Origin of the sequence: Streptococcus sp. 2018037 (assembly GCF_019754195.1) — a bacterium.
In the GTDB taxonomy this organism is placed as follows: Bacteria; Bacillota; Bacilli; order Lactobacillales; family Streptococcaceae; genus Streptococcus; species Streptococcus hashimotonensis.
In genome coordinates this window covers 1-57,671 of the sequence record NZ_JAIJZQ010000007.1, presented here as the reverse complement: position 1 = coordinate 57,671, position 57,671 = coordinate 1, and the positions used below count along the sequence as shown (strand labels likewise).

Genomic DNA, 57,671 nt, shown 5'->3' with positions numbered 1-57,671 from the left:
AGGATAAAGGAATAGGGTCTGAGAAATTCCCCCGCAATGCTCCCTTTCAAAATGCTGTAGGACAAATCTTCTCCGAGTGAGAAAGAATTTAAACTGGCTAGGAGATTAGCAAAGATGATGTATGTAGTAAAGGTTTGGAGGGTAAAGCCATTGACTTCTGATTGAGTGAAGAAAATGGTTTTCCAGACATAGAGAGCTACCAAAATTTTCACTGCCAGTGAAACGAAAGTCGCTAGAAAGAAAGCCTTGTACTGCATGGCATTCATCATGGTCAGGCGGGTTATGTAGAGATATTTACGCATGGATACCCTCCTCATAAATTTGGCGGACCATGGTTTCAATTTCCAATTCCTTCATGGTGACATCTTCAATTGAATAATGATTGAAAACGTGCTCAATCACCTGGGCACTAGTCCAGACCTTGCTTTGGTAGTGGATTTCAAAGTGAAAATCATCTTTACGAACAAATTCCCAGCCTTCTAGCTGCAAGTCTTTTTCAATTGGTTTTTCTGTGGAGAAGAGAATGGTCTTGACTGTGGAAAAGCGTTCTTTGAGGACGGTCAGTGAGCCATCGTAGACCTTTTTGCCCTTATCAATGATAAAAATCCGCTCACAGAGGCTCTCGATGTCCTTCATATCGTGGGAAGTAATCAAAAAAGTAGTCTGGTATTCTTGATTCATATAGCGGATGAAGGAGCGAATGGTCTCCTTGACGCTGGCATCCAAACCAATGGTTGGCTCGTCCAAAAAGACAACAGCAGGCTGATGGATAAAGATAGCCGCAAATTCACAGCGAACCCGTTGGCCGAGTGACAGATTGCGGATTGGTTGCTTCATAATATCAGCCAAGTCCAACAGGTCAATCAAGACAGCCAATCGCTCTTTGAATACCTTATCTGGAACATCATAAATTTTTGCGTGAAGGATAAAAGATTCCTGGACAGGCAAGTTCCAATCCAAGTGAGATTTTTGTCCAAAGAGAACTCCGATTTGCTTATTGACTTCCTTGCGATGTTCTTGCGGATTGAGGCCGTTGATACGAACCTGTCCTTGGTCTGGGAAGAGGACTCCGGTAAGCATTTTGATGGTGGTGGATTTACCAGAACCGTTGGAGCCGATATAGCCGATGATTTCTCCTTTTCCTACCTGTAAGGAAATATCTTGAACAGCAGGAATTTTCTTTTTCTTGGGTTTGAAAAAGGCTTTTATCGAACCCTTGAGACCGACTTCCTTATCTATGATGGAATAGGTTTTTGATAGATGTTCAGCTTGAATCATATCATAATCTCCTGTTTGAAAACGTTTGCGTAAGATAAGGATATTATAACATATTCCCCAGAAAGTGGCGGTAAAAAGTCACATTTAAGGTAACATTTTTATTAGAAAATCGGTCATATATTGAGGAGATTCTTGCTTACCATTTTTAATCCATACCTGCATGATACCGAAGAAGGCATGTGAAAAATAGATGCTACTGTATTCTTTTTCCAGTTGTGATAAATTCTCTTTTCCTAAGCGCTCCGCTAAATCATTGGCAACAAGAAGTCGGACTTTATTGATAAGAAAATTTTGGATTTCTTGAGTTCCGTTATGGGTCAGTAGGGCAGAAAGCAATTTTTCACGATAGAGCAACTCGAAAATTTCTAAAAATGATGATTGGCGATTGCCATCATAGCGATCAAATATAGCCTCTAATTTGTGAAAAAGTCCTTGTTGGTAGGAGTCAATTAATTCGTACTTATCCTTATAGTGGGTATAAAAACTGGAACGACTGATACCAGCAGTCTGGGCTAGGTGTGTTGTTGTAATGTCATTAAAACCTTGTGATTCCAGACAGGTTACCATAGCTTCTAAAATAGCCTGTCGAGTTCGTTCTTTCCGATTATCTGTTCCCATTTTGCTCCTTTTAAACATTTTTAGACACATTGTCTAAAAAATGATTCTTATTACTTGATTTTGAAAATGATACTTGTATAATGTATTTTATCAGTTTTTGGACAGGATGTCTAAAGGAGTTTCTTATGTCGGAAAAAGTAAAGAATTTTTTCAAAAAACCAATGACCATGATCACCATTCTCGGTGTTGCCTGTGTCCCAGCCTTATATAACATTAGTTTCCTAACCTCTATGTGGGATCCTTACGGCCGACTAGACCAGTTGCCTGTAGCAGTTGTCAATCAAGACCAGTCGGCGAGCTTTCAAGATAAAACCCTCACCATTGGTGATGATATGGTGGATAATATGAAAGAGAGCAAGAGTCTGGATTTCCACTTTGTATCAGAAACGGATGCGGAAAAAGGTTTGGAAGAAGGGGACTATTATATGGTCATCACCCTACCAGAAGATTTATCAGAAAAAGCATCTAGTCTCTTGACGGATCAGCCTGAACCACTAACGATTTCTTACCAAACCTCTAAAGGTCACAGCTTTGTCGCTTCTAAGATGGGCGAATCAGCTATGGAGAAATTAAAGGCATCTGTTTCAGAGACGATTACCGAAACATACACAACTGCCGTTTTTGACAGTATGGGAGAGATTCAAAACGGCATGGTTGAGGCAGCAGATGGAAGTCAAAAATTGACAGATGGAGCTAGTCAATTAGAAACCGGAAGTCAGACTCTATCATCAGGCCTATCTACCTTATCTTCATCAGGCCAATCACTGGTGACAGGAGCAAACCAATTGGCCACCGGTCTTGTGTCTTATACAGATGGAGTCAATCAGGCTGCGACAGGCAGTCAAACACTGTCCAGCGGCTTAACAACCTACACAAATGGGGTAGCAAGTCTTGCTTCAGGTGCGGAGCAATTAAATGCCAATTCCTCTCAGCTCATCGCTGGGGTGGGACAATTGCAAACAGGAGCAAGTCAGGTCGAACAACTGGTAACAGGAGCCAATCAATTGCAGGCAGGCTTGGAGCAACTCGCTAGTTCAACTAGTTTGTCTGCTGAACAGTCTAGTCAAATACAGGCCTTATTGACAGGACTTCCTCAGTTGCAAGCAGCCATCAGTCAATTAAATGATAGCCTCTCAAGTATAGGAGGACTTGCAGTAGATACCTCTACTCTATCTAGCCTCTTGACAGAGATGGGGGCTCAAGCTCAAGGATTGTTGACTGCAGCCCAAGCTGATAAAACAGCCAGCATTGAAGCCTTGCAAGCAACGACTACCTATCAAAACTTGACAGCTGCTCAGCAAGCTGAATTGGTTGGAGCCCTCCAAAACTCGCCTTCGACAACAATGACAGCAGCCCAAACGATTTTGGGTCAATTGTCTCAATTCAGTCAAGCCTTATCTAGCCTACAAAGTCTTTCTGGCATGGCAAAACAAATGAGCCAGCTGCAATCAGCTGTCGGTCAGATCAACACGGCTGCCAATCAAGCATTGCCAGGGGCTACAACAGCCATTGAAAACCTATCAAGTGGCTTGAGTCAGGTCAACACCGCCTTGAACCAGCAAGTTCTACCAGGAACTCAAGCCTTGACGAGTGGTGTGAGTCAACTTCAAACGCAATTATCAAATGGAGCGAGTCAACTCATGTCAGGAGTAACAGCCTATACCGCAGGTGTTGCCCAATTAGCAACAGGTGGAGCTCAGTTGGTTGCGAATAATAGTAGCATCCAATCAGGAGGTGGCCAGTTAACATCAGGATTGGCAACCTTGGCATCCAACTCCAGTCAACTTGTCAGCGGTTCAGGACAACTGGCTTCTGGTAGTCAGCAATTAATTGCTGGTGCGGATCAATTAGCTAGTGGCGGTCAAACCTTGACAAGCGGTATTTCCAGTCTTCGTACAGGTAGTGAAACCCTAACAAATTCACTCAGCTCAGCCAGTCAACAACTATCAGTCATCTCTGTAGAAGACAAAAATGCACAAGCAGTTTCTCAGCCAGTCACCTTGGAACACAGTGATCAAGATGATGTGAAAACCAACGGTGTCGGAATGGCTCCTTACATGGTATCTGTCGCACTGATGGTTGCAGCCTTATCAGCGAATGTTATTTTTGTCAAACACATTGATAATCGCTCTTACAAGAATCGTTGGGACTGGGCCAAAGGGAAACTAATCCTCAATGGAACAATCGCTAGTCTAGCGGCACTGCTTCTGTACGGTGTTCTTCGCTTGATTGGAATCGAACCGGCTCATCCAATGGCAACCTTGGGATTAATCCTCTTAGCCTCTTGGACCTTCATGGCTCTCGTTACAGCCTTGGTGGGTTGGAACAATCGTTTCGGATCCTTCGCAAGTTTAATTCTCTTGTTACTACAGCTTGGATCAAGCGCAGGTACCTACCCAATCGAACTTAGCCCACGCTTTTTCCAAGTCATTCAGCCCTATCTTCCAATGACCTATTCTGTTTCAGGACTTCGTCAAACCATTTCAATGGTTGGAAATAGTAGTCATCAAGTTTGGATGCTGAGCCTCTTCTTAGTAGGCTTTATGGGATTAGGTCTCTTGATTTATAATCAAAAAGATGAATAATAATAAAACCAACTGCTCCATGTGAACAGTTGGTTTTTGGTTGATGTAGTTATTTTGGTGTTGGTGTTCGTAAATTAATGGTTGCGTTAGTTGAAGTAATGGTCAGGCTATTATTGCTCTCTTTTTTCTCCAAAGTTAAGGTTTGTTTATCCTCCTCTTTTTTGATTGATAATGTTTGATACTTATCTTTAGTGAAAATACCAACGTTTTCAGCTTGTTCGTTGAAGTAACTCATATCACCAACAGCTTGCTTTAGTTCTTCAAGGGTTTCATAGTGGTAGCCTAAGTGTTCCGCAAGTGTTTTGATGTCCAGCTGTGTACTGATATTCAGATTGATGTCTTGTAAGCTCTTATCTGTTAGGTTTATATTTGTAACAGATAGGCTGTATTCGGAAGGAGTGAGGACGTTTTTTCCTATGATAGTCAATTGATCTGCATTTAGTTCTTGGTAGTTTTTAATTGTAACATTTTCCAAACTGGTTTCGATTAAATTGACTGAAGCTTCATTTGCAGATATAGAGGTATTTCTGAGTGCAGAATTCACAGCTTCAAAGTAACCAGCTGTGATTTTACCGCTGTCAATTTGTGCATTATCAAGGAAGATACCAGCGGATAGGTCAACCTCTTGTATATGGGCATTCTCAATGGAAAAGCCTCCATAATTATATAAATAGGAACTATATCCTGTAAGCTTTTTCAGAGTCTTCCCTTTAGGCACTTCAACGGTGACGGAGAAGACATTGATACGACGTTGGGCCAACCTTTCTCCAAGATACTGCATGATTCCTTCGATAGCAAAAGATTCTTGTTGTGAAGAAAGGGTCAAAGTTCCCTCTTTTTCTGCTAGTTTTAAGGGGGATTGCATATTGTTGTCAGAATTAGCATAGGTCACATGGTAGTTGCTATCGCTAGACTCCTTGATATAGACGCTGTGGGGGATAAAGTCAATTTTAATAGTATTCAAATCTGTGAAGGTCTTATGGACTTCCGTCGGAGCAGCAACCTCTTCCAAGCGGGTTACGCCTCCTGTGAAAAATCCAATGCCAGCCAGAATTAAGCCTGCAATCAGGCTGACAAAGCCGATAATAATGGCGATGGTTAGTTTCTTTTTCATGCTCGTTTACCTCGTTTCAAGATCCATTTGAAGCAAGCCTTGACCAGTCGCCAAGACCAGTAGGCAAAAAATCCAGTCAAGATGTAGATGAGAATAGCTCCGCCAATCAAAGACAAACCTGAGCCAAACCCCATGAGGAAGATATTGAAACCTTCTGACATAAGGCTAAAGGCTTCCCAAATCAGATAGCCACCGCTGGTGAGAAGTCCGACACCCAGAACAAAGGCACCGACAATGAGGGCCAAGATGAGCGCCACCAATCCCAATAGACTAGCTAGGAGAATGAGCAAAAGTGGAATGGCGATAGGCAGGGAAATGACAGCTAGGATAGCCAACCAAAGCGTTCGTTTTGTTTGGCTAAAATTACGGAAGTAGCGACCGAGGAAAAAGGCGCCGAGGATAAGAGTCGCAAACAGAGGAATGACTCCGATAAACTCTCCCATGATAAAGAGTAGGAAGAAAGAGAAGAGACCTGTCATACTTAAGGCTCCCAGACCAACCCAGAGTTTCCAGTTGAGTTGAATAGGTTCTTGTTGATTCTTCTCCTCCTGGATTTGCTTGTTGAGCATGTTGTTAATGAGTTCGCTAGCAGCTTCTTTTGGTGAACCAAGTTCTTCTATAATTTCTGTTTCACGCTCTGGTCCAGCCTCGTCAAAATACTCATTAAAGAAGCTGATGGCTTCAAAGTATTCTTTGTGGGGCAGTTTTTTGAGATATTTTTCTAACTGCTCCATGTATTCAGTTCTTGTCATGGCGGACGCTCCCTTCTATGATGCCGTTTATCGTGTTTGTATAGGTATCCCAGTCATCTTTGAGTCGGACCAATTCTTCGTGACCTAACTGAGTTAGGCTATAATACTTTCGCATACGACCCTGATATTCTTGGGAATAAGTAGTCAAAAAGTCATTTTGCTCCAATCGTTTTAGGATGGGATAGAGGGCGGACTCCTTGATGTTGGCAATTAATTTAATGGTCTGACAGATTTCATAGCCATAAGAATCATCGGATTCCAAAATAGCCATGATGAGAAATTCTGTCAGCACTGCGGGGACTGGAAAATGCATAGGACGCTCCTTTCCTTTGTTGTTAGTTAGGTTCGGTTTTGATATATAGTGTTCGGTTGCATATATCAAATTTTGTTATATATTAAATATACACCTACAGAAATAAATTGTCAAGTGATTATGTGCAAAATAAATAAAATAGCTTAGGACAAATTTTTAAGGTGTAAACGTTTTATAGCCTTGAAAAATAATTTCAGAGTAGTAAACTTAATAACAGTACTAACATTAAGGGAATTTCTGGACTAAAAGAGAATGACCTCAGATGGATTAGTAGTATTTAAGGTGGTGTAAAGATGAAACTATATGTTCAGTTTATGATTATTCTGGTATTTTCATTTTTAGGGGAAGCTATTTCGACTATTTTTTATCTTCCTATTCCGGGAAGTATTATTGGCTTAATCCTCCTATTTTTAGCCCTAGAGTTCAAATTGATTCGTCTTCGCCATATTCATACGGTTGGGAATTTTTTGCTGGCTAACATGACCATTCTTTTTTTGCCTGCAGCAGTGGGCATTATGGAGAGATTTGATGCAATTAAAGATTATTTACTTCCTATTATCGTCGTCATTTTAGGCGCCATTTTTTTAAATATCTTAGTAATTGGTTTTGTTGTTCGATTTGTGAAGCAAAAGTTTGAAGGCGACTACATTGATACGGAGGGAATTCATGACTGAACTTTTTTCAAATCCTATTTTTGGTATTATGTTATCAATTGCAGCATATTTAATTGGAATGCTGATTTATCGGAGATTTCCTCATCCAATCACAACCCCACTGTTGGTAGCTACAGGATTGATTATTGTCTTTTTAAAAATGACAGGTATTTCCTATAAGGAATATTATGCAGGAGGGTCCTATCTAAATATGCTTATTGTGCCTTCAACAGTAGCTCTGGGTATTCCTTTGTATCGTTCTTTCCATCTAATGAAACATCACATTCGAAGTATTTTTTTGGGAATTTTTGTTGCCTGTATTGTCAATACTGTCTTTACTGCGCTAATTGCAAAATGGTTTGGGATGGATTTTTTTCTAGCAATCTCTCTTTTTCCAAAATCAGTCACCACTGCTATGGCTGTTGGTATTACTGATAAAATGCAAGGAATAGCAACTGTTACTCTTGTAGTCGTTGTTGCAACAGGAATTCTGACAAGTGTTCTTGGTCCAGTCTTTTTAAAGCTACTAAAAATTGAAGACCCAGTAGCTGTTGGTCTTGCTTTGGGAGGAACAGGACATGCCATTGGAACGGGTACAGCGATAAAATATGGACATACGCAAGGAGCGATGGCTGGCTTGGCTATTGGGATTACAGGCATCATGTATGTGGTGATTAGTCCAATAGTTGCGCAGATTATCTTACAATAAAAAACTACGATTGGAATTCCAACCGTAGTTTTTTTAGTCTACATAAAGTTTGGATTGATTATTCAACCAACTATAAAGAAGTCCGATAAAGAGACCGCCACCCACGTAGTTTCCTAATCCAGAAAAGAGGAAATTGCTTAGTACACTTAATAGAGTCATTCCCTCAACTGGTCCACCATTTGAGAAGAAGGCTAATGAGAAAAGAGAGAAGTTTGCGATGACGTGCTCATATCCCAAGAAAGCAAAGATAAAGATGATGAAAATAACGGAAATGAGACGCCCAGCGTCATCTTTGATGCGTAAGAAGGTAAATACGCCGATATTCACGACAATATTAGCAAAAATTCCTTCAATAAATTGAGTCAAAGGTGTCTTTGAAAGCTTGGCCACCGTTGCTTCAAATAGGTAGCTGTGAGCATCAATGTGCTGATAAGGCAGAGTCAGTGAGACCAAGTAACAAACAAGGACAGCACCGACAAAGTTGAAAAGGATACAGGTTGCCAACATCTTGAGGGCTGTTTTAGTAGGAATCGTTTTTCGATGGCTGGCTACTGTCATATACATCATGTTGGATGTTCCAAGTTCGGCATTCATATATAAAATCATGAGTAGCCCCCAACCAAACATCAACCCATAGCTAAATTTCCCGAGTCCTTCTGCGACATGGTTGAGTTTGTCTGCTGTATAAAGAGAAATGACAATCCCCAATCCTAAATAAAGACTGGCTAGTATTGATCGTACAGCGTAGGCAGAAAAACTGTGTTCAAACAAATCTGCTTTTTTCTTGATACTTTTTTCAAGTGTATACATTAATGTCTCTTGGTTAGCTCCCATCCTAATCTCCTTACTGAATCTACTACTTTTTCGAGTAAACGTTTTCTTTTTATCGAATGGCTTTACTTTGTTTATTATACTTGATAAAATGGTTGTTGTCCAAAAAAAATTCAACTTTTGAAAGGAAATATAAGAAAAATATGGATGTTACATGGACAGTGAAATATATCACTGAATTTTTAGCGACTGCACTCCTTATTATCATTGGTAATGGTACAGTTGCAAACGTTGATTTAAAAGGCACAAAAGGAAACAACTCTGGTTGGATTCTCATTGCGATTGGCTATGGTTTGGCAGTTATGATGCCAGCATTGATGTTTGGTAACGTTTCTGGTAACCATATCAACCCAGCCTTCACACTTGGTTTGGCTGTTTCAGGTCTCTTCCCTTGGGCTCACGTTGCTCAATACATTGTTGCCCAATTGTTAGGTGCAATGTTTGGTCAGTTAGTGGTTGTAGCAGTTTATAAACCTTACTTCTTGAAAACTGAAAATTCTAACCATATTCTTGGTTCATTCTCAACTATCAGTGCGCTTGATAACGGAACGAAAGAAAGTCGTAAAGCTGCGACAACTAATGGTTTCTTGAATGAGTTCGTTGGTTCATTTGTATTGTTCTTCGGTGCCCTTGCTTTGACCAAACATTTCTTTGGTTCAGAGTTGGTTGGTAAATTGATTGAACAGGGCTATGATAAAACAGTCGCTGAGACAATGACTGCTCCATATACTTCAGGTTCAATTGCAGTTGCTCACTTAGGCATTGGTTTTCTAGTTATGGCACTTGTTGCGGCTCTTGGTGGTCCAACAGGTCCTGGTCTTAACCCAGCGCGTGACCTTGGTCCACGTATCGTCCATGCCCTTCTTCCAAAATCTGTTCTTGGTGAAAACAAGGCTGATTCAAAATGGTGGTATGCTTGGGTTGGTGTATGTGCTCCAATTATCGCATCAATTGCCGCTGTTGCACTTTTCAAATTCTTGTATCTATAATATAGAGAACCCGTTTCGTCGGGTTTTTCTTTTTCTCTTGGTATATCCTATATAAAGTTGTCTGCTCTGCTATTTTCCTAAAAGTTATGCTACAATAAGGATAGAAAAATCGGAAAAGAGGCTAGAATATGTCAGATGTTATTGCTTTTGGCTATGGAAGCAGTCGAGCGGAGATGCAGCTCAAGCGACTCAATCGTCATGGAATCATCGCAGGTGCGACAGGTACAGGGAAGACCGTTACCTTAAAGGTCTTGGCAGAGCAGTTGAGTGATGCGGGAATCCCGGTCTTTCTATCGGACATAAAGGGTGATTTAAATAGTTTGGTTGCGGCCAATACCAAGGAGATTGATCCTAGTCGTCTAGAGAAGACTCATTATCTTGACTATAGCCCAGTCGGTTATCCAGTTGAGTTGTGGGATGTCTTGGGGGAAAATGGGACTCCTGTCCGCATGACTATTTCAGAGCTGGGTCCTGTCCTACTGACACGTTTGTTGGGCTTGAATGATACTCAGGAGTCCATCCTGAATATTGTTTTCAGCGTGGCAGACGAGCGTGGTCTTCTCTTGATTGATTTGATGGACCTGCGGGCTATGCTCAATTTTGTGGCTGAAAATGCGGCAGAGCTGAGCCAGTATTATGGAAATATTCCAGCTCGTTCGGTTGGAGCCATCTTGCGTAGTCTGGTTGTTTTGGAGCAACAAGGTGGTAAGATTTTCTTCGGTGAGCCAAGCCTTGATATTGCTGATTTGATGCGTACAGCAGAAGATGGTCGTGGGGTAATCAATGTTCTCCAAGCTACTGAGCTATTCAATCAACCAACTCTTTATTCGACAGTCCTGCTTAGCCTCTTATCAGAACTCTATGAAGTCTTGCCTGAGGTGGGCGATTTGGACAAGCCTAAGATGGTCTTCTTCTTTGACGAGGCTCATGTTCTCTTCAAAGATGCACCGAAAGTTCTTCTTGAAAAGATTGAATTGATTGTCCGTTTGATTCGTTCAAAAGGGGTAGGTGTCTTCTTTGTAACGCAGAATCCGACGGATATTCCTGATAGCGTGGCAGCCCAGTTGGGCAACCGCATCCAACATGGTCTTCGCGCCTTTACACCAAAAGAGCTTAAGACAGTTGCAACTGTTGCTGAAACCTTCCGGCAAGAAGGTGGGGAGGATTTGGCTAAGGTCATTCAGGAATTGCAGGTAGGTGAAGCAGTTGTGTCTACTCTGCAAGCAGACGGGACACCAAGCTTTGCGGATCGAGTATTGATTTATCCTCCAAAGAGTATGCTGGGAACGGTGGAGCCAAGTGCCTTCTTGTCAGTTATCAATAATTCTCCTTTGATGGAAAAATATGCTGACGCGGTCAACCGTGAATCTGCCCATGAGCAGATTTTAGCCATGACAGAGGCTAAAGAAGCTGAACTCATCAAAAAAGCAGAGCAGGCCGAGGCGGAAAAACAGGCAGAAAAAGAAGCTAAGGTAGCCGCAAAAATGGACGAGAAAGCCCAGAAAGAAGCGGCTAAGGTGACTCAAAAAGCCAGTCAGCCAGCCAGTCGCAAAACAGATTCCATGATGGATCGCTTTACCAAGAACCTGATGAGTCAGGTCGGACGGGAAGTTGGGCGCGTGGTAACTCGTGGCATTATGGGCATGTTAAAAGGGAAATAAACGACTAGACTGGGAAGGAAACTTCTCAGTTTTTTTATCTAGACAAAGTTCTTGCCAGATGCCACAAAATTCGTTAAAATAAACACAAATCACTAGTTAGTAAGGAGTTGCCATGACTGATCAATTGCAGGCATTATTGAAAGACTATCAGCCCCAGCCATTGGGTGAAAAACGTTCTTATGCAGTTTTCTTGCCTCTAGTATGGTCAGACAATCAGTGGCAGGTCTTATATGAGATTCGGAGCGAGGCCATTTCTCAACCGGGAGAAGTTTCCTTTCCAGGTGGCGGAATTGATGAAGGCGAGACAGCAGAAGAAGCTGCCATTCGTGAGGTTATCGAAGAACTTGACATTCAACAGGAACAAATTGAGTTGCTGGGGGAAATCGATTATCTCGTTTTCGGTCGCTCGACGATCCGCTGTTTTGTCGGTCGACTTCACTTGGACTGGCAGACCCTTCAACCCAATGACGAAGTAGCTCGATTCTTTACAGTTCCACTAGAAACCTTGCTGAAAACGGCCCCTGTCTATTATCAACTGGATTCACAGATTGTCCCAGATTGTGACTTTCCCTTTGAACGTTTGAGAGGTGGGGTTGACTATCCTTTCAGTCATCATAAACGATCCGTTCCATTTTATGAAAACCTACCAGAAAATATCTGGGGAATGACCGCCCAATTTACCCATCGGTTTACGGAAATAGTGAAAAGTAATCTATCGTGAAATGATAGGTTATTTTTTTGAGGAAAAACTAGCCTTTGCGATATGTATCAGCGAAAAAAATGAAGACAAAGCTCAATGTGAGCAACGTACAGAAAAACACAAAAAAAACAGATGCATGGCAGATAAAAGATAGCTATGGCTGGTATACTTGGTACGGTCCATATTTTGAAGTACCATCATTTATCCAGAAATGCGACAATATTCATGTAAACTCATTCAGTAGATTGTTTTCATTTCCAGTAGGTGAGTGGGAAAATGTATAAATCTATATTTTAAGAAGGAGCCAATTATGAGCAAGCAGAAAGTTGTGTCCAGTTTATTATTAAGCACAGTCGTATTAGGGGGATTAGCCTTTTATTCAACGACAACGGTTAAAGCAGAATCGCTAGAACCAGATGTTACATCAGTTAGTTCAGGTGATGTTGTTGAGAAACCGGTAGTATCAACTGAAGAGGAAAGCGACTTTTTAGCTGAAGAAGAGCTTGAAGAGAGCGATGCTCCAGTAGAAACTCTAAATGAAGAAATCAAAGATGTTACAGAGCCTGGAGCACTTCTCCAACCTCGTGCGATGATGAGTAATTCTGGTAGTAATGACACGGAAGAAATTCCGGTAGATGATTCTGTTTCTGTTTCAGAAAAAATAGTTAAGACACCACTAATTCAATCATCAAATGTGGATTCTAAAGCAGCTGATGATCAGGCTAGAATTAGGGCTTCAGTGTCTGTAGAACCGTTGAAGGTTGAACAAAATAAGCTTGAATGGCAAGTAACTTTTGACACAAGGGCATGGTCTTTTAATGAATCTCCTGGAGGTCTCTATTTTGTTCTTCCAAAAGGATTGAAATTAACCAGTATAAAGGATAGCACTAACACTGAATTATTTGAGCGATTTCCTGAAAATGTTGAAAGTTCTAAAAATATTTCTGGGGCCGCCTATCGTTTCTTTAGTGCAGAAAGAAATAATTTCGAAGACAGAGGATTTGATGATCAGTGGGGGTGGTCAGTAAGGCAAGCATCAAGCAAGGAGGTTGAAGAATGGAAATCTAAAGGCCTTATGTCTAAAATATACTTCATAGACAATGTACGGTCCACGGATTCTCAAACCTATCGCTTAATCGCTGAAAGAGAGAACTCAGAACAAATGTCATTCCCTGTTGCTGCAGTAATGAAGACATTTGGGTATACAAATTGGAGTAGAGTACAGGTTACTTCACTAGGCGCACGTGAGATTACCCTTGAGAAAGAAAAACCTCTACCACCTAAAGAGACTCCAGCGCCATCAGCACCGGAGGAGCAACCAAAAGAAACTCCAGCGCCAGAAGTTCCGTCAACTCCTGAAAAGAAACCGGAATCTCCAAAGGAAGACTCAAAACCAGACGCTCCACAAGATCCATCGACTCCTGAAGAAAAACCACAAGTACCGGAAGAGCCAAAACAAGAGCCAGACGCTCCAAGTCCAGAAGTTCCAACACCAAAAGAAGAGCCGGCTCCAACTCCAAAAGAGGAAGACACTCCAGCACCGAAAGGTGACGCGGAAGCACCTAAAGATGAGAAAGAGGTTCCAGCTCCAGTTCCAACACCGGACGTAGAGCCAGCCCCAACACCAAAAGAGGAAGACGCTCCAACTCCAGTACCAGACACTCCGGTACCAGCACCGGCACCGAAAGAGGAAACACAGGAGCCGAAAACAGAAGAGAAGACTCCGGAAACGAAAAAAGAAACACCAGCCCCAGTTCCAACACCGGAAGTGGAAGCACCAAAAGCTGAGGAGGAAACCCCAGCCCCAGCTCCAATACCAGAAGTACCACAGGTACCAGACGCTCCAAAAGATGAGCCGCAAGTTCCATCAATCCCAGAGGAGCAACCAAAAGAGACTCCAGCGCCAGAAGAACCTAAGAAGGAAGATACTCCGCAAACACCACAAGCGCCATCAACTCCTAAAGAGGAAGCACCGAAGGAAGAAGTTCCAACACCACCGGCTCCATCAGTACCAGAAGAGCAACCAAAAGAAACTCCAACACCAGAAGTTCCAAAACAAGAAGATGTTCAACCGGAAGCACCAAAATCTGATGAAGTAGAATCTGACAAACAAATGCCAGAAACTAAGCAACCAGATATGAAGCAACCGAAGGCAGACGACATGCCTAAGGAACAAAAGCCGAAAGCCGACGAGCCAAAGGCAGAGCAACCACAAATGGACAAACCACAAATGGAAGCTCCTAAGAAAGATTCGGAAGCGCCAAAATCTGATAAAGTAGAAACTGACAAGCAATTGCCAGAAACTAAGCAACCAGATATGAAGCAACCGAAGGCAGACGACATGCCTAAGGAACAAAAACCGAAAGCTGACGAGCCAAAGGCAGAGCAACCACAAATGGAAGCTCCTAAGAAAGATTCGGAAGCACCAAAATCTGATAAAGTAGAATCTGACAAACCAATGCCAGAAACTAAACAACCAGATATGAAGCAACCGAAGGCAGATAAACCAGAAGCAGAGAAAGCTCAAATGCCACGAACAGAAGGTATGAAGCCTGAATCCAAGGCTTCAATGATGCCAAAAGCCGAGGCACCAAAAGCAACTTTGCCAAATACAGGCGAAGCAAGTAGCGCAATAGGCTGGCTAGGTGGTGCTTTAGCCACTCTTGCCACAGGCTTGTATCTATTCAAAAACAAAAAAGAAGAATAGTCATTATTGAATAAGATATAAGAACTTCCCTCTTCTAAGTTCATAAAAGACTCCAGATCATCGCTGTAGAAGCCTTGGTTTGGAGTCTTTTTGTTAAATATTCTTAGAAAATAACAAAATAGATAAATATTAGATACCCTCTAGAAAAAATTTAGTTTAGGATGTTATACTAACGCTAAAACAATAATATCAATTTTTGAAAATACTAGATTGGAAGAAAAATCTAATCGCCATATTTTAGAACCTGTACTCACAAGTAAAGGGCTTTTATGTAAGAGATAGTTTTTTGCTAGTCAAGTTAATTTTTTGAGGGAATACTGGCTGTATTTTGAAAAAACGAACGATGAGTAGCTTTAAAAAAGCCTTAGATGGGAGTGCTAAACTGTAAATGCATGTTCTTAGTCTATTGGTGAAAAATTGAAGTAAATAGAGTAAAGGAGCACATTATGAGCAAACAAAAAGTTGTGACAAATCTATTGCTTAGTACAGCTGTACTAGGTGGTTTTCTAATATGTCACGTACCATCTGTAAGCGCAGAAACAGGCAATCTTCAAGAAATACCTATTGAATCTGCTACGGTTAGCTCAGAAAATCAAACTGCGACCGCAGTCGATGGAATTTCACCTACGGATAACCAATTACCTACGTCAGAAGAGGGTGATAAACAGGCTCCAGAAGAAAAACTAGTTTCTAGCGATTCTACGAGAGAAGAAAGTGCTACGCAGGTAGCGACAGATCCGGATACACCATCTCAATCATTAAATGTGTCAGAGGCGGAAAATTCAACGGCAGATTCAAATATTCAACAAGCCGAAGAGAAACTGATTCAAGAATCGAATTATCATAGATTTGACACTCATCAAGGTGAACAGATTAGGAATGCAGTATCTATAGAAAAAATATCGGCAGATAATGACAAGATTAAGTGGAGAGTAACTTTTGATAGAAAAAATTGGACCTTTGGTGGAGAGGGGAGTGGCTATTACTTTATTCTTCCAAAAGGCTTACAATTAACCAATATTATTGATAGCCAGTCTAGAGAAGATATTTTCAATAAGTTTCCTAAGGATGTCAATGATGAGGCAAATTCTGGTGGGCAGCCGTATCGCTTTTTTAGTAGAGAAAAAAATGCTAATAATGATGAGCGTAGTTTTGAAAGTCAGTGGGGTTGGTCTGTTGGACGTGTAGGAGGAGAGCTAGAAAAATGGAAGGAAGAAAGTTCCAGCATCTATTTTCTACAAGTACAGCGAGATTCCGTTGCTAAAGAAAAAGCGACATATGAACTGACGGCACAGGTGAAAAATCAAGAAATGCAGACTTTCCCGGTTTTAGCTGTGGTGAAGAATTTTAAAGAGCGAATATTTTTCTCCAGAGATGAGATTACTTCTGCTGCTGGTTTGAGATTAAAGGTATCGGAAAGTGCTAAGCCGAATAATGAAGGGATTACTATTATCGGATCTGTCCTAGGACCTGATTCATCTCCAGAAAGCGACAGGACTCCTGAACCGCGGGGAGATAGGACTCCGGATATAGATGTACCAAAGGCAGATGTTCCAAAAGTTGAGCAGCCAAAACCGAAGGTCCCTGAAGTTCACCTTCCTGCTCCTAAGGCTCCGGAAACTGTGCCACCAAAAGTAATGCCTCCGACACCGAAGGTTCCAGACGTTAAGACGCCAAAAGTTGAGTACCCTGATACAGATGCTCCTGAGATTGAGTCACCAAAAGCTCCTGAAACTGAACGACCAGAAGTATTACCACCGACGCCCAAAGTTCCAGAGGTTGAGCCACCGAAAGTAACTCCACCGACCTCAAAAGTTCTAGAAGCTGAGCCACCGAAAGTTGAGCAGCCAAAACCGAAGGTTCCAGAAGTTCACCTTCCTGCTCCTAAGTCTCCGGAAACTGAGTCACCAAAAGCAACGCCCCCAGCCCCCAAAGTTCCAGATGTTAAGACGCCAAAAGAGGCGCCCCTGTCACCAAAAACTCCGGGCGTTGAGGTTCCGAAAGTCATGCTTCCGACACCAAAAGCCCCAGAAGCTGAGAGTCCGAAAGTCATGCTTCCGACGCCGAAATCTCCGGAAGTTGCGCACCCAGATGTTGAGAAATCCACCGGAATCCAACCAGAAAAGGGTCAACCTGAGGTTAATAAACCCAATATTATCCATCCGGAGGTGTTTCAATCCGAAGTTAAGAAAACGGAATCTGGATTTTCACCGGCTCCAAAGGTAGGAATACAAAAAGAGACTTTACCAAATACGGGTGAAACGAGTAACACCCTAGTATGGCTAGGTGGTGCTCTAGCTACCCTTGCATCAAGTTTGTATCTTTTCAAACAACACAGGCAAAGAGAAGAGGAATGATTTTACGCTAATACTAAAGTTTCTGGAACGTCAATAAGGCTTATCTACCATGGACTAAGAAAATTTAGAACAGTTGTAAATAGAAAACGTTCCAAAATATGAACTGCACCCCAAAAGTTAGAGGTGAAATCTAATTTTTGAGGTGCTTTTCTTGTAAGGTCAAGACACAAAGACAAGGTTGAAATTTATCGCTTGCAATGATATGAAGGAGTTGGTTTTATATTTTGTTTTATCAATACTAGTTTGAATGTTATCCGAGAATTTGTAGGACATTCTGAGGATAGTAAGGAGATAGAGAAAATTTATCTTCATGTAATGCAGAAAGGAAAACATAAGATTGAACAGGCTATGCTAGATTTAGCAGAAATAATTATTTGATATATTTTAATCAGTTAAAATTCAGTTATTTTGTCAAAAACAAAAGAAAAAAGCCTTTGAAACGTTGATTTCATAGGCTTTCTGTATGTTGTCTTATTTAACCTCAGTAAAAATCACGTGCTTACGCAATTTTGGTGAGTATTTTTTCAATTGAAGACGGTCTGGAGTGTTACGTTTGTTTTTTGAAGTAAGGTACAAACGCTCACCAGATTCTTTGTGTTCAAGTGTAATATTTACGCGCATGGTATCTCCCTTCTATTATTCAGCTGAAGCAGCCTTAGCGATTTTACGTCCTTTGTAGTATCCTTTCAAAGATACACGGTGAGAACGTGAGTAATCTCCAGTAGTTTCATCAAATTTCACAGTTGGAGCTGCTACTTTATAGTGAGTACGACGTTTGTTTTTCTTCGCTTTTGAAGTGCGACGTGCAGGTACTGCCATTTCTTTCTTCCTCCATTAAATTCAGGGCTTAGCCCCTTTTAAATCTAAAATAGTGCGTATGACTTTCGTCAACTTTAACAGTATAACAAAAGTTTTTTGTAAAGTAAAGTTACTTGACAGATTTTTTTAAAAATTTTACCAAATTTTATTCACCTAAATTCCCATCGAAAGAAATTTTGCTATAATGTTCAAAAAGATACAAAATTTACTTGACAGCATATATATATAATGGTTATAGGACGAGTTCCAATTATTTAATAAATATAAGGAGAACTGTATGAAAACAGTTGGGAAGTTTTTCGCGAAAAAGTTGGCTAGCCTTTTGGTCTTGCTACTGGTTGTTGGTCTAGGAGTCTTCTGGTTCAGAAATAGTATCTTTGCTTGGTTCCAGGGAACCCATAAGGTTCAATATGAGTTCGTCATTAAGAAGTTTGAAGCGGAAAGCAAGCTGGTTGTAGCAGGTGCCGAGGTGGATACGACTGCCAACCAGACCTTTGAAAACAATAAATTAAAAGATTGGCCAGACTGGACTGAGCCTATTACCAAGCTCTTTGTTGGACGTGAAATGTCTGTTGATATTCCTGTGCAGACTGAGTTCAAGTTGGTCTTGGAAGGGATTGGTCAGTCAGATGTTCAGATTCAAAACAATACCTTAACCTTCAAGAAACCTGTTCTTGTCGAAGTTGATTCTCAGCAACATGGAGCAATCAAAATCAGCAACAATAGCAATGGTCTTATAGATAAGGCAGTGGATGCTTTCACCTCTGGACAAAAGGCACAGGAATTTCTAAATGATAAATCCCAAGAAGCTATTTACAAGACAAGTGAGAAAGTATTGAATGACGCAAAACGCCAAGAAAAAGTGGCGGCCTTTGCAGAAACAGCCTTAGAAAACCTCCTCAATCTGAATTCAGAAGAAAAACTTGAGGTTGAGATTGAAGTGGCCGACTTGAATTTCCAAATTGTGGATAAGAAATAGTTCTTTTAAACAAGGTCATGTCAGTAGACATGGCTTTTTATCTGCTCTGCCATTTCCAAAAAAGCCCAAAATATGATAAAATAAAGGGCAATATTTAGAGAAATGAGAAAGTCCATGAAACTACAAAAACCAAAGGGAACACAGGATTTACTACCGCAGGATTCTGCCAAATGGCAGTATGTGGAAAACTTTACCCGCAGCATTTTCAAGCAGTACAATTACGCTGAGATTCGCACACCAATCTTCGAGCATTATGAGGTGATCAGCCGTTCGGTTGGCGATACGACAGACATTGTGACCAAGGAGATGTACGATTTCTATGACAAGGGAGAGCGTCATATCACCCTCCGTCCAGAAGGGACGGCACCGGTTGTTCGTTCTTATGTAGAAAACAAGCTCTTTGCTCCAGAAGTGCAAAAGCCAGCTAAGTTCTATTACATGGGTCCAATGTTCCGCTATGAGCGTCCGCAGGCAGGTCGTCTCCGTCAGTTCCACCAGATTGGTGTGGAGTGCTTTGGTTCCAATAACCCAGCGACAGACGTAGAAACCATTGCTATGGCCTATCACTTCTTTGAAGAGTTGGGAATCAAGGACATCCGCCTCCACCTCAACAGTCTGGGCAATCCAGAGAGCCGTGCCGCTTATCGCCAGGCTTTGATTGACTATCTGACGCCGCTCAAGGACCAGCTTTCCAAGGATAGCCAGCGCCGTCTAGAAGAAAATCCTTTGCGTGTGTTGGATTCCAAGGAAAAAGAAGACAAGGTTGCAGTGGAAAATGCACCGTCCATCTTGGACTATCTAGATGAGGAAAGTACTGCTCACTTTGAAGCGGTTAAGACTATGTTGGACAGCTTAGGCATTGCTTATGTGATTGACACCAACATGGTGCGTGGTTTGGACTACTATAACCATACTATTTTCGAGTTTATGACCGAGGTAGGTGGCAACGACCTGACCATCTGTGCCGGCGGTCGTTATGATGGTTTGGTGACCTACTTTGACGGACCTGAAACACCAGCTTTTGGCTTTGGCATGGGGATTGAGCGCCTCATCCTAGTCCTTGAAAAGCAAGGCATCGAGCTCCCTCTCGACACCCAGCTAGATGTCTACATCGCAGTTTTAGGTCAGGAGGCCAATGGCGGAGCGCTCGAGTTGGTTCAAGCCATCCGCAAGCAAGGTTTCCGTGCAGAACGTGACTATCTGGACCGCAAGCTCAAGGCCCAGTTTAAGTCAGCAGATGTCTTTGGAGCTAAGGCCATCATTACCCTGGGTGGCAGCGAAATCGAATCTGGACAGGTTGTGGTTAAAAATAACCAGACAAGAAGTCAAGTTGAAACAAGCTTGGAAGCACTCAAAACAGATTTTGCAAGTATTTTAGAAGAATTGGAGAAGCAGTAGTCTAGGCTGCTTCTTTTTTGTGGTTTTAGAAGCCATGAAAAAAGAAGCGATTGGGCAATCACTTCTTGAAAATAGTGGAGAATGAATTAGTGTGAGTGGCAGAAGTCTAAGACCATACGACCTTGGATAGTGCCAGCAACCATTTCATTGAAGACTGCTTCGGCATCTTCGACAGGACGTTTTTGAACGACTGGAACAACTAGTCCCATAGCACCGAAGTGGAAGGCCTCTTCTAAATCTTTACGAGTACCAACTAGTGAGCCGACTACCTTGATACCGTCTAGCACAGTCTTCACGATACTGAGGTCCATGTATTCAGATGGAAGTCCTACAGCTACTACATATCCACCAGCACGAACACTGTCAATAGCTTGGTTGAAGGCTACTTTGGAAACAGCTGTTACAACAGTAGAGTGTACACCGCCACCAGTAATTTCTTTAATATATCCAGGAACATCTTCTACTTCAAGTCCGTTGATCGTCACATCTGCACCAACTTCTTTGGCGAGTTCCAATTTATCATTATTGATGTCTACGGTGATAACATGAGCGTTGAAGACTTTTTTAGCGTATTGTACAGCAAGGTTTCCGAGTCCACCAGCACCATAGATAGCAATCCATTGACCTGGTTCCAAGTGTGCTTCTTTGATAGCTTTGTAGCAGGTTACGCCAGCACAGGTGATAGAACTTGCTTGAGCTGGATCAAGACCTTCTGGTACTTTTACCGCATAGTCAGCAGTTACGATACATTGCTCAGCCATACCACCGTCAACAGAGTAGCCGGCATTTTTAACAGTACGGCAAAGGGTTTCCCGACCAGTTGTACAATATTCACAAGTGCCACAACCTTGGAAGAACCAAGCAACACTCACACGATCGCCAACTTTTAAGCTAGTCACATCTGGAGCAATTTCAGTCACAATACCGATACCTTCGTGACCAAGAACGCGACCAGGAACCTTACCAAAATCACCATTGGCAACGTGGAGGTCAGTGTGACAAACACCACAGTACTCAATTTGGACCAAAGCCTCACCAGCTTCGAGTGGACGAAGTTCCTTATCGACAACGACAACACCAGTAGATTCTGGATTTACAACGACTGCTTTCATAAGCAGACCTCCTGTTTTAATATTTTATGTACATTTTTGGATGTGTTAATATAGTTGCTTTATATTGTTAAGAATATCACAATGTAGACAAAAATGCAAGAGTATAAAAGAAGGGACAAATGAATATAAAATTGAAAATTATCAAGTAATTACTACAATATTTTCAAAAAAATCTATTTACTTGGAAGCGTTTTCTTGATAAACTAGTATCGTAAATGTTAGAGAAAGAATAAATGATAAAGATTTGTCTTACTTTATGTATTTTTTGACCAAACAAAGCAGAAACAAATCCGAATGTTTTCTGAAAACAGGAAAAAGTAAGCGCTTTCTATAACAAAACAGAAAAAATGTGAAAAAATTAACAATTTCTCTTTACAAATAAAATAAAAAATAGTAGAATAACATTGTGAAAAAGTTAACAAATAGTTAGCGAGTATATTTGGAGGAACACAATGGCTGATAAAAAAGTAGTATCACCAGAAGAAAAGTTGGTAGAAGCGCGCAAGCACGTCGATGAGCTTGTTCAAAAAGGTTTGGTTGCTCTTGATGAGTTCCGTAAACTCGGTCAAGAAGAAGTAGACTATATTGTAGCGAAAGCTTCGGTTGCAGCCCTTGATAAACACGGTGAATTGGCAATGCACGCCTTTGAAGAAACCAAGCGTGGGGTATTCGAAGACAAGGCTACTAAGAACTTGTTTGCCTGTGAGCACGTTGTCAATAACATGCGCCACACGAAAACTGTTGGTGTTATCGAAGAAGATGAAGTGACAGGTTTGACTTTGATTGCTGAGCCGGTCGGTGTTGTTTGTGGTATCACACCAACAACAAACCCAACTTCTACAGCAATCTTTAAATCATTGATTGCCTTGAAGACACGTAATCCAATTGTCTTTGCCTTCCACCCATCTGCACAAGAATCTTCTGCTCATGCAGCTCGTGTTGTCTATGAAGCAGCTGTGGCAGCTGGTGCCCCTGAAAACTGTATCCAGTGGGTAACAAAACCATCTATGGAAGCAACGTCTGAGTTGATGAAACATGATGGTATTGCAACAATCCTTGCAACTGGTGGTAACGCAATGGTGCGTGCAGCTTACTCTTGTGGTAAACCTGCCCTTGGTGTAGGTGCAGGTAACGTTCCAGCCTATATTGAAAAATCTGCAAACATCCGTCAGGCAGCACATGACATCGTTATGTCTAAGTCATTTGACAACGGTATGGTCTGTGCGTCAGAACAAGCAGTTATCATTGATAAAGAAGTTTACGATGAGTTTGTAGCAGAATTCAAATCTTACAAAACTTACTTCGTTAATAAGAAAGAAAAAGCTCTTCTTGAAGAATACTGCTTCGGTGTGAAAGCTAACAGCAAAAACTGTGCAGAAGGCAAATTGAATGCGGACATCGTTGGTCGCCCAGCTGCATGGATTGCTGAGCAGGCTGGCTTCTCAGTACCAGAAGGTACAAACATCTTGGCAGCTGAGGTTGCTGAAATCGGTGAAAAAGAGCCATTGACTCGCGAGAAATTGTCACCTGTTATTGCCGTCTTGAAAGTTGATGGTCGTGCAGAAGGTCTTGAAGCAGCTCGCCAAATGGTTGAATTCCACGGTCTCGGTCACTCTGCAGCTATTCATACGGAAGACGCAGAATTGGCGAAAGAGTTTGGTACAATCGTACGTGCTATCCGTGTTATTTGGAACTCTCCATCTACTTTCGGTGGTATCGGTGATGTTTACAACGCATTCTTGCCATCATTGACACTTGGTTGTGGTTCTTACGGACGCAACTCAATCAGTGATAACGTAAGTGCTATGAACTTGCTCAACATCAAGAAAGTAGGAAGACGTAGAAATAATATGCAATGGTTTAAAGTTCCTTCTAAAACATACTTCGAACGTGATTCTATCCAATATCTCCAAAAATGTCGTGACGTTGAACGTGTCATGATCGTTACAGACCGTGCCATGGTAGAGCTTGGATTCCTAGATCGTATCATCGAACAATTGGACCTTCGTCGTAATAAAGTTGTTTACCAAATCTTCTCAGACGTTGAGCCAGATCCAGATATCACAACAGTTTATAAAGGTACAGAATTGATGCGTACCTTCAAACCAGATACAATCATCGCACTCGGTGGTGGTTCACCAATGGATGCTGCCAAAGTTATGTGGCTCTTCTACGAGCAACCAACAGTTGATTTCCATGACCTAGTTCAAAAATTCATGGATATCCGTAAACGTGCCTTCAAGTTCCCAGAACTTGGTAAGAAATCTAAGTTTATCGCGATTCCAACTACATCAGGTACAGGTTCAGAAGTAACACCGTTCGCCGTAATCTCTGATAAAGCAAACAACCGTAAATACCCAATCGCTGACTACTCATTGACACCAACTGTGGCAATCGTTGACCCAGCACTCGTATTGACAGTACCTGCACACGTTACAGCAGATACTGGTATGGACGTATTGACTCACGCTACAGAAGCATACGTTTCAACAGTAGCAAACGACTTTACAGATGGTTTAGCACTTCAAGCTATCAAACTAGTATTTGAAAACCTTGAAAGCTCAGTGAAGAATGCTGACTTTGTATCACGTGAGAAAATGCACAACGCATCAACTATGGCAGGTATGGCCTTCGCCAACGCATTCCTAGGTATTTCTCACTCAATGGCTCATAAGATTGGTGGACGTTTCCATACTGTTCACGGTCGTACAAACGCTATCTTGCTTCCATATGTTATCCGCTACAACGGTACTCGTCCAGCTAAGACAGCTACATGGCCTAAGTACAACTACTATAAAGCAGATGAAAAATACCAAGACATCGCTCGTCTTCTAGGCTTGCCATGTTCAACACCAGAAGAAGCTGTTGCTGCATACGCACAAGCAGTTTACGACCTCGGTGAACGCATCGGTATCCAAATGAACTTAAAAGCACAAGGTATCGACGAGAAAGAACTTAAAGAACACTCTCGCGAATTGGCTCTTCTTGCCTACGAAGACCAATGTACACCAGCTAACCCACGTCTAGCAATGGTTGACCACATGCAAGAAATCATCGAAGACGCCTACTACGGTTACAAAGAACGTCCAGGTCGCATCAAGTAAGGATTTTCGTCACGATACATCGTTAAAGCTCCTTGCCTAACTTTAGTTATGTCTACGTTGCTTTGCCTCGTCTCGTTTAGAAAATCATTCCTTGATGGTTTAGCTTCGCCTTCGCCGCCTATACTCTCTTAGGAAAAACTGATTTCAAAATGTATATGCAAGTGTTTGTTAACAAATCATTTCTTAATAATCCTTGTATAAACAATTGGACTAGCCTCCAAAACTTTCTCAACACCAGCTTACGTGAGTAGGTTGGTGTTTTTGTGCATGAATAGTTGATTAATAAATGTTGATAAGGTAAAGGTCATTGCGAAATCTGACTTTACTAGTCTATATTGGTAATTTATGCGTTTGAAGTTGTGTTGTATGTTGGGGGAGAAAATATCCATAGGGACAGGGTTCTCTAGCAATTGAAAAAATGGTATACTAATACTAGTTTTTAGTAAATTGAGGTAATGATGATGTCAGAGCAAGCACAAAGACAGGAACTTCACCGGAAAATATGGGCGATTGCAGATAAGGTACGAGGAGCAGTAGATGGTTGGGATTTCAAACAGTACGTCTTGGGAATTCTGTTCTACCGTTTTATCAGTGAGAATTTTAAAAATTACATCGAGGGTGGAGATCCAGATGTAGATTATGCTAATTTCCCAGAGGGGCAGATTACAGATGTCATCAAGGATGATGCAGTCAAAACCAAGGGATATTTTATCTATCCGTCGCAGTTATTTTCAAATGTGGTGAAACAGGCTAGAGGTAACGAAAATCTCAACACGGAGTTGAGGAAGATTTTTGATGCCATTGAGGATAGTGCGGTTGGCTATGACAGTGAGCATGATATCAAGGGCCTCTTTGATGATGTTGACACGCGGAGTAACCGTCTGGGCAATTCCGTTGCGGAAAGAAATCAGCGTTTGGTGGATATTTTAGAAGAGATTGCTAATCTTGATTTTGGGGATTTCGAGGACAACAAAATCGACCTATTTGGTGATGCTTATGAGTTCTTGATTTCAAACTATGCCTCGAATGCTGGTAAGTCAGGCGGGGAATTTTTCACCCCTCAAAGCGTGTCCAAGTTGCTGGCTAAGATTGTCATGCTGGGGAAAGATGAGAAGAATAAGATTAACAAAATCTACGACCCTGCGTGTGGTTCAGGCTCTCTCTTGCTTCAGGCCAAGAAGCAGTTTACCGAGCACATTATTGAAGATGGGTTTTATGGGCAGGAAATCAATATGACCACCTATAACCTGGCTCGGATGAATATGTTTCTTCACAATATTAACTATGATAAATTTAGCATTGAGCGTGGCAATACCCTGCTGGACCCCAAACATGGCAACGACAAGCCTTTTGATGCCATCGTGTCCAACCCACCGTATTCTATCAAGTGGATTGGCAGCGATGATCCAACCTTAATCAATGATGATCGCTTTGCACCAGCTGGGATCTTGGCTCCCAAGTCCAAGGCTGACTTTGCCTTCATCATGCACAGTCTTTCCTATCTTTCGTCAAAAGGCAGAGCAGCCATCGTGACCTTCCCTGGTATTTTTTATCGCGGAGGTGCGGAGCAAAAAATCCGGAAGTATTTGGTAGACGGAAACTTTGTGGAGGCTGTTATTCAGCTACCAGACAATCTCTTTTTTGGAACCTCTATTGCCACCTGTATTCTTGTTTTGGCTAAAAATAAGAATACGACAGATACACTCTTTATCGATGCCAGTCGGGAATTTAAAAAAGAAACCAATAATAACATCTTAACCGAAGACAATATCCAGAATATTTTAGATGGATTTGACAAGGGAGAAGATAAAGAATACTTTGTTTCAGTTGCATCACATGAGAAGATTGTCGAAAATGATTACAACCTGTCTGTTTCGACCTATGTAGAAAAGGAAGATACGCGAGAGAAGATTGACATCGTTCAGTTGAACAAAGATATTGCTGAAACTGTGAAAAATATTGACCGTCTGCGTGCTGAGATTGACAAGATTGTGGAGGAGTTGAGTCATGACCAATGATATCATCATCTACACAACAGATGACGGCAATGTATCAATCGAACTTCATCTGGACAATGGGACAGTCTGGCTGACCCAGTTGGAGTTAGCGGAACTTTTTCAGACTTCCAAGCAGAATATCAGCAAGCATATTAAGGCTATTTTTGAGGACGGAGAACTTGATGAAAAAGTGGTTGTCAACTACCAGTTGACAACCACTCAACACGGGGCAATGGCAGGCAAAACCCAGAGCCGAAAAACTGCTTACTACAATCTGGATATGATACTGGCTATCGGCTACCGAGTACGGTCACCTCGTGGGGTACAATTTCGGAACTACGCTTCAACGGTTTTAAAAGAGTACTTGATCAAAGGTTTTGCTATGGACGATGACCGTTTGAAAAATTTGGGCGGCGGGTCTTATTTCAAGGAACTCCTTGACCGCATTCGAGACATTCGTTCAAGCGAAAAAGTGTTTTATCGTCAGATTTTAGACTTGTTTGCGACCTCAAGTGACTATAATGCAAGAAGTAGTGAAGCCCAGCAATTTTTTGCAACGGTGCAGAATAAGTTGCATTACGCCATTCATCACCATACCGCAAGTGAACTGATTTACACTAGAGTAGATAGTGAGAAGGAATTTATGGGCTTGACGACCTTCAAGGGTGACTTGCCAACTTTGTCGGAGGCTACAGTTGCCAAAAATTATCTGACCGAGCAAGAGTTGCAAGGTCTCAATCAGTTGGTATCGGGGTATTTAGATTTTGCCGAGAGGCAGGCCCAACGTCAGATTGTCATGACCATGGCAGACTGGATTCAGCACGTAGATCGGATATTACAGGCAACGGGTGAGGACCTCCTGACCCATGCAGGAACTATATCCCGCGAGCAGATGACGGAAAAAGTCAGTCAAGAGTACCGAAAATATAAAGCCAAGACCCTCAGTCAAGTTGAAAAAGACTACCTAGCCCACATCAAACACCTAGAAAAAACAGCTCAAGAGGGGGAGAAAAAATGACCAAAATAGAAGAAATGATAGCTGACCTCTGCCCTAATGGTGTAGAGTGGAAAGAGTTGGGGGAAGTGTGTGTTGTTAATAAGGGAAAACAATTAAATAAGACTTTCTTAGTTGATGACGGTCAGTACCCTGCTTATAATGGGGGAAAGACCTATTCTGGTAGAACGGATAGTTATAATGTAACGGAGAACACAATAATTATAAGCCAGGGAGGAGCTTCGGCAGGATTTGTTAACTTTGTGACAACGAAGTTTTGGGCAAATGCACATTGCTATTATTTATTGCCAGATATTACACGAGTTAATAATAGATATTTGTACCATTTTTTAAAAATGAAACAATCTTATTTAATGGATTTCCAACATGGTGCAGGTATTCCAGCTTTAAAAAGTGATAAAATCACAAAAATGCTTCTTCCGTTACCTCCCCTAAAAATTCAAGAAAAAATTGTGAAAATACTTGACAAATTCACGGAATATGTTACAGAATTAACCGCAGAATTGGCCGACCGCCAAAAGCAATACTCTTTTTATCGTGATAAACTCCTCTCTTTTGAAGATGAGGTTTATCAAGTTGAGTGGAAGACTTTGGGGGAGGTGGGGCTTCCAACAGAAAATATTTCTTGGAAAAGTCATGGAGAACAATGTTTTTCTTATATTGATCTCTCATCTGTTGATAAGGATAGTAAAAAGATTACGGAAACAACAGAAATTACTAAGTATACTGCACCAAGTCGAGCTCAAAAAATTGTTAAAGAAAATGATATTATTTTTGGGACCACACGACCAACATTGAGGAGATATGCTAAAATCCCTCTCGAATTTGATAATCAAATTTGTAGCACGGGTTTTTATGTATTTAGAGCCTCTGATGAGGTTCTGCCCAATTATATATATCATATTTTGGGCTCTAATGCTTTTAATAACTTTGTTGAAGAAAATCAAAGTGGAGCTAGTTATCCAGCGATTTCAAATAGTTTAGTAGAACAATATAAACTACCAGTGCCAAGTAAGAAAGCTCAATCTCGCATCGTCGAGGTCCTTGACAACTTTGATGCAGTTTGTAACGATCTCAATATCGGACTGCCCAAGGAGATTGAGCTACGCCAAAAACAGTATGAATATTTTAGAGAAAAACTCTTGACATTCACCGCCGAAGGCGTGTATCCTGGACAGTGGACAGTGGACAGTGGACAGTGAGCGGGGAGCGTCCGACCTAATTCGCCTCTTGCAGTGGGTCTTTGGAACTATACGGGTAGAGTTGGGGGCAATCTGCACCTTTACTCGTGGAAATGGCCTTCAGAAGAAAGATTTTACAGAAGAGGGTTACCCCGTTATTCATTACGGTCAGATTTACACTCGCTATGGCTTTTCGACGGATAAGACAATTTCTTTCACCGACCAAAGTGTCTTTGCTAAATTAAAGAAAGCTCAGCCAAGGGATATTGTCATGGCGACAACTTCCGAAAATGTTGAAGATGTTGGCAAGGCAGTTGTTTGGGAAGGGAATGAAGAAGTAGGGATTTCGGGAGATGCTTATATAGCGAAAACTACTCAACACTCAAGATTTTTGAATTACTTCTTTAAGTCCATTCACTTTCAAGGACAAAAAGAGAAAAAAGTCACAGGAACAAAAGTTATTCGTATCAATGCTAAAGATATGGAGAAATTCATTATCAACTTACCCTCTCTCTCAACTCAAAAACGTATCGTTGCTATTCTCGACAAATTCGATGAGTTAACAACTTCGATTTCTCAAGGTTTGCCAAAGGAAATTGAACTGCGTCAGAAGCAATATGAGTATTGGTCGAATAAATTATTTAATTTGATTTCCTAATTACATTTTGTTATAATTATAGATGCCTATAAGAAAGTGCTTATAGTAAAAGAGATTTTATCACGATTTGTGGTATACTATTCTTGTTGAGATACATTCACGCTCGTTCTCAGATTTCATCTGCCGGTGAACAATATGGAAACAAGAATGTTGCAACTGTTTCTCTGAACGTTCAGAGGTTGCAACCTCTTCCAACAAATATCTCGTGGTTCATACATCAAGCATCCACTGCCATAGGAGGAATAATTATGTCACAATACATCTTTGACATTAATATTCAACTAACGTTAACCATAGATTTGAATTTTTTACTCGGTGCTTAAGAAAAGAAGTGTGCAATATGATGTCAGTAACTTAGGAACACCGACCTAAAGACTCATATTGCTCCTTTTGTTTTATAACTATATGCCTAAAACCCGTACATATAATACTAAACAATATAAACATATTGATAGGAAAATCTCTTTTGATAAAGTAAAAAACTATGTCCTGAACCCCTTATGTGTAGCAAGACATAGTTTTTTGCCGTTTATTCATTATGATCTTGTAATAAAAAAATATATAAAACAACTTGCGGATGGAGAAACTAAAGGTATTGTAAAGGAAAAGAAACGTTCTATTTATTATGCTGGACATTTGGATAGTTATATTTATCGTTACTATAGCGATATGTTGAATGAAAAATATGATATCTGGTCGGGAGAAAACAATATCGACGATTTATCCGTCGCTTATAGGATAAATAAGCCATCACAATCAAATATACATTTTGCGGCAAAGGCGATATCAAAAATCGTTGAGTGTGAAGCTAGTCTCATAGTTATTGGGGATTTTGAAAGTTACTTCGATACATTAAATCATTTTTTGCTGAAAAAACGTCTAGCGAGGGTGCTAAAAGTGGATTGCCTTTCTGAAGATTGGTACAATGTTTTTAAGTCAATTACAAAATTTGGTTACTTATCTAAGGAGATATTAGAGCGAGAGACGACTGGGGAGAAGGGAGCCTATTTCCATAATCTTCAAGAGTTTAGAAATTATAGAAAAGTTCATAAAATTCAGTATAATAAAAAATTATTTGGTATCCCTCAAGGTAGTCCCATTAGTGGAGTTTTGGCTAATGTTTATGCAGTCGACTTTGATATAGAGATGAATAGCATAGCAATTCAATACAATGGTTTTTATCAAAGATACTCTGATGATTTTATATTGGTTTTACCGTTGAAAATAGATGATAAATCTACAATTAATGATTTTAAAGACACTATTCTAAAAAGAATAGAAATGTTATCTAGTCTCAATGAAATTAGTATCCAGAAAGAAAAACTAAAGTGTAGACTGTTTTGTCAAAGGGAAGTACAAGATGTTATCCAGTTCAAGGCTAGTCAAATAGATTATTTAGGTTTTACATTTAATGGAATTGATGTCAAAATTAGAGAGAAAAGTATTGGCAAATTTTATCGTGATGCAAAAAAGCTCATACAAAAATCCTATGTGATAAAGCGAAGAAAGTCCCTTAAAAAGCTACCCAATAGACATAAAATATATTCTCTTTATACTGATTTTGGAAAATCAGAACGATATAGAAGTAACTTTATTGATTATGCCAAAAGAGCACAGAGGGTGTTTGATAAAATATCTCCTAATACTAATAATCTGATGATGGAACAACTTAAGAACAGGAAAAAAATCATTGAGAAAGCCTTAAAATATAAAATACATTCTAAGATATAGTACAAAATATAGAAGTTCTATAGAGAGTTTATTGATTTAGAAATGAACATAGAAGGAGAAGATATGTCCGAATTCATTCAAACAGACCCGATTATCGAATCCAACAATTTCATCGTTTTGGACAAGTATGTGAAGTCAGTACAGCCCAATCATTATCAGACAGAAGCTGATTTGGAGAGGGAGCTGATTAGCGATCTACAACAGCAAGGCTATGAGTATCTGAACTACCTGACTACTCCGGAAGTCTTGTTGGGAAATCTTCGGGAACAGATGGAAACGCTCAATCGTGTTAGCTTTACGGATGCGGAGTGGCAACGGTTTTTGGATGAGTATTTGAATAAACCAAGCGAGAGTTTGATTGATCGGACGCGTAAGCTTCATGATGATCACGTCTATGACTTTATTTTTGATGACGGGCATATTCAAAATATTTACCTGTGGGATAAGAAAAACATCAGTCGAAACAAATTGCAGATCATTAACCAGATGAAGCAGACCGGTACGAGTGCCAATCGGTACGATGTGACCCTTTTGGTCAATGGGTTGCCCTTGGTTCAGATTGAGTTGAAAAAACGTGGAGTTGCCATTCGGGAGGCTTTTAACCAGGTTCATCGCTATAGTAAGGAAAGTTTTAACGAAGAAAATTCCCTCTTCAAGTACCTGCAACTCTTTATTATTTCAAATGGGACAGATACCCGCTACTTTGCCAATACGACCAAGCGGAATAAGAATTCCTTTGATTTCACTATGAATTGGGCCTTGAAGAATAATAATCCGATCAAGGATTTGAAGGACTTCACAGCAACTTTCTTAAGCAAGCAGACCTTGTTAAATGTCTTGATTAACTATTCCGTTTTTGATACCAGTGATACCTTGTTAATCATGCGTCCTTATCAGATTGCGGCAACTGAGAGGATTATCTGGAAAATTCGCTCTGCTATTGCTTCAAAAATCAAGAGTGGACCGGAAACAGGTGGCTATATCTGGCATACGACTGGATCTGGAAAGACCTTGACTAGTTTTAAAGCGGCACGCTTGGCGACGGAGATGGCCGAAGTGGACAAGGTCTTTTTCGTGGTGGACCGCAAGGACTTGGATTATCAGACCATGAAGGAGTACCAGCGTTTCTCGCCAGATTCGGTCAATGGCTCCAATAGTACTGCAGGGCTCAAGCGAAATATTGAAAAAGATGACAATAAAATTGTGGTGACCACCATTCAAAAGCTCAATCATTTCATGACAAGTGAGCAGGAGCACGAAATCTATGACAAGCAAGTGGTTTTCATCTTTGATGAGTGTCACCGCTCGCAGTTTGGAGAGGCCCAAAAACGCCTGAAGCAAAAATTCAAGAAATATTGTCAATTTGGCTTTACAGGGACACCGATTAAGGTGGAGAATGCTTTAGGTGCAGAAACCACTCAATCTGTCTTTGGAAAAGAACTCCATTCTTACGTTATCACGGATGCCATACGGGATCAGAAGGTCTTGAAATTCATGGTGGATTACAATGATGTCCGCCCACAATTCAAGGCCTATGAAACAGAGCAGGATTTGGAAAAGTTGAGTGCTGCTGAGACCAAGAAAGCTCTTTTACACCCAACTCGCATCTCAGAAATTTCCAGCTATATCTTGGAGCATTTCAATCAAAAAACACATCGCCAGTCAGGAAAAGGCTTTAATGCTATGTTTGCCGTTTCGAGTGTTGAAGCTGCCAAAGCCTATTACCAGGAATTGCAGGAGCAGCAAGCAGGACGAGAAAAACCACTAAAAATCGCGACGATTTTCTCTTTTGCGGCTAACGAGGCCCAGGCTGCGATTGGGGAAATTGATGATGAGAATTTTACTCCGAATGACTTACCAGACCTCAGCAGTAAGGAATTTTTAAGTCGTTGTGTGCATGATTACAATGACCTGTTTCAGACCAATTATACCATCAACGGCAATGATTTCCAGAATTATTACCGTGACTTAGCCAAGCGAGTGAAGACGGGTGAGGTCGATTTATTGATTGTAGTGGGAATGTTCTTGACAGGTTTTGATGCCCCTACTTTGAATACCTTATTTGTGGATAAAAATCTCCGCTATCATGGTCTGATTCAGGCCTTTTCACGAACTAATCGGATTTATGATGCAACTAAGTCTTTTGGCAATATCGTAACATTTCGAGATTTGGAGAAGGCGACGACAGATGCGATCAAGCTCTTTGGAAAAACGGAAACAGCAGAGGTCTTGTTGGAACGCTCCTATAAAGATTACTTAGATGGTTATGTCGATGCTGGCGAGCAAGAAGCGGGTTACTTGGCTGTTGCACAGGAGCTCCTGGAGCGTTTTCCAGATCCAAGAGAGATTGTCAAAGAAAGTGATAAGAAAGCCTTTGTAGATTTGTTTGGGAAGTTTTTGAAGTTGGATAATATTCTCCAAAACTACGATGACTTTGTGCGATTGCAGGCTGTTCAGATGGTTGATTTTGAAAATCCTGAGGAAGTAGCTGCTTTTCAAGCAAAATACCGGATGGAGATTGAAACGATGGAAGAGCTGGCTCAGCTTCCTATACCGACAGTTCGGGAAATTCAGGACTATCGTTCCGCCTACAATGACATCAGAGATTGGTATACCCGAGAATGCCAAAATCAGCAAGACAGCAAATCAACAGTAGATTGGGATTCGGTGGTTTTTGAGATTGAGTTGTTGAAATCACAAGAGATCAATCTGGATTATATCTTGGAATTGATTTTTGAAACCAATAAAACAGTGTCGGACAAGGACGCTTTGGTAGAAGAAATCATACGGACAATTCGTGCCAGTCTTGGTAATCGAGCCAAGGAAGACTTGATTGTAAAGTTTATTCGTCGAAGTGATTTGGATAGTTTTGTGGATAAGACGGATATTATCGAAAAATTCTTCCTCTTTGCTCGGGAGGAACAGAAAAAAGAAGTTGCCGAGCTTATTCAAAAAGAAGGCTTGAATGAAGAGAGTGCCAAGCGGTATATTCAACTTTCTTTGAGGAGGGAATATGCCAGTGAAAATGGGAATGCTCTCAACGAAACCTTGCCAAAGATGAGCCCCCTCAATCCTCAGTATCATACGAAGAAGCAGACTGTTTTCCAAAAAATCAGTGCCTTGGTTGAAAAATTTAAGGGGATTGGTGGAAGTATCGACTAAGCAAACCGGACATCTGTTCGGTTTTTTGGCTTATCTTTCACAATTTTCTGTCAATTTGTGGTAGAATAGAAAAAATAGATTTTTACGGGGAATATTATGACACTAGTTTATCAATCAACACGTGATGCAAAAAATACTGTATCGGCTAGTCAGGCGATTTTACAGGGCTTGGCGACCGACGGTGGTTTGTTTACACCGATTTCTATTCCAACAGTTGACTTGGATTTTTCTGTTCTCAAAGATGCTTCTTATCAAGAAGTTGCCAAGCTGATTTTGTCGGCTTTCTTAGATGATTTCACGGCAGACGAGCTGGACTACTGTATCAACAATGCCTACGACAGCAAGTTTGACACGTCAGTTATTGCCCCAGTTGTTAAGCTCAACGGTCAGTACAACTTGGAACTCTTCCGTGGCTCAACCATTGCCTTCAAGGACATGGCTCTGTCCATCCTCCCTTACTTGATGACGACGGCGGCTAAAAAGCACGGTTTGGAAAATGAGATTGTCATCTTGACCGCGACTTCAGGCGATACAGGCAAGGCGGCTATGGCTGGTTTTGCGGACGTTCCTGGCACGCAAATCATTGTTTTCTACCCACGCGACGGGGTGTCTAAGGTCCAAGAATTGCAGATGACCACGCAGACAGGGGCTAATACCCACGTGGTGGCCATTGACGGAAACTTTGACGATGCCCAAACCAACGTCAAGCATATGTTCAATGATGAGGCCCTTCGTGCCAAATTGGCGGCTAAGAAACTTCAGTTTTCATCTGCCAACTCCATGAACATCGGCCGCTTGGTGCCACAGATTGTTTACTATGTCTATGCCTATGCTCAACTGGTTAAGACTGGTGAGATTGCGGCGGGAGACAAGGTCAACTTCACCGTTCCGACAGGAAACTTCGGTAACATCTTGGCGGCTTACTACGCTAAGCAGATCGGTCTGCCAGTTGGCAAGCTCATCTGTGCTTCCAACGATAACAATGTCCTAACCGACTTCTTCTCGACGGGCGTTTACGACAAGAACCGTACCTTCCGCGTGACCACCAGTCCGTCCATGGACATCTTGGTGTCTTCTAACTTGGAGCGGTTGATTTTCCACCTCTTTGGCAATGACGCTGCAAAAACAGCTGAGCTGATGGAAGCCTTGAACACAGCTGGTCAGTATGACATTCAAGGAGCTGACGCGGATATCCTCTCTCTCTTTGCTGCCGCCTTTGCGACAGAAGAAGAAACCGCTGCGGAAATCAAGCGTGTCTATGAGGAGTCAGACTACATTGAAGATCCACACACGGCTGTTGCCTCAGCTGTCTATAAACAGTATGTGGAGCAAACAGGTGACCAAACTCCGACAGTGATTGCTTCTACAGCAAGTCCGTACAAGTTCCCAGTGGTTGCGGTTGAAGCTGTGACAGGCCAGTCAGGCTTGACTGACTTCGAAGCCCTTGCCAAATTGCATGAGATTTCAGGTGTAGCCCTACCACCAGCTGTGGACGGCTTGGAAACTGCACCAGTCCGCCACAATACCGTTGTTGCAGCTGCAGATATGCAGGCTGAAGTAGAGCGCTATCTGGGTGTCTAATATCAATTTATTTTATGACAAACTGCTTATTTTGAGCAGTTTGTTTTCTTTTTGTAATTTAAATTAAAATTTACAGACAATTCAAAGAATGATATACTATATGGGAATATGTTTGAGTGAGGTGAACTATGGCACAAGAACAGGGGAAAATCTCCAGAGAAAAGAAAAAAGCCCTCTTGAAGCGGCTCAAAGAACGCATCAAGCCCAAGATGAAGCTGGTCTATTTGGCAGCCTTTCTATCCTGGGTGCAGTTTTTGATGCGGATTATTTCCTTCTATCTGATTGCTAAGGGCTTTGTGACCTACTATGAGGGTGGTCAGGTTGATTTAGTAGGGTTTGTCCTCATCTTGCTGGGGCTCAATGCCTTTGGTTACGGTGTGGCCCTGATTGCCAAGCGTTTGCAGGGATTGGGGTCCCAGTTTGCTCGGGATTCGCTCAAGCAGTCCTTTTTTGAGGCTCTCTTGGCCAAGGATGGTCAGTTTGAGTCAAAAGCGACAGCGGCAGATGTCTTTAACATCGCTTCGCAAGGGATTGACAGCCTGGATACTTACTATTCCTACTACATGGCTTCTTCCTTGCGGACCCAGTTCAACTGTGCAACTGTTCTTTTGCTGGTCTTTCTGATTTTTCCGCTGGGTGCGGTCATTTTCATCCTGGCCTTGCCTCTGATTCCCATTTCCATCATCGCTATGCAGAAGCGGTCCAAGCGAATCATGAATCGCTACTGGGGCTCCTACATGGATGTGGGCAATCTTTTCTTGGACGACCTCAAGGGACTCAACACCCTCTATTCCTACCAGGCGGACGCGGCTTATGAAAAGACCTTCAATGAGCAGGCGGAGGACTTCCGCGATGCGACCATGGAGCTACTCAGTTTCCAGCTGCAAGCGGTGGGCTATATGGATGCGGTCATGTATCTGGGGATTGGTCTGTCTGGTTTTGTGGCGGTCAATAGCCTAGCGGCAGGCAATCTCTCCCTCTTTAGTATGCTCTTCTTTGTCCTCATTGCGACGGAGTTTTTTGCACCCATACGGGAGCAGGGCTACGGTATGCACTTGGTCATGATGAATACCAAGATGGCGGATCGCATTTTTGGTTTCTTGGACAGCATGACAGCGGAGCAGGAAATCGATGCTGCCCATGTGCCTGCTTTTGACAGTCTGAAACTAGAAGATTTGGCCTTTGCCTACGGAGAAAAGCCAGTTTTGAACGATGTTTCTATGACCATGACAGCTGGTAAGGTCTATGCCTTGGCCGGTGAGTCAGGTCAGGGGAAAACGACCTTGGCCCAGCTGCTCTTGCGACGCTTGCAGGCGGATAAGGGGGCGATTTACTTGGGTGAGCAGGAGATTTCAGGTGTCAGTCAGTTGTCGCTGAATGAGCAGGTCCTCTATGTGTCGGGCCAGTCAACCTTGCTCAACCAGTCAATCTATGAGAATTTACGTATGGCTTGTGCCTGGTCCAAGGAGGACATCTTGGCTTGGGCAGATCAGCATGGGGTCTTGCAGTTTGTCAAGAATCTGCCAGACGGTCTAGACACGATTGTGGGCGATGACGGTGCTTTTTTGTCGCCTGGTCAACGCCAGCAGGTTATCTGTGCCCGTGCAGTTTTGGCAAAACGCTCCCTTTATATCTTTGACGAGGTGACGTCCAGCGTCGATCAGGACAATGAAGGCTTGATTTACGATTTGATAAACTTGGTGGCCAAGGATGCCCTTGTCATCATCATTACCCATAAGATGAAGCAGGTGGAGCAGGCAGATGACATCCTCTTCCTGTCTGCTGAAGGAGCTGTGACAGGCAGTCATGCTACGCTTTATCAAACTAGCTCGGCTTATGGTCAGCTGGTCAATCAACAAAGAGAATTGGAGGAAGCAGTTTATGGATAAGAAAGAAATGCCAACAAGTGTGCTGATTCCGAGACTCTTGGGCTCGATGAAACACCTCTTACCACGGATTGCGGTGGCGGTTTGCTTTGCGGTCTTGGGGCAGGTGGTGACCATTGCTATTCCAGTAACGCTGGTCTATCTGGCATTTGATGCCCTTACTGGCAATCCTGCTCCGCTATGGACCTTGGGAATCCTAGTCATTCTAGCTCTTCTGCGTGGGGCCTTCCGCTATGGCGAGCACTACTTCGGTCACTATGTGGCCTTTCATACCCTGGCTGCCTACCGCCGTCTGATTTTTGCAAAATTGCGGGCCTTAGCTCCTGGGAAATTGGACCGGCAGGACAGTGGTAGCCTGCTCAAGATGATTGGGGAGGACATCGAGGCCTTGGAGGTTTTCTTTGCCCATACCATTGCTCCGATTTGTACAGGGATTTTGGTGGCTCTTGGCTTGACGGTCTATTTTGGTCTGTCCAGCTGGGGCTTGGCTCTCTTGGCTCTGGTGACCTACGCCCTTCTAGCGATTGCCATTCCCAATCGGTTTGCCCAGCAGTTACAACCCTTGCTCAAGGAGCAAAATGCCAGTCGCAAGGGCTATGTTTCCTACTTTATTGAAAGTCTGAAGAGTATGAAGGATCTGATGCAATTCCAGCAGACAGATGCTCGTTTTGCCACTCTGACGAACAAAAGTCAAGAGGTCAATGGTCAGGAGCGAAAGGTTGCCCAGACTAACTTTATGCAGTATGCCGTTTCATTCTTAGTGGTAGGTCTGTCTATCATGGGCTTTGCCTGGCTGACCTTCGACTTGGTCGGCAGTCAGAGTTTGGAATTAGCGACAGGAGTAGCCCTCCTGGTGTCCTTTACCAGTTCCTTCGCTCCCTTCTTGGAACTCAGCCGTCTGCCTCTTGGTTTCAAGCGGGCTATGAATGCTGGTCGCAATATCTATGCTCTTTTGGATGAAAAAGAAGCAGAGCGAACAGGTGACGTGGTTGAGGTCAGCGTAAAAGATATTGCTATTGAGCAAGTGGACTTCGACTATGATGACCGAGAAACAGGGCTTTATCGAAATCTGTCTGTCCAGTTTGAACAGGGAGGCATCATTGGTCTGGTCGGTGAGTCTGGTGCAGGAAAATCCACCTTGATGAAATTGATCATGCGGTGGTATGACTGGCAGCAAGGTCAAATCAACCTGTCTGGCTTGGATAGTCGGAAGGTAGACAAGGCTCATTTGCAGGGCTCCTTTGCCTATGTACCTCAGGTACCACAAATCTTCCGCCAGACCATTCGGGAAAATCTCCTCTTGGGGCGGACGGATGTGTCAGACGAAACCATCATGGACTTGGCAGAAAAATGCCACATGAAAGAACGGATTCTGGCAGCACCGGAGGGCTTGGATACGATTGTGGAAGTCAGTGACTTTTCAGCAGGAGAAGGGCAACGCCTGGAACTCATGCGGGCCCTGCTCAAAAACGCAGCCTGCTATATCTTTGATGAGCCGACCAGCAACTTGGATTCGCTCAATGAAGCTCGTTTTATCCAGCTGGTCAAGGCACATTGTCAGGGCATGGTCTTCTTGATTTCCCATAGAAGTTCAACCATGGCTTGTGCAGATACCATTTTCCGCTTGGAAGACGGACAATTAGTAAAGGAAAAATAAATGAAGAAATTACAAGTAAAAGATCTGATGGTAACAGGGGCTTTTGCTGCCCTCTACTTTGTTTGTGTTGGTCTAGGAACCTTGTTGAGCTTGGTTTTTGATCGTTCGGGTAATATGATGTATGCACCTGCTGGAGCAGCCCTTTTGGCAGGACCTGTTTATATGTTATTGGTAGCCAAGGTTGGTAAATTTGGTTCAATTAGTCTAATTGGAGCAGTAATGGCCTGTTTCTTTTTCCTATCAGGCTATATGACGGCGGCCTTTCTCCCTAGCTTGACCTTTGGTTTTTTGGCAGAAATGGTAGCGAAGTCAGGTCACTATAAACAAAAATGGACCAATCTTCATAGCTATATCATTTTCTCTTTTGGAAACCTGGGACCTATTATTCTTATGTGGTTCATGCGTGATGCCTATGAGGCCAATCTTTTGGCACGTGGAAAATCAGCAGAATACATCGCTCGTGTCATGCTTGATTTCACTCCAGGGAATGTCCTCTGGTTGTCAACGACTATTATCTTAACAGCTCTTATTAGTGGTCTGTTTGGTCAATATATGCTTCAGCGCTATTTTAAACAATCAGGTTATCTTTCATGAAATTAGATGCTCGTACAAAAATTATTCTCGTCATCTTCACTAGTTTTACCTATGGGATGCGTCTTACAATACTAGAAAATGCAGTGCTGGTCTTAGGCCTTAGCCTGCTTTTCTGGTTTTCTGGAAAGCGGAAAATGGCTATAATGGGTCCGATAGCCTATTCTATTTTTTGTCTGTTATCCTATATTACATTTTTTCCAGCATGGCTGACGCATTTGTTGCTTGTATTGACCTATACCTGGCCTCCGCTTTTGGCAGGACATCTATTACTGATGACGACAAGTGGTTACGAACTCATTCATGGCTTACGGAAATGGCACCTGCCAGAGGTATTTCTTTTGACGTTGGGAGTAATGTTTCGTTTCCTGCCTGCCATTAAACAGGATGCTCGTACGATTTGTGCCTCTTTGAAGGTTAGAGGAATTTTTTTACGGAAGAGAGATGTGGTTTGTAAGCCACTCCAGTACATGGAGTTTTTCTTGGTTCCCATGATGATGTCTCTCTTGCGAACAGCTCAGGAATTGACAGTAGCCAGTCTGACAAAAGGTTTGGCTGTATCTACAAAATCACCTGCATATATTCGGTCGTCTTGGACCGTGCTAGATTGGAGTCTTTGCTTATGTTGTCTCGGTTTTCTGATTCTCGTCCGGCTGTGACGGTAAAAAATGTAGCATTAACTTATTCAGGGGCAGATAAACCAGCCTTGCAGATAGAGGATTTGACGATTCCAGAAGGCCAGTGTGTTGTTTTATGTGGGCAGAGTGGCTCTGGGAAGTCTAGTTTTCTCAAGGTACTGAATGGTTTGACGCCAGAATATTATCCTGCTCAGCTTTCGGGACAAATTTTCTTAGGGGACTTGGATTTACAAAAATCTAGTCTGGAAGAAACATCTCGGCACATTGCTTCCGTCTTTCAGCATCCGTCTACTCAATTTTTTCATAGTCAGGTCTTGCAGGAATTGGTTTTCCCTTGTGAAAATCAGGGTTTGGCAAGAGAAGAAATCGAGAATCGCCTGGCTTGGGTTATGGAATTATTTGGTTTGGCTTCTCTTAGCCAGCGAACGATTTCCAGTCTATCAGGTGGTCAGCAACAACGCCTAGCCTTGGCCGTTGCAGCCATGCAAGGGACAGATGTCTTGGTTTTAGATGAGCCGACTGTCAACCTAGATCAGGAAGGGATTGCGATTGTACAGGACATCTTGAAAACTTTAAAAAGCCAAGGAAAGACCATTATTATTGCCGAGCATAGACTGTCTTATCTCAGTCAGTTGGCAGATCGCTATTTATATTTTCAAGATGGGCAAGTGGTGACGGACTATCTAGCAGATGAGTTTTTAAGTCGGACAGAAGAATGCCGTCAGGATATGGGACTGCGTTGTTATGACTCGGAGCCTTATGGGCGGGCAATAGCGGAGCTGGCGGACCAGTTTGTTAATGATAAAGAGGGTTTACTTGTTGAAAATTTATCGGTAAGTCAGAAAGAGAATACTCTCTACGAGATTGAAAAACTCTGCTTGGCACCAGGACAGGTGGTGGGTTTGGTTGGATCGAATGGTTCTGGAAAAACAAGCCTTGCTCGTTATCTGGTCGGTTTAGCGGAAGATAAGAAGAGTAGGATTTCTTGGCAAGGTCAAACCTTGTCTGGTCGCCAGAGATTGGAAAAAACAGCCTTTGTTATGCAGGATGTTCGACTCCAACTATTTGCGGAAAGTGTTAGGCGAGAACTTACTCTTGGAAGGAAAAATAGAGCTGTCGATGAACATTTGGTAGCTCGTTTTGGTCTATCGGAGTTGTTGGAGAGGCATCCGGTTAGTTTATCGGGTGGTGAACAACAGCGCGTGATGATAGTGGCCAGCTTACTGGCAGATAAGGAAATTTTCATTTTTGATGAACCGACGAGCGGTTTGGATTTGAGACGAATGCAACAAGTTGCTTCCGCTTTAGTAGACTTAAAAATGAAGGATAAGTTGGTTTTGTTAATTTCTCACGATGAAGAGCTATTGAATCTTGTTTGTGATAAAATAGTAGATATTAAACAGTTGAAATAGAGATTATGAACAAACAAACCTATAAAGAAATTTTAACCATTGCCTTTCCAGCCATGGGGGAAAATCTTCTCCAGATGTTAATGGGAGTAGTAGACTCTTATCTAGTAGCCAGTATTGGCATCGTAGCTTTGTCTGGAGTTTCCCTTGCTAATAATATTTTAGCCGTCTATCAGGCGGTTTTTATTGCCCTAGCAGCAGCGGTGTCTTCTCGTTTGGCTCAGACTTTGGGTGAAGAGGACTCAGAAGGCATTGGAGGAACTGCTAGTGAAAGTGTCAAGTTTACAGTTTTTATCGGTCTCCTTTTAGGGATTTTTTCAGTTCTAGCAGGTCCAATAGTACTTACTAGCTTGGGAGCAGAGTCAGAAGTGGTACGGGCTGGAGGTCTTTATTTGATATTGGTTGGTGGGGGAGCGCTTTTTTTGGGACTTATGACAAGTTTGAGTGCAATCTTACGAACCTTGGGGGAACCACGTTTTCCTATGTATATCAGCCTGTTTTCTAACATTTTAAATGCACTATTTTCAGCATTTGCAGTCTTTGTGCTTCATGCAGGTGTAGCTGGGGTTGCGATTGGAACGGTATTATCGCGATTGATTGGTTGTAGCCTGCTTTGGTCTCGCTTACCAATTTCTTTAAAACCATGGACCTGGTCCTTTGATAAAGAACTGCTTAGACTTGCCCTGCCAGCAACTGGTGAACGGTTGATGATGCGGGTGGGAGATGTGGTAGTCGTAGCTTTGATTACCAGCTTAGGAACAGCGACGGTAGCTGGAAATGCGATTGGAGAAACCCTGACGCAGTTTAATTATATGCCGGCTTTAGGGATTGCTACCGCGACAATCATCCTTACAGCGAAACACAGACAGGATAAGGCTATGGTCCGACATATTTTTCGAACAAGCTTTGGCCTTTCTTTGCTGTTTATGTTTTTGGTGGCTGGTGTGACTTATTTTGCGGGACCTTTCCTGATCGGTCTTTATACTAAGGATATTCAAGCAGCACAAGCTAGTCAAACAGTATTATTTTATGCCATGTTGGGAGTTCCCTTTACAGCTGGCACTCTTATTTTGACAGCTCTGTGGCAAGGTTTAGGAAATGCTAGATTACCCTTTTATACCACAACTATCGGTATGTGGCTAGTGCGGATTGGCATAGCTTATTTACTTGTAACATTTTTTAAAATCGGTTTGTCAGCCATTTGGCTTGCAACGATTTTAGATAATGCCTTCCGAGCAGGGGTGCTATTTTTTCAGTATAGGTATTCAAAACAAGAATCAATTTAAGATAAGGCTAAGAAAACTTTCAGTTTTGTTTAAGTTCAAAGATTTATACTATATTCAAGCTAGAAATAGCGAATTTCTTTTTCATATAATCTCCTAGAGAACAGTCGGCTGCGGTCGGCTGTTTTCGTGTTTCGGCACATTTTGGAAGTTTGCTTAGTTATATTCGTCCATCTTTTCACCTAAAGGTGTCCCTATCTCTAAGTCGCACGCGACAAAGAGCTAGGTATCATATAATCTCCTAGAGAACAGTCGGCCGCGGCCGGCTGTTTTCGTGTGTTCTATTCTTATGTAAAAATGGTATAATAGTAGTGATTGTATAAGGAGAAAAGTATGTCGGTAGTAGGAAAAGCAAATGGGAAAATCATTTTGATGGGAGAGCATGCGGTGGTCTATGGCCAGCCTGCTATTGCTATGCCTTTTTCTGCTGTTGAAATTATTGCTCAGGTAACTGCTCAAGGGGAAGCGCTGACTGTTGCTTGTGACTTCTATAAAGGCTTAGTTCACAAGATGCCAAAAATCTGGGAAAGCCTCAAGCATGCCATTCGTTTCTCGCTCTATCGCATCGGAGCACCGACAGACCCAGCTATTCATATCGAGATTAGTTCGACTATTCCCGCCGAGCGAGGCATGGGCTCCAGTGCAGCCGTGGCAGTTGCAGTGGCACGCGCCCTCTTTGCCTACTATGAAAAAGAACTGACCGACAGCGAACTCTGGGACATCGTCCAATCTTCGGAAAAAATTGCTCACGGGAATCCATCAGGCATAGATGCGGCGACCACCAGCGGCAAGTCCCCCGTCTTCTTTATCAAGCACCAGCCCATCGAACCCTTGGAGCTGAAACTCCGTGCCCACTTGGTAGTGGCTGATACAGGCGTGACGGGAAACACCTTAGAAGCCATTTCAGACGTGGCGGATTTGCTGGAGAAAAAGCCAGAGGCTATCAAGCTAGTAGAAGAACTGGGCAACTTGACCCGACAGGCCAAGGAAGATTTAGCCACAGACCAGGCAGAGCTTCTAGGAAGCAGAATGAACCAAGCTCATGCCCTCCTGCAAAAATTAGGCGTGTCTGATCCTAGCCTGGATAAGCTAGTCAGCCTTGCCCAAGAAAATGGAGCCCTCGGAGCCAAATTAACTGGTGGCGGCCGAGGTGGCTGCATGATTACCCTGGCCAGAACAGTCCAGGAAGCCCAAAATCTTGCACACATCCTTGACCAAGCAGGTGCCCGCCAAACCTGGATACAGTACTTAGGAGAAACCAATGACTAAACAAACAGGCATAGCTCGTGCCCATACCAATATTGCCTTGATTAAATACTGGGGAAAACGAGATAAGGAATTATTCCTACCCATGAATTCCAGTCTATCCCTGACCCTTGACGCATTTTATACTGATACCAAGGTCGTTTTTGACCCGGAATTAACTGCGGATGAGTTCTATCTCAACGGAATCTTACAAAAAGAAAAAGAAATTTTAAAAATTTCTCAATTTTTGGATTTGTTTTGCGAATATATAGGTGAAAGGGCATTTGCCCGAGTGGAAAGTCTAAATTTTGTTCCGACTGCGGCTGGTTTGGCCAGCTCAGCATCAGCCTTCGCAGCACTTGCACTTGCAACCGCAACTGCCTTGGATTTGGATTTGTCATCAGCCACCCTATCCACCCTTGCACGCAGGGGTTCTGGCTCTAGTACCCGCAGCCTATTCGGCGGCTTTGTCGAATGGGATATGGGAACGGGTTCGGAAGATTCTATGGCTCATCCCATTGACGATGCCGATTGGGATATTGCCATGGTCGTCTTAGCCGTCAATACTGGACCGAAAAAGATTGCTAGTCGAGAGGGAATGGACCACACGGTTGCCACCTCACCATTTTACACAGCCTGGGTAGAAACTGCCAAACAAGACTTGGTGGACATCAAGGCAGCTATTGCCAACCGTGATTTTGAAAAACTTGGTCAAATCACAGAGCACAATGGTATGAAAATGCATGCAACAACTCTTTCTGCCAATCCGCCTTTTACCTACTGGTCAGCTGATAGCCTAGTGGCCCAAGAGGCAGTCCGTCAGGTTCGTGAGGCAAGTGGCTTATCAGCCTACATGACCATGGATGCCGGACCGAATGTCAAGGTCCTCTGCCGAGCAAGTCAAATGGATGAGCTAGTAGCTGAATTGGCCAAAGTCTTCCCAAGAGAGAAAATCATCACCAGCAAGCCTGGTCCTGCTGCCTACGTCCTCGGTGAAGACGGGTGGCAGGCCTCACAAGCAACGTTTGAAAAGGGCTTGTAGCATGAGAGTACAAGTAAAGATACCTGGAAAACTCTTTCTAGCAGGGGAATACGCAGTCGTTGAGGCAGGCTATCCCGCAGTGATTGCGGCCCTTGACCAATACCTGACTGTCACCATTGAACCAAGTGACCACGGTCTTCTTCATTCCAGCCAGCAAGCAGACCTCTATCTGACCTGGGAACGTCAGGAAGGTGTCGTTCATGTCCAAGGGGACCATCCTTATGCTCTGATTGAGACAGCCATGCAGGTGACAGAAGCCTATCTGACAGCCAAAGGTCAGTCCTGTCAAGCAACCTACAGCCTAGCGGTCCAATCTGATCTGGATGACCAGACTTCAGGTGCCAAGTATGGCTTGGGGTCGTCAGGGGCAGTGACGGTTGCGACGGTCAAGGCCCTGCTAACCTACTACGGTCACCGACCAGATGCCCTCCTGACCTACAAGCTGGCAGCTTTGGCCCAGACCAAGCTAGGTATGACGGGGTCCTTCGGTGACTTGGCGGCTTCCAGTTTTGGTGGCTTGATTGCCTATCATTCTCTGGACCGTTCTTGGCTTTTAGGGAAAATGGCAGAGCTGTCCCTGCTTGATTTGGTGGAAAGTGATTGGCAAGGTTTGTCCATCAGCCCTATCCAGCTACCAGAAGGCCTAGACCTCTTGGTTGGCTGGACAGGGTCGGCGGCTTCGACAGATCGATTGGTTTCCCAGATGGAAAGCCAAAAAAGTCAGGCAGAAAAAGAGCACATTCATAGCCAATTTTTAGCCGACTCCAAGACCTGTGTAGAGCAGTTGATAGTAGCTTGTCAGACAAATGACTCAGCGTCAGTAAGACAGGCCATTGCTCAGAACCGCAAGCTCTTACGAGACTTTGCGAGAGGAATGGGCTTGGTCATTGAAACGCCTCGACTGAGCCAACTCTGTGACCTGGCCCAGACTTATGGAGCGGTGGCCAAATCATCTGGTGCAGGCGGTGGTGACTGCGGCATTTGCTTGGTAGACAGTAAGGAACAAAAAGTAGCGATTGAGAAGGCTTGGCAGCAAGCCGGCATTCTTCCACTCCAACTAAAGATCACAAGTAGAGAATAAGGAGAACCCTATGTTTTATCTAGGAGAATTTGGTTTAGACCGCAAGGATCAACACGTTGGCTTGGCCAACCAGCAATATAGTGCCACACCGGCCAAGGACTTTACGGAGACCTTGTTTGTCCATCATTCCCTACCTCAGACCAAGGTGGATGAAGTGGATATTTCGACCAGTGTAGCTGGTTTGGACTTTGCCTTTCCTTTCTTCATCAATGCCATGACCGGTGGAAGCAAGAAGACGCGGGAAATCAATCGTCTCTTGGGAATTATGGGGCATTTTGGGAAGATTGCTCTGGCTTCAGGTTCGGTTAGTGCGGCAATCAAGGATCCGTCTGTTGCGGAAACCTTCTCCGTTATGCGTCGGGAAAATCCTTATGGCATTATTTTTGCCAATCTAGGTGCCCACCACAGTGTTGAGAATGCCAAGCGGGCGGTGGATTTGTTGGAGGCCAATGCCATCCAAATCCATGTCAATGCACCCCAGGAGATTGTTATGCCTGAGGGAGACCGTGATTTTACCATGTGGTTGAAGAATATCGAAACCTTGTTGCGGGAGATGGAAGTACCGGTCATCGTCAAGGAAGTTGGTTTTGGGATGAGCCGTGAAACAGTGGCACAACTGGCTTCTGTCGGTGTCAAGACCATTGATGTGTCAGGTACAGGGGGGACAGATTTCGCCAAGATTGAAAATGCCCGCCGGACCTTTAATGATTATGCTTATCTAGAAGGTTGGGGGCAGTCAACTGTGACATCCTTGGTGGAAGCTATGTCTGTTCCTGAAGAAGTTCGCCCAAGCCTGATTGCATCTGGTGGTATTAAGACGCCACTAGATATTGTCAAATCATTGGCCCTCGGTGCAGACCTTGTTGGTATGTCCAACCATTTCCTCCAGTATGTCAAGGATGGTAAGGGGCATCGTTTTGATGACGGCTTGCAGGCTATTAAAACCTTCCAATGGCAGATGGCTGAAATCATGACCATGCTGGGTGCTAAGAATATTGCGGAACTCCGTCAGAAAGATTTGGTCTTGGCTCCAAATGTACAAAATTGGTGCGAAGCGCGTGGGATTGACTGGAAAGCCTATGCCCGTCGGTCACAATTGGTAAAATAAATACGTACGTTAGAGGTAGAAACTAGACGATTTCTACCTTTTTCTGCATATTTATGATAAAATAAATGAAAATTTAGAAGAGGTGTTCAGATGAAAGCTATTGTTACAGTTGTCGGTAAGGACAAGTCAGGAATCGTTGCGGGTGTTGCTACTAAGATTGCGGAAATGGGCTTGAATATTGATGATATTTCTCAGACAGTTTTGGATGAGTATTTTACCATGATGGCGGTGGTGTCATCAGATGAGAAGCAAGATTTCACGCAACTTCGTTCAGAATTGGATGCCTTTGGTCAATCCTTGAACGTGAAAATCAACATTCAAAGTGCGGCGATTTTTGATGCTATGCACAACTTGTAAGGAGAGCAATCATGGACATTAGACAGGTTAGAGAAACCATTGAGATGATTGAGGAGCAGCACTTCGACATTCGGACCATTACCATGGGGATTTCCCTCTTGGACTGTATCGACTCGGACATTGATAAGGCTGCGGAGAAAGTTTATACTAAAATCGTGACCAAGGCTAAGAACTTGGTAGCGGTCGGTGATGAGATTGCGGCAGAGCTGGGAATTCCTATTGTCAACAAACGGGTATCGGTGACGCCTATTGCTTTGATTGGTGCGGCGACGGATGCGACGGATTATCTTCCCTTGGCTCATGCCTTGGACAAGGCGGCTCATGAGATCGGTATCGATTTTATCGGAGGTTTTTCAGCTCTGGTTCAAAAGGGCTACCAAAAAGGAGATGAAATCCTCATCAACTCTATACCGCAGGCATTGGCCCAAACGACAAAAGTCTGCTCGTCAGTCAACATCGGCTCGACCAAGACAGGCATCAACATGACTGCTGTGCGGGACATGGGGCGGATCATCAAGGAGACGGCGGAGGCTTCTGATATGGGAGCGGCCAAGCTGGTGGTCTTTGCCAATGCGGTTGAGGACAATCCTTTCATGGCGGGTGCCTTCCATGGTGTCGGCGAGGCGGATGTGGTCATCAACGTCGGCGTGTCTGGTCCTGGTGTGGTCAAGCGTGCCCTTGAAAAAGTGCGTGGGGAGAGCTTTGATGTGGTGGCAGAGACCGTCAAAAAGACGGCCTTCAAGATTACACGTATCGGTCAGTTGGTCGGCAATATGGCCAGCGAACGCCTGGGTGTTAAGTTCGGTATCGTGGACCTGTCCCTTGCTCCGACGCCAGCTGTTGGAGACTCAGTGGCACGGGTTTTGGAGGAAATGGGGTTAGAAACCGTAGGTACGCACGGAACGACTGCTGCCCTGGCTTTGCTCAATGACGCAGTCAAAAAGGGTGGGGTCATGGCCTGCAACCAAGTCGGTGGCTTGTCAGGTGCCTTTATCCCTGTGTCTGAGGATGAGGGCATGATTGCGGCGGTGCAAAATGGCTCGCTTAACCTTGAAAAATTGGAAGCTATGACGGCTATCTGTTCAGTTGGTTTGGACATGATTGCCATTCCAGAAACAACGCCTGCTGAAACTATCGCGGCTATGATTGCGGATGAGGCAGCGATTGGAGTTATCAACCAGAAAACCACTGCGGTCCGTATTATTCCGCTTGGAAAAGAAGGGGACATGATTGAATTTGGTGGCCTTCTGGGAACGGCTCCTGTTATGAAGGTCAATCAGGCTTCGTCTGCGGACTTTATCAACCGTGGCGGACAAATTCCAGCACCGATTCATAGTTTTAAGAACTAAAAACGTAAACCGATTGCGACAAGCAGTCGGTTTTTTGCTATACTTATACTCAATGAAAATCAAAAGCAGACTAGGCGACGCAGATGCAGATAGAACTGAAGTTCATCAAATCAAGTCAACAACGTTTGCTTTTGATTTTCGAAGAATATTAATAGTAAGAAAAGACAAGGAGAACACTATGGCAGACGTAAGATTATATATTTCTCGACATGGGAAAACCATGTTTAATACCATCGGGCGCGTGCAGGGCTGGTGTGATACACCGCTGACTAAGGCTGGTGAGGAAGGGATTCGTGAATTGGGCTTGGGGCTCAAGGATGCGGGCCTTGATTTTAAACTAGCCGTATCTAGTGACCTGGGACGGACCGTTCAGACCATGACCATCGCCCAGCGTGAATTGGGAATTTTAGGAAAAATCCCTTATTACCAAGACAAGCGTATCCGTGAATGGTGCTTTGGTAGTTTCGAAGGTATGTATGATGCCGAGCTTTTCCAAGGTGTTCTGCCTCGTTTGAAAGGGACAGTTGATGCGACAGGCATGTCCTTTGCGGAAATCGCAGCAGGTATCCAAGAGGCAGACACCGCTGGCTGGGCGGAATCATGGGAAGTTTTGAGCAATCGTATCTTGACAGGCTTTGAGGCTATCGCCCAAGACTTGGAAAAGCAGGGGGGCGGCAATGCCCTTGTGGTCAGTCATGGTATGACCATTGCAACCCTAGCCCATCTGTTGGAGCCAGAGCGTGGAGCCAATGTCTTCCTCGATAACGGCTCAATCACCGTCCTCAAATACGAAAATGGCAAGCTTTTAATTGAAACAGTTGGCGACCTATCCTACCGCAAACGTGGAGCAGAATTGATTGCCCAAGGGGAATAAGATATAAAATCAGGGAGTTTTCTCTGATTTTTTGTTGACTTATATATCGAGGTGCGATGTAATTTATACATCGAAGTTCGATGTATCGTAGTGCGAAAGGTATTTTATGAACAATAAGTTAAAACGCGTCTATGTTCCCATGACAGAAATAGCCTTCTATATTCTTTTTCATTTACAGGAGGAACGACATGGTTACGATATTACCCAGAAGACCAAGGAAGTCACGGCAGGTCAGGTCGTGATTAGCCCTGGGACCATGTATGGCACCCTATCGAAAATGGAGAAAGACGGCTTGATTGTCTTTGTTAGAGAAGAAGACAAGCGAAAGTTTTACCAAATAACAGCAACAGGTCGAGAAATTCTGGATATAGAATTGGCTCGAATTGAACGCCTCTATCGAAATAGTAAGGGGGAAAGCTATGGAAACTAAGACAGAGTGTAAAGTATTTTTCATCACAGATTTCAATCAGCAGGCACAGTATCTGACTGAAATGCATCGGAAAGGGTGGAAACTAACTAAAATTAGTTGGAGTTTCTTTTATCATTTTGAACAATGTGAGCCAGAAGATGTTGTGTATCAAGTTGATTTTAAGGAATCTAAGAACAAGGATAAGGGAGCCTATCTGCGTATGTATGAGGATTATGGCTGGGAATTGGTGGCGGCTTGCCAAAACTTTGTAATCTTCAAGAAAGCAGCTGTAAAAGGTGAACTTGAATTATATGGCGATAGGGAAAGTAAGGTGGAGTTTGTTAAAACAATCTTTCAAAGGAGATATTTCGTTTCTTTGGGACTATATTTTGTTCTGTTAGGGATGAATATAGAAACTCATCCAGGTTTTGTCTTGGGCATCTCTATTATTTATATTCCTCTTTTGTTGTTAGTTGGTTTTCGATTTTATCATATGATAAAGAGCAACTAGGTCCTCAGACCGATTTTTAGCACTCTAGGTAAAAGAGTGCTAATTTTTTGGTTTTTTCTCTTGACAATCCATTTTTTCGGCGTATAATGGGAGTATAAGTTGTTAGCACTCTATATACGCGAGTGCTAACGCTCTTCAAAAATCAACACTATCCGTTGTCAGCTTGCCTTTGTGAACCTCAGTTCTACATTCGGCTTCGCTTCCTAGGCTACTGTCGATTTTCATTGAGCGTAACTAAAACAGTGTTCATGAAAGGAGCGGAGATGATTACCCAACGTCAAAATGATATTTTGAATCTGATTGTTGAATTGTTTACGCGCCATCATGAGCCGGTTGGTTCTAAGGCCTTGCAGGAGATGATTGCATCTAGTTCGGCTACCATTCGCAATGATATGGCTAAGCTAGAGCAGTTGGGCTTGCTAGAAAAGGCTCACACGTCAAGCGGTCGGATGCCCAGTCGGGCTGGTTTTCAATACTTTGTCAACCACTCGCTCAACTTGGAACACATCAATGAAGAAGATGTTTATCAGGTGGTCAAGGCTTTCGACTTTGAAGCCTTCAAGCTGGAAGACATCTTGGAGCGGGCCAGTACAGTCCTAGCTGATTTGACAGGCTACACTTCGGTTATCTTAGATGTGGAGCCGACCAGTCAGCAGTTGACTTCCTTTGACATCGTGCAGCTCAGTAGCCACGATGCCTTGGCAGTCTTGACCTTGGACCAGTCCAAACCTGTCACTGTCCAGTTTGCCATTCCAAAGAACTTTTTGACCAGGGACTTGGAAGTGCTCAAACGCCTGGTGGATGAACGCTTCGTTGACCAGACGGTCTTGGCAATCCACTACAAGCTGCGGACGGAGATTCCCCAGGTGGTGCAACGTTACTTTACCACGACGGACAATGTCTTGGATCTCATGGACTACATCTTTTCCAACCTCTTCCAAGAATCAGTCTTTATCAGTGGAAAGGTCGCTTCGCTGACCTATGGCAATCTCGCCACCTATCAGCTCTTGGATAGCCCACAGCTATTAGCCCCAGAGTTGCGGCAAGGCTTGGCGCCAAACCAGCAGACCAGCATTTCTGTGGCGGAACATAGGGATCCTGCCCTAGCGGATGTGACAGTCATTCATCATCGCTTTCCAATCCCCTATCGGGGCATGGCCCAGATGAGTTTGCTTGGTCCTGTTGACATGGACTACCGTAGGCAGATGAGCTTAATCAACATCATCAGCCGCGTCCTATTTATGAAATTAACCGATTACTACCGTTATCTAAGTAGTAATCATTATGAGGTCAATTAAGATGTGAGGGCGTGAAGGAAACGATTGAAAAATAGGAGATTGACGTGGTGTCATCAGATACAAGGAAATCTATCTTTTTTCTGAGTTTCTAGCCCGAACTCAATTTATTATTTGTCAAAGTAATAATAGAAAATGAAGAGGTGAACAACTTGTCAGAAGAAATCAAAAACGAAGAAATCGTAGAAGAGGTTGAAACAACAGAAGAAGTTGTCGAAGCTCCTGAAAAATCAGAATTGGACTTGGCAAACGAGCGTGCAGAGGAATTTGAAAACAAGTACCTCCGTGCCCACGCTGAAATGCAAAATATTCAACGCCGTGCCAACGAGGAACGCCAAACCATTCAGCGTTACCGTTCGCAAGACTTGGCTAAGAAAATCTTGCCGAGCTTGGATAACTTGGAACGCGCCCTTCAAGTTGAAGGTTTGACAGAAGATGTCAAAAAAGGCCTGGAAATGGTACAGGAAAGCTTGATTCAAGCCCTCAAAGAAGAAGGGGTGGAAGAAGTCACAACCGATGTCTTTGACCCAAATCTTCACATGGCCATTCAAACCGTTCCAGCCACAGACGACTGCCCAGCAGAACACATCGCACAAGTCTTCCAAAAAGGCTACAAGTTGCATGAACGTCTGTTGAGGCCGGCTATGGTAGTCGTATCTGAATAGTCGCTCTGCTATTTTCCCCCTAAAAAAGATTCTTGACCGAGATGTCGTTAAACTAGGCTAAATTGAACATAAAAAGTAAATAAAAAAGAGGTAACACACATGTCTAAAATTATCGGTATTGACTTAGGTACAACAAACTCAGCAGTTGCAGTTCTTGAAGGAACTGAATCAAAAATCATCGCAAACCCAGAAGGAAACCGCACAACTCCGTCTGTTGTGTCTTTCAAAAATGGTGAAATCATCGTTGGTGACGCGGCAAAACGCCAAGCAGTAACCAACCCAGATACCATCATCTCTATCAAATCAAAAATGGGAACCTCTGAAAAAGTTTCAGCAAACGGCAAAGAATACACACCACAAGAAATCTCAGCAATGATCCTCCAATACTTGAAAGGCTACGCTGAAGAATACCTTGGTGAAAAAGTAACTAAAGCCGTTATCACAGTTCCAGCTTACTTCAACGATGCCCAACGCCAAGCAACAAAAGACGCTGGTAAAATCGCAGGTCTTGAAGTAGAACGTATCGTCAACGAGCCAACTGCAGCAGCCCTTGCTTATGGTTTGGACAAGACTGACAAAGACGAGAAAATCTTGGTATTCGACCTTGGTGGTGGTACTTTCGACGTATCTATCCTTGAGCTCGGTGACGGTGTCTTTGACGTACTTGCCACAGCAGGTGACAACAAGCTTGGTGGTGACGACTTTGACCAAAAGATTATCGACCACATGGTAGCAGAATTCAAGAAAGAAAACGGCATCGACTTGTCAGCTGACAAAATGGCCCTTCAACGTTTGAAAGATGCGGCTGAAAAAGCTAAGAAAGACCTTTCAGGTGTCACTTCAACTCAAATCAGCTTGCCGTTTATCACTGCAGGTGCAGCAGGTCCGCTTCACTTGGAAATGACTTTGACACGTGCGAAATTCGACGAATTGACTTACGACCTTGTAGAACGTACAAAAGTACCTGTTCGTCAAGCTCTTTCAGATGCAGGCCTTAGCTTGTCAGAAATTGACGAAGTCATCCTTGTCGGTGGTTCAACTCGTATCCCAGCCGTTGTAGAAGCTGTAAAAGCTGAAACTGGTAAAGAGCCAAATAAATCTGTGAACCCTGACGAAGTGGTGGCTATGGGTGCGGCAATCCAAGGTGGTGTCATCACTGGTGATGTCAAAGACGTTGTCCTCCTTGACGTAACTCCATTGTCACTCGGTATCGAAACAATGGGTGGCGTATTTACAAAACTCATCGACCGCAACACAACTATCCCAACTTCTAAATCACAGGTATTCTCAACTGCTGCAGACAACCAGCCAGCTGTTGACATCCACGTCCTTCAAGGTGAGCGTCCAATGGCAGCAGATAACAAGACTCTTGGTCGTTTCCAATTGACTGACATCCCTGCAGCACCTCGTGGTATCCCACAAATCGAAGTAACATTCGACATCGACAAGAACGGTATCGTTTCTGTAAAAGCCAAAGACCTTGGTACACAAAAAGAGCAAACAATCGTTATCCAGTCTAACTCAGGTTTGACAGATGAAGAAATCGACCGCATGATGAAAGATGCAGAAGCAAACGCGGAAGCAGATAAGAAACGTAAGGAAGAAGTGGACCTTCGTAACGATGTGGACCAAGCAATCTTTGCGACTGAGAAAACGCTTAAAGAAACCGAAGGTAAAGGCTTCGACGCAGAACGTGATCAAGCCCAAGCAGCTCTTGACGAGTTGAAAGCAGCTCAAGAAGCTAACAACTTGGACGACATGAAGGCTAAACTTGAAAACCTCAACGAAAAAGCCCAAGCCCTTGCAGTGAAACTCTACGAGCAAGCCGCAGCAGCACAACAAGCAGCCACAGGCCAAGAAGGTGCCCAAACAGCTAATAACGCAGGCGATGATGTCGTAGACGGAGAGTTTACTGAAAAGTAACACACCAAAACTGATGGCTACTAAAAGTAGCTCATCAGTTAACGGTTACCGCTATTGCGGCTAACCTAGGTGTCTTACTAGCTCGAAAACAAAGTATTATCGACTTTGTTTTCTCACGTCGTAAATGGTTCAGGAGACCTTTTTATCCCGAGCCACGAAATTCTTCACTAGGTTTTGTTAACTCTCCTCGATGAACTCTAGTTCAATCTTCGTCCAGTTGCCTAGCCTAGTCTTGAATTTCTTTGAGTATCTAGGGTTTGGAAAATCATTTTTTCCGAAGTTCTTAGCTCGAACTCAATTCTCATCTTCTCGAGAATAGAAATCATTCGTTAATAAAATTTCCAATCACAGAGGTTGCACCCCAGCCTCTGTTTTTGGGTAAATACCCTTCTAACTTTTACAGAAAGGAATGTGTTCGTAACTGAACATGGGCGTTAATGTGCAGTATTCTTGCATGACTAAATTGATGCAATTGAATACGCCTACGACTCTGTGAAAAAGTCAAAAAGTCTGAGGATAGACTTTTTGAGGAATACCTGTCGCTTATTATTTTTGTGCGACAGGGCTGAAAGTGTTCCACCGGACACTTTCACTCCTTATTTTTCTTTGAGTCGCTTAACGGCTTAATATCTTCATAGAAAGGAAAGTGTTCGTAATCGAACACGGGCTACTTTCAACATTTCAAAGAAAGGAATACAAGTTCGGTAATTCGAACACAGGCTACGGACTGTACCAAAAAGATAGTTTTTCCTAGGACGGTGGCGTCCTGCGTCAAAACTCCTATTTTGGCTGTGTCCGCTTAACGCCTTTTGTATCATAAACTATGAACAATACAGAATATTACGATCGTCTGGGCGTTTCTAAGAGCGCTTCTCAGGACGAGATTAAGAAGGCTTATCGGAAGCTTTCGAAAAAATACCATCCAGATATTAACAAGGATCCGGGTGCGGAGGATAAATATAAGGAGGTCCAAGAGGCTTATGAAACCTTGAGCGATCCGCAAAAACGGTCTGCCTATGACCAGTATGGTCCTGCTGGAGCAAACGGTGGCTTCGGCGGAGGAGCAGGAGGCTTTGGTGGTTTCGACGGAGCAGGTTTCGGTGGCTTTGAAGACATCTTCTCTAGCTTCTTTGGTGGAGGTGGTGCGACGCGCAATCCTAATGCACCTCGTCAAGGGGATGACTTGCAGTATGCGGTCAACTTGAAATTTGAAGAAGCGATTTTTGGTGTGGAACGTGAAGTTTCCTATAACCGTGAGGCAACTTGTCGAACCTGTACAGGTGCAGGTGCCAAACCTGGAACAAGTCCAGTAACCTGTGGGCGTTGTCATGGTTCTGGAGTGATCAATGTGGACACCCAAACTCCACTTGGAACCATGCGCCGTCAAATGACCTGTGATGTCTGTCATGGTCGCGGAAAACAAATTAAAGATCCATGTACAACCTGTCATGGAACTGGTCATGAAAAACAAGCCCATACTGTGACGGTTAAGGTGCCAGCTGGTGTGGAAACTGGTCAACGTATTCGCTTGGCAGGTCAAGGTGAAGCAGGTTTCAATGGAGGTCCATATGGAGATCTCTACGTTGTCATTCAGGTCCAACCTTCAGACAAGTTTGAACGTGAAGGGACAACAATTTACTATAAATTAGATCTCAATTTTGTCCAAGCAGCACTTGGAGATACAGTTCATGTGCCAACGGTTCACGGTGATGTAGATATGGTCATTCCTGAAGGTACCCAGACTGGTAAGACCTTCCGACTCAAAGGAAAAGGTGCCCCAAGTGTTCGTGGTGGAGCTATTGGTGATCAATATGTCACAGTAAATATCGTCACTCCGACAGGTTTGAATGACCGCCAAAAAGCAGCTCTTAAAGAATTCGCGGCAGCAGGAAATATTGATGTCAAGCCCCATAAAAAAGGATTTTTTGACAAGGTAAAAGATGCCTTTGAGGATTTATAATTCTAAGATGAGGCTGGGCAAAAACTAGCTTCTCACATATAAAAAACGAGCAATTCCAATTAGGAGTTGCTCGTTTTCCACTTCATGCTTTATAATTATAATAACCACAAAACAACTAGAAAGGCATGAAAATGTATAAACAGTATAACACAAATCAGTTAAGTTTGGAATTAAATATTGCTTGGGACTTACCTGCTACTCATGAGGCACGTCTGATTAGTCAGTTTGTGGATACTATTCCTTCATCCGTTCTATTGGAAGAAACTTCTCACACAGGTCGTCCAGCCTTTCATCCCGCTATGTTACTTAAAATGACCCTGTTCGCCTACGCTCGCCAAGTATTCTCTGGTCGAAAAATCGTTCAAATGAATGAAGAAGTTATTC

At 43.1% G+C, this 57,671-nt stretch carries 48 protein-coding genes (1 of these 48 running past the window's edge); 38 read left to right on the top strand and 10 right to left on the bottom strand.

Annotated features, from left to right (window positions below; translation table 11 throughout):
• The 3 genes from K5Q29_RS04235 to K5Q29_RS04225 all read right to left on the bottom strand — a co-directional run.
• Positions 1 to 302 carry the beginning of an ABC-2 family transporter protein gene (locus K5Q29_RS04235; protein WP_044764156.1) on the bottom strand. Its footprint begins 478 nt before the window's first position, so 302 of the gene's 780 nt are visible here — the first part of the coding sequence; the start codon lies at positions 300 to 302; its stop codon lies beyond the left edge, outside the window.
• Complete coding sequence (locus tag K5Q29_RS04230; RefSeq protein WP_105139363.1) at positions 295 to 1,278, bottom strand: ATP-binding cassette domain-containing protein; 984 nt, start codon at positions 1,276 to 1,278, stop codon at positions 295 to 297. The genes K5Q29_RS04235 and K5Q29_RS04230 overlap by 8 nt, the downstream gene beginning before the upstream one ends.
• Before the next feature lie 84 nt (positions 1,279 to 1,362).
• Complete coding sequence (locus tag K5Q29_RS04225; RefSeq protein ID WP_015646379.1) at positions 1,363 to 1,896, bottom strand: TetR/AcrR family transcriptional regulator; 534 nt, start codon at positions 1,894 to 1,896, stop codon at positions 1,363 to 1,365.
• Between the two features lie 125 nt (positions 1,897 to 2,021).
• Here K5Q29_RS04225 and K5Q29_RS04220 point away from each other — a divergent pair, with 125 nt between their 5' ends.
• Entirely contained in the window at positions 2,022 to 4,481 is a 2,460-nt protein-coding gene (locus tag K5Q29_RS04220; RefSeq protein ID WP_105139362.1) for a YhgE/Pip domain-containing protein, read from the top strand.
• 49 nt (positions 4,482 to 4,530) lie between these two features.
• Here the strand turns inward: K5Q29_RS04220 and K5Q29_RS04215 are convergent, their stop codons facing one another.
• Genes K5Q29_RS04215 through K5Q29_RS04205 form a run of 3 tightly spaced genes read right to left on the bottom strand, consistent with a single transcriptional unit; the run spans position 4,531 to position 6,660 of the window.
• Complete coding sequence (locus tag K5Q29_RS04215; RefSeq protein ID WP_205032589.1) at positions 4,531 to 5,595, bottom strand: DUF4097 family beta strand repeat-containing protein; 1,065 nt, start codon at positions 5,593 to 5,595, stop codon at positions 4,531 to 4,533.
• The gene (locus K5Q29_RS04210; protein WP_023369232.1) at positions 5,592 to 6,347 is read right to left on the bottom strand and encodes a DUF1700 domain-containing protein; all 756 of its coding nucleotides are present in this window, start codon (positions 6,345 to 6,347) and stop codon (positions 5,592 to 5,594) included. The genes K5Q29_RS04215 and K5Q29_RS04210 overlap by 4 nt, the downstream gene beginning before the upstream one ends.
• On the bottom strand, positions 6,334 to 6,660 hold the full coding sequence (locus tag K5Q29_RS04205) for a PadR family transcriptional regulator (RefSeq protein ID WP_002937550.1): 327 nt from the start codon (positions 6,658 to 6,660) through the stop codon (positions 6,334 to 6,336). Before K5Q29_RS04205 ends, K5Q29_RS04210 begins: the two co-directional genes overlap by 14 nt.
• 293 nt (positions 6,661 to 6,953) lie before the next feature.
• On the opposite strand from K5Q29_RS04205, the gene K5Q29_RS04200 reads away from it, so the two are divergent.
• Together K5Q29_RS04200 and K5Q29_RS04195 are read left to right on the top strand one after the other, a co-directional pair.
• Positions 6,954 to 7,334, top strand: a complete 381-nt coding sequence (locus K5Q29_RS04200) for a CidA/LrgA family protein (RefSeq protein ID WP_044681538.1) — start codon at positions 6,954 to 6,956, stop codon at positions 7,332 to 7,334.
• The gene (locus K5Q29_RS04195; RefSeq protein WP_023369236.1) at positions 7,327 to 8,022 is read left to right on the top strand and encodes an LrgB family protein; all 696 of its coding nucleotides are present in this window, start codon (positions 7,327 to 7,329) and stop codon (positions 8,020 to 8,022) included. Before K5Q29_RS04200 ends, K5Q29_RS04195 begins: the two co-directional genes overlap by 8 nt.
• 33 nt (positions 8,023 to 8,055) lie before the next feature.
• Here K5Q29_RS04195 and K5Q29_RS04190 read toward each other — a convergent pair whose 3' ends face one another.
• Positions 8,056 to 8,856, bottom strand: coding sequence for a formate/nitrite transporter family protein (locus tag K5Q29_RS04190; RefSeq protein ID WP_105139359.1), 801 nt, complete (start codon positions 8,854 to 8,856; stop codon positions 8,056 to 8,058).
• A gap of 140 nt (positions 8,857 to 8,996) precedes the next feature.
• Between K5Q29_RS04190 and gla the strand changes: the two genes are divergently transcribed.
• From gla to K5Q29_RS10685, 5 genes are all read left to right on the top strand, one after another.
• The gene (gla, locus tag K5Q29_RS04185) at positions 8,997 to 9,842 is read left to right on the top strand and encodes an aquaglyceroporin Gla (protein ID WP_002937554.1); all 846 of its coding nucleotides are present in this window, start codon (positions 8,997 to 8,999) and stop codon (positions 9,840 to 9,842) included.
• 128 nt (positions 9,843 to 9,970) lie between these two features.
• Positions 9,971 to 11,503 carry a helicase HerA-like domain-containing protein gene (locus tag K5Q29_RS04180; protein WP_105139358.1) on the top strand — a complete coding sequence of 511 codons (1,533 nt, stop codon included), beginning with the start codon at positions 9,971 to 9,973 and terminating at the stop codon, positions 11,501 to 11,503.
• Between the two features lie 112 nt (positions 11,504 to 11,615).
• The gene (locus K5Q29_RS04175) at positions 11,616 to 12,224 is read left to right on the top strand and encodes a CoA pyrophosphatase (RefSeq protein WP_105139357.1); all 609 of its coding nucleotides are present in this window, start codon (positions 11,616 to 11,618) and stop codon (positions 12,222 to 12,224) included.
• Positions 12,225 to 12,513: 289 nt separating this feature from the next.
• The gene (locus K5Q29_RS04170; protein ID WP_105139356.1) at positions 12,514 to 14,910 is read left to right on the top strand and encodes an LPXTG cell wall anchor domain-containing protein; all 2,397 of its coding nucleotides are present in this window, start codon (positions 12,514 to 12,516) and stop codon (positions 14,908 to 14,910) included.
• A 446-nt stretch (positions 14,911 to 15,356) separates the two neighbouring features.
• Positions 15,357 to 17,267, top strand: a complete 1,911-nt coding sequence (locus tag K5Q29_RS10685; protein ID WP_260619123.1) for an LPXTG cell wall anchor domain-containing protein — start codon at positions 15,357 to 15,359, stop codon at positions 17,265 to 17,267.
• Between the two features lie 471 nt (positions 17,268 to 17,738).
• Here the strand turns inward: K5Q29_RS10685 and rpmG are convergent, their stop codons facing one another.
• Together rpmG and rpmF are read right to left on the bottom strand one after the other, a co-directional pair.
• Complete coding sequence (gene rpmG, locus K5Q29_RS04155) at positions 17,739 to 17,888, bottom strand: 50S ribosomal protein L33 (RefSeq protein WP_002262412.1); 150 nt, start codon at positions 17,886 to 17,888, stop codon at positions 17,739 to 17,741.
• A 15-nt stretch (positions 17,889 to 17,903) separates the two neighbouring features.
• Positions 17,904 to 18,086 (bottom strand): 50S ribosomal protein L32, encoded by a 183-nt coding sequence (gene rpmF, locus K5Q29_RS04150; RefSeq protein WP_002937589.1) that lies wholly within the window; start codon positions 18,084 to 18,086, stop codon positions 17,904 to 17,906.
• Positions 18,087 to 18,363: 277 nt separating this feature from the next.
• On the opposite strand from rpmF, the gene K5Q29_RS04145 reads away from it, so the two are divergent.
• Both K5Q29_RS04145 and hisS read left to right on the top strand, forming a co-directional pair.
• Positions 18,364 to 19,065: a hypothetical protein gene (locus K5Q29_RS04145; protein ID WP_044761781.1), complete on the top strand. Its 702-nt coding sequence runs from the start codon at positions 18,364 to 18,366 to the stop codon at positions 19,063 to 19,065.
• Between the two features lie 114 nt (positions 19,066 to 19,179).
• Positions 19,180 to 20,463: a histidine--tRNA ligase gene (gene hisS / locus K5Q29_RS04140; RefSeq protein WP_105139355.1), complete on the top strand. Its 1,284-nt coding sequence runs from the start codon at positions 19,180 to 19,182 to the stop codon at positions 20,461 to 20,463.
• An 86-nt stretch (positions 20,464 to 20,549) separates the two neighbouring features.
• Here the strand turns inward: hisS and adhP are convergent, their stop codons facing one another.
• A complete protein-coding gene (gene adhP / locus K5Q29_RS04135; RefSeq protein ID WP_105139354.1) occupies positions 20,550 to 21,575 on the bottom strand; it encodes an alcohol dehydrogenase AdhP in 1,026 nt (341 codons plus the stop codon).
• 452 nt (positions 21,576 to 22,027) lie between these two features.
• Between adhP and adhE the strand changes: the two genes are divergently transcribed.
• From adhE to K5Q29_RS03995, 28 genes are all read left to right on the top strand, one after another.
• Positions 22,028 to 24,679 carry a bifunctional acetaldehyde-CoA/alcohol dehydrogenase gene (gene adhE / locus K5Q29_RS04130; protein WP_024411929.1) on the top strand — a complete coding sequence of 884 codons (2,652 nt, stop codon included), beginning with the start codon at positions 22,028 to 22,030 and terminating at the stop codon, positions 24,677 to 24,679.
• Positions 24,680 to 25,140: 461 nt separating this feature from the next.
• The gene (locus tag K5Q29_RS04125; protein ID WP_105139380.1) at positions 25,141 to 26,697 is read left to right on the top strand and encodes a type I restriction-modification system subunit M; all 1,557 of its coding nucleotides are present in this window, start codon (positions 25,141 to 25,143) and stop codon (positions 26,695 to 26,697) included.
• Entirely contained in the window at positions 26,687 to 27,694 is a 1,008-nt protein-coding gene (locus tag K5Q29_RS04120) for a virulence RhuM family protein (protein ID WP_105139353.1), read from the top strand. Before K5Q29_RS04125 ends, K5Q29_RS04120 begins: the two co-directional genes overlap by 11 nt.
• Positions 27,691 to 28,893: a restriction endonuclease subunit S gene (locus K5Q29_RS04115; RefSeq protein ID WP_221877011.1), complete on the top strand. Its 1,203-nt coding sequence runs from the start codon at positions 27,691 to 27,693 to the stop codon at positions 28,891 to 28,893. The genes K5Q29_RS04120 and K5Q29_RS04115 overlap by 4 nt, the downstream gene beginning before the upstream one ends.
• A 28-nt stretch (positions 28,894 to 28,921) precedes the next feature.
• A complete protein-coding gene (locus tag K5Q29_RS04110; RefSeq protein WP_136670765.1) occupies positions 28,922 to 29,530 on the top strand; it encodes a restriction endonuclease subunit S in 609 nt (202 codons plus the stop codon).
• A 405-nt stretch (positions 29,531 to 29,935) separates the two neighbouring features.
• Positions 29,936 to 31,261, top strand: coding sequence for a reverse transcriptase domain-containing protein (locus K5Q29_RS04105; protein ID WP_172699662.1), 1,326 nt, complete (start codon positions 29,936 to 29,938; stop codon positions 31,259 to 31,261).
• A gap of 63 nt (positions 31,262 to 31,324) precedes the next feature.
• Entirely contained in the window at positions 31,325 to 34,423 is a 3,099-nt protein-coding gene (locus K5Q29_RS04100; protein WP_105139350.1) for a type I restriction endonuclease subunit R, read from the top strand.
• Between the two features lie 96 nt (positions 34,424 to 34,519).
• Complete coding sequence (gene thrC, locus K5Q29_RS04095; protein WP_105139349.1) at positions 34,520 to 36,004, top strand: threonine synthase; 1,485 nt, start codon at positions 34,520 to 34,522, stop codon at positions 36,002 to 36,004.
• Positions 36,005 to 36,132: 128 nt separating this feature from the next.
• On the top strand, positions 36,133 to 37,893 hold the full coding sequence (locus K5Q29_RS04090) for an ABC transporter ATP-binding protein/permease (RefSeq protein ID WP_105139348.1): 1,761 nt from the start codon (positions 36,133 to 36,135) through the stop codon (positions 37,891 to 37,893).
• Complete coding sequence (locus K5Q29_RS04085; RefSeq protein WP_105139347.1) at positions 37,886 to 39,547, top strand: ABC transporter ATP-binding protein; 1,662 nt, start codon at positions 37,886 to 37,888, stop codon at positions 39,545 to 39,547. The genes K5Q29_RS04090 and K5Q29_RS04085 overlap by 8 nt, the downstream gene beginning before the upstream one ends.
• Positions 39,548 to 40,141: an MptD family putative ECF transporter S component gene (locus tag K5Q29_RS04080; protein ID WP_105139346.1), complete on the top strand. Its 594-nt coding sequence runs from the start codon at positions 39,548 to 39,550 to the stop codon at positions 40,139 to 40,141. It begins immediately after the preceding gene.
• Positions 40,138 to 40,797 carry an energy-coupling factor transporter transmembrane component T gene (locus K5Q29_RS04075; protein ID WP_105139345.1) on the top strand — a complete coding sequence of 220 codons (660 nt, stop codon included), beginning with the start codon at positions 40,138 to 40,140 and terminating at the stop codon, positions 40,795 to 40,797. The genes K5Q29_RS04080 and K5Q29_RS04075 overlap by 4 nt, the downstream gene beginning before the upstream one ends.
• Entirely contained in the window at positions 40,761 to 42,188 is a 1,428-nt protein-coding gene (locus K5Q29_RS04070; RefSeq protein ID WP_105139344.1) for an ABC transporter ATP-binding protein, read from the top strand. Before K5Q29_RS04075 ends, K5Q29_RS04070 begins: the two co-directional genes overlap by 37 nt.
• 5 nt (positions 42,189 to 42,193) lie before the next feature.
• Positions 42,194 to 43,471: an MATE family efflux transporter gene (locus K5Q29_RS04065; RefSeq protein ID WP_105139343.1), complete on the top strand. Its 1,278-nt coding sequence runs from the start codon at positions 42,194 to 42,196 to the stop codon at positions 43,469 to 43,471.
• A gap of 330 nt (positions 43,472 to 43,801) precedes the next feature.
• Positions 43,802 to 44,737 (top strand): mevalonate kinase, encoded by a 936-nt coding sequence (gene mvk / locus K5Q29_RS04060; protein WP_105139342.1) that lies wholly within the window; start codon positions 43,802 to 43,804, stop codon positions 44,735 to 44,737.
• Positions 44,730 to 45,755, top strand: coding sequence for a diphosphomevalonate decarboxylase (mvaD, locus tag K5Q29_RS04055; RefSeq protein WP_105139341.1), 1,026 nt, complete (start codon positions 44,730 to 44,732; stop codon positions 45,753 to 45,755). The genes mvk and mvaD overlap by 8 nt, the downstream gene beginning before the upstream one ends.
• A gap of 1 nt (position 45,756) precedes the next feature.
• Entirely contained in the window at positions 45,757 to 46,836 is a 1,080-nt protein-coding gene (locus K5Q29_RS04050; RefSeq protein WP_105139340.1) for a phosphomevalonate kinase, read from the top strand.
• 10 nt (positions 46,837 to 46,846) lie between these two features.
• Positions 46,847 to 47,944, top strand: coding sequence for a type 2 isopentenyl-diphosphate Delta-isomerase (gene fni / locus K5Q29_RS04045; protein ID WP_105139339.1), 1,098 nt, complete (start codon positions 46,847 to 46,849; stop codon positions 47,942 to 47,944).
• A 90-nt stretch (positions 47,945 to 48,034) separates the two neighbouring features.
• Positions 48,035 to 48,301: an ACT domain-containing protein gene (locus tag K5Q29_RS04040; protein ID WP_105139338.1), complete on the top strand. Its 267-nt coding sequence runs from the start codon at positions 48,035 to 48,037 to the stop codon at positions 48,299 to 48,301.
• A gap of 11 nt (positions 48,302 to 48,312) precedes the next feature.
• Positions 48,313 to 49,650 carry a PFL family protein gene (locus tag K5Q29_RS04035; RefSeq protein ID WP_044761801.1) on the top strand — a complete coding sequence of 446 codons (1,338 nt, stop codon included), beginning with the start codon at positions 48,313 to 48,315 and terminating at the stop codon, positions 49,648 to 49,650.
• Between the two features lie 178 nt (positions 49,651 to 49,828).
• The gene (locus tag K5Q29_RS04030; protein ID WP_105139379.1) at positions 49,829 to 50,524 is read left to right on the top strand and encodes a histidine phosphatase family protein; all 696 of its coding nucleotides are present in this window, start codon (positions 49,829 to 49,831) and stop codon (positions 50,522 to 50,524) included.
• A 106-nt stretch (positions 50,525 to 50,630) separates the two neighbouring features.
• Positions 50,631 to 50,954: a PadR family transcriptional regulator gene (locus tag K5Q29_RS04025; protein WP_105139337.1), complete on the top strand. Its 324-nt coding sequence runs from the start codon at positions 50,631 to 50,633 to the stop codon at positions 50,952 to 50,954.
• Positions 50,944 to 51,444 carry a DUF2812 domain-containing protein gene (locus K5Q29_RS04020; protein ID WP_105139336.1) on the top strand — a complete coding sequence of 167 codons (501 nt, stop codon included), beginning with the start codon at positions 50,944 to 50,946 and terminating at the stop codon, positions 51,442 to 51,444. The genes K5Q29_RS04025 and K5Q29_RS04020 overlap by 11 nt, the downstream gene beginning before the upstream one ends.
• 263 nt (positions 51,445 to 51,707) lie before the next feature.
• Positions 51,708 to 52,742 (top strand): heat-inducible transcriptional repressor HrcA, encoded by a 1,035-nt coding sequence (hrcA, locus tag K5Q29_RS04015; protein ID WP_044761805.1) that lies wholly within the window; start codon positions 51,708 to 51,710, stop codon positions 52,740 to 52,742.
• 140 nt (positions 52,743 to 52,882) lie between these two features.
• Positions 52,883 to 53,404 carry a nucleotide exchange factor GrpE gene (gene grpE / locus K5Q29_RS04010; RefSeq protein ID WP_313770360.1) on the top strand — a complete coding sequence of 174 codons (522 nt, stop codon included), beginning with the start codon at positions 52,883 to 52,885 and terminating at the stop codon, positions 53,402 to 53,404.
• A 99-nt stretch (positions 53,405 to 53,503) separates the two neighbouring features.
• On the top strand, positions 53,504 to 55,327 hold the full coding sequence (dnaK, locus tag K5Q29_RS04005) for a molecular chaperone DnaK (RefSeq protein ID WP_105139334.1): 1,824 nt from the start codon (positions 53,504 to 53,506) through the stop codon (positions 55,325 to 55,327).
• An 823-nt stretch (positions 55,328 to 56,150) separates the two neighbouring features.
• A complete protein-coding gene (dnaJ, locus tag K5Q29_RS04000; RefSeq protein ID WP_105139333.1) occupies positions 56,151 to 57,287 on the top strand; it encodes a molecular chaperone DnaJ in 1,137 nt (378 codons plus the stop codon).
• Positions 57,288 to 57,418: 131 nt separating this feature from the next.
• Positions 57,419 to 57,671: transposase (locus K5Q29_RS03995; RefSeq protein ID WP_205032592.1), on the top strand; the 253-nt coding region annotated here is incomplete at its 3' end.

What these genes read in the sequence shown, in the direction of transcription:
- adhE (WP_024411929.1), top strand. Translation starts at nt 22,028, where the DNA reads ATGGCTGATAAAAAAGTAGTATCACCAGAAGAAAAGTTGGTAGAAGCG.
- dnaK (WP_105139334.1), top strand. Translation starts at nt 53,504, where the DNA reads ATGTCTAAAATTATCGGTATTGACTTAGGTACAACAAACTCAGCAGTT.
- K5Q29_RS04075 (WP_105139345.1), top strand. Translation starts at nt 40,138, where the DNA reads ATGAAATTAGATGCTCGTACAAAAATTATTCTCGTCATCTTCACTAGT.
- K5Q29_RS04195 (WP_023369236.1), top strand. Translation starts at nt 7,327, where the DNA reads ATGACTGAACTTTTTTCAAATCCTATTTTTGGTATTATGTTATCAATT.
- K5Q29_RS04065 (WP_105139343.1), top strand. Translation starts at nt 42,194, where the DNA reads ATGAACAAACAAACCTATAAAGAAATTTTAACCATTGCCTTTCCAGCC.
- K5Q29_RS04100 (WP_105139350.1), top strand. Translation starts at nt 31,325, where the DNA reads ATGTCCGAATTCATTCAAACAGACCCGATTATCGAATCCAACAATTTC.
- K5Q29_RS04115 (WP_221877011.1), top strand. Translation starts at nt 27,691, where the DNA reads ATGACCAAAATAGAAGAAATGATAGCTGACCTCTGCCCTAATGGTGTA.
- rpmF (WP_002937589.1), bottom strand. Translation starts at nt 18,086, where the DNA reads ATGGCAGTACCTGCACGTCGCACTTCAAAAGCGAAGAAAAACAAACGT.
- K5Q29_RS04030 (WP_105139379.1), top strand. Translation starts at nt 49,829, where the DNA reads ATGGCAGACGTAAGATTATATATTTCTCGACATGGGAAAACCATGTTT.
- K5Q29_RS04070 (WP_105139344.1), top strand. Translation starts at nt 40,761, where the DNA reads ATGTTGTCTCGGTTTTCTGATTCTCGTCCGGCTGTGACGGTAAAAAAT.
- K5Q29_RS04105 (WP_172699662.1), top strand. Translation starts at nt 29,936, where the DNA reads ATGCCTAAAACCCGTACATATAATACTAAACAATATAAACATATTGAT.
- K5Q29_RS04220 (WP_105139362.1), top strand. Translation starts at nt 2,022, where the DNA reads ATGTCGGAAAAAGTAAAGAATTTTTTCAAAAAACCAATGACCATGATC.
- fni (WP_105139339.1), top strand. Translation starts at nt 46,847, where the DNA reads ATGTTTTATCTAGGAGAATTTGGTTTAGACCGCAAGGATCAACACGTT.
- K5Q29_RS04190 (WP_105139359.1), bottom strand. Translation starts at nt 8,856, where the DNA reads ATGGGAGCTAACCAAGAGACATTAATGTATACACTTGAAAAAAGTATC.
- rpmG (WP_002262412.1), bottom strand. Translation starts at nt 17,888, where the DNA reads ATGCGCGTAAATATTACACTTGAACACAAAGAATCTGGTGAGCGTTTG.
- mvk (WP_105139342.1), top strand. Translation starts at nt 43,802, where the DNA reads ATGTCGGTAGTAGGAAAAGCAAATGGGAAAATCATTTTGATGGGAGAG.
- K5Q29_RS10685 (WP_260619123.1), top strand. Translation starts at nt 15,357, where the DNA reads ATGAGCAAACAAAAAGTTGTGACAAATCTATTGCTTAGTACAGCTGTA.
- K5Q29_RS04215 (WP_205032589.1), bottom strand. Translation starts at nt 5,595, where the DNA reads ATGAAAAAGAAACTAACCATCGCCATTATTATCGGCTTTGTCAGCCTG.
- K5Q29_RS04145 (WP_044761781.1), top strand. Translation starts at nt 18,364, where the DNA reads ATGAAAACAGTTGGGAAGTTTTTCGCGAAAAAGTTGGCTAGCCTTTTG.
- hisS (WP_105139355.1), top strand. Translation starts at nt 19,180, where the DNA reads ATGAAACTACAAAAACCAAAGGGAACACAGGATTTACTACCGCAGGAT.
- adhP (WP_105139354.1), bottom strand. Translation starts at nt 21,575, where the DNA reads ATGAAAGCAGTCGTTGTAAATCCAGAATCTACTGGTGTTGTCGTTGTC.
- K5Q29_RS04170 (WP_105139356.1), top strand. Translation starts at nt 12,514, where the DNA reads ATGAGCAAGCAGAAAGTTGTGTCCAGTTTATTATTAAGCACAGTCGTA.
- K5Q29_RS04230 (WP_105139363.1), bottom strand. Translation starts at nt 1,278, where the DNA reads ATGATTCAAGCTGAACATCTATCAAAAACCTATTCCATCATAGATAAG.
- K5Q29_RS04020 (WP_105139336.1), top strand. Translation starts at nt 50,944, where the DNA reads ATGGAAACTAAGACAGAGTGTAAAGTATTTTTCATCACAGATTTCAAT.
- K5Q29_RS04050 (WP_105139340.1), top strand. Translation starts at nt 45,757, where the DNA reads ATGAGAGTACAAGTAAAGATACCTGGAAAACTCTTTCTAGCAGGGGAA.
- K5Q29_RS04210 (WP_023369232.1), bottom strand. Translation starts at nt 6,347, where the DNA reads ATGACAAGAACTGAATACATGGAGCAGTTAGAAAAATATCTCAAAAAA.
- K5Q29_RS04180 (WP_105139358.1), top strand. Translation starts at nt 9,971, where the DNA reads ATGTCAGATGTTATTGCTTTTGGCTATGGAAGCAGTCGAGCGGAGATG.
- gla (WP_002937554.1), top strand. Translation starts at nt 8,997, where the DNA reads ATGGATGTTACATGGACAGTGAAATATATCACTGAATTTTTAGCGACT.
- K5Q29_RS04035 (WP_044761801.1), top strand. Translation starts at nt 48,313, where the DNA reads ATGGACATTAGACAGGTTAGAGAAACCATTGAGATGATTGAGGAGCAG.
- mvaD (WP_105139341.1), top strand. Translation starts at nt 44,730, where the DNA reads ATGACTAAACAAACAGGCATAGCTCGTGCCCATACCAATATTGCCTTG.
- K5Q29_RS04080 (WP_105139346.1), top strand. Translation starts at nt 39,548, where the DNA reads ATGAAGAAATTACAAGTAAAAGATCTGATGGTAACAGGGGCTTTTGCT.
- thrC (WP_105139349.1), top strand. Translation starts at nt 34,520, where the DNA reads ATGACACTAGTTTATCAATCAACACGTGATGCAAAAAATACTGTATCG.
- K5Q29_RS04225 (WP_015646379.1), bottom strand. Translation starts at nt 1,896, where the DNA reads ATGGGAACAGATAATCGGAAAGAACGAACTCGACAGGCTATTTTAGAA.
- K5Q29_RS04025 (WP_105139337.1), top strand. Translation starts at nt 50,631, where the DNA reads ATGAACAATAAGTTAAAACGCGTCTATGTTCCCATGACAGAAATAGCC.
- K5Q29_RS04200 (WP_044681538.1), top strand. Translation starts at nt 6,954, where the DNA reads ATGAAACTATATGTTCAGTTTATGATTATTCTGGTATTTTCATTTTTA.
- K5Q29_RS04085 (WP_105139347.1), top strand. Translation starts at nt 37,886, where the DNA reads ATGGATAAGAAAGAAATGCCAACAAGTGTGCTGATTCCGAGACTCTTG.
- hrcA (WP_044761805.1), top strand. Translation starts at nt 51,708, where the DNA reads ATGATTACCCAACGTCAAAATGATATTTTGAATCTGATTGTTGAATTG.
- K5Q29_RS04040 (WP_105139338.1), top strand. Translation starts at nt 48,035, where the DNA reads ATGAAAGCTATTGTTACAGTTGTCGGTAAGGACAAGTCAGGAATCGTT.
- K5Q29_RS04125 (WP_105139380.1), top strand. Translation starts at nt 25,141, where the DNA reads ATGTCAGAGCAAGCACAAAGACAGGAACTTCACCGGAAAATATGGGCG.
- K5Q29_RS04205 (WP_002937550.1), bottom strand. Translation starts at nt 6,660, where the DNA reads ATGCATTTTCCAGTCCCCGCAGTGCTGACAGAATTTCTCATCATGGCT.
- dnaJ (WP_105139333.1), top strand. Translation starts at nt 56,151, where the DNA reads ATGAACAATACAGAATATTACGATCGTCTGGGCGTTTCTAAGAGCGCT.
- K5Q29_RS04090 (WP_105139348.1), top strand. Translation starts at nt 36,133, where the DNA reads ATGGCACAAGAACAGGGGAAAATCTCCAGAGAAAAGAAAAAAGCCCTC.
- K5Q29_RS04120 (WP_105139353.1), top strand. Translation starts at nt 26,687, where the DNA reads ATGACCAATGATATCATCATCTACACAACAGATGACGGCAATGTATCA.
- K5Q29_RS04175 (WP_105139357.1), top strand. Translation starts at nt 11,616, where the DNA reads ATGACTGATCAATTGCAGGCATTATTGAAAGACTATCAGCCCCAGCCA.